The organism is Flavobacterium sp. GNP011, assembly GCF_056428925.1.
On record NZ_JBWJVJ010000004.1, the window covers coordinates 173,015 to 230,685 of the forward strand.

The 57,671-nt window shown below is 34.9% G+C and carries 66 protein-coding genes (2 of these 66 running past the window's edge); 7 read left to right on the forward strand and 59 right to left on the reverse strand.

The features are described from left to right. The 16 genes from pseB to AC061E_RS05775 all read right to left on the reverse strand — a co-directional run. Positions 1–888, reverse strand: partial view of a UDP-N-acetylglucosamine 4,6-dehydratase (inverting) gene (gene pseB / locus AC061E_RS05700; protein WP_478285406.1) — the 5' portion only. It extends 117 nt beyond the left edge of the window; 888 of the gene's 1,005 nt are visible here — the first part of the coding sequence; its start codon is at positions 886–888; its stop codon lies beyond the left edge, outside the window. Positions 889–1,090: 202 nt separating this feature from the next. Further along, positions 1,091–2,173, reverse strand: coding sequence for a GDP-mannose 4,6-dehydratase (gmd, locus tag AC061E_RS05705; protein ID WP_478285407.1), 1,083 nt, complete (start codon positions 2,171–2,173; stop codon positions 1,091–1,093). Positions 2,174–2,248: 75 nt separating this feature from the next. Continuing rightward, positions 2,249–3,199 (reverse strand): GDP-L-fucose synthase family protein, encoded by a 951-nt coding sequence (locus tag AC061E_RS05710; RefSeq protein WP_478285408.1) that lies wholly within the window; start codon positions 3,197–3,199, stop codon positions 2,249–2,251. Between the two features lie 32 nt (positions 3,200–3,231). Beyond that, entirely contained in the window at positions 3,232–4,119 is an 888-nt protein-coding gene (gene rfbA, locus AC061E_RS05715) for a glucose-1-phosphate thymidylyltransferase RfbA (protein ID WP_478285409.1), read from the reverse strand. 22 nt (positions 4,120–4,141) lie between these two features. Continuing rightward, a complete protein-coding gene (gene rfbD / locus AC061E_RS05720) occupies positions 4,142–4,999 on the reverse strand; it encodes a dTDP-4-dehydrorhamnose reductase (protein ID WP_478285410.1) in 858 nt (285 codons plus the stop codon). A 3-nt stretch (positions 5,000–5,002) separates the two neighbouring features. Further along, the gene (rfbC, locus tag AC061E_RS05725) at positions 5,003–5,542 is read right to left on the reverse strand and encodes a dTDP-4-dehydrorhamnose 3,5-epimerase (RefSeq protein ID WP_478285411.1); all 540 of its coding nucleotides are present in this window, start codon (positions 5,540–5,542) and stop codon (positions 5,003–5,005) included. 168 nt (positions 5,543–5,710) lie between these two features. Further along, entirely contained in the window at positions 5,711–6,757 is a 1,047-nt protein-coding gene (gene rfbB / locus AC061E_RS05730; protein ID WP_478285412.1) for a dTDP-glucose 4,6-dehydratase, read from the reverse strand. Between the two features lie 1,162 nt (positions 6,758–7,919). Continuing rightward, complete coding sequence (locus tag AC061E_RS05735) at positions 7,920–8,402, reverse strand: UpxY family transcription antiterminator (RefSeq protein ID WP_478285413.1); 483 nt, start codon at positions 8,400–8,402, stop codon at positions 7,920–7,922. Between the two features lie 664 nt (positions 8,403–9,066). Next, positions 9,067–10,074 (reverse strand): mannose-1-phosphate guanylyltransferase, encoded by a 1,008-nt coding sequence (locus AC061E_RS05740; protein WP_478285414.1) that lies wholly within the window; start codon positions 10,072–10,074, stop codon positions 9,067–9,069. Between the two features lie 108 nt (positions 10,075–10,182). Then, positions 10,183–11,466: a nucleotide sugar dehydrogenase gene (locus AC061E_RS05745; RefSeq protein WP_478285415.1), complete on the reverse strand. Its 1,284-nt coding sequence runs from the start codon at positions 11,464–11,466 to the stop codon at positions 10,183–10,185. Positions 11,467–11,745: 279 nt separating this feature from the next. Continuing rightward, positions 11,746–13,137 (reverse strand): UDP-glucose 6-dehydrogenase, encoded by a 1,392-nt coding sequence (locus tag AC061E_RS05750; RefSeq protein WP_478285416.1) that lies wholly within the window; start codon positions 13,135–13,137, stop codon positions 11,746–11,748. A gap of 84 nt (positions 13,138–13,221) precedes the next feature. Further along, the gene (locus AC061E_RS05755) at positions 13,222–14,205 is read right to left on the reverse strand and encodes an SDR family oxidoreductase (RefSeq protein ID WP_478285417.1); all 984 of its coding nucleotides are present in this window, start codon (positions 14,203–14,205) and stop codon (positions 13,222–13,224) included. Positions 14,206–14,227: 22 nt separating this feature from the next. Further along, on the reverse strand, positions 14,228–16,675 hold the full coding sequence (locus AC061E_RS05760; protein ID WP_478285418.1) for a polysaccharide biosynthesis tyrosine autokinase: 2,448 nt from the start codon (positions 16,673–16,675) through the stop codon (positions 14,228–14,230). Between the two features lie 15 nt (positions 16,676–16,690). Continuing rightward, positions 16,691–17,479 carry a polysaccharide biosynthesis/export family protein gene (locus AC061E_RS05765; RefSeq protein ID WP_478285419.1) on the reverse strand — a complete coding sequence of 263 codons (789 nt, stop codon included), beginning with the start codon at positions 17,477–17,479 and terminating at the stop codon, positions 16,691–16,693. Between the two features lie 73 nt (positions 17,480–17,552). Then, positions 17,553–18,173 carry a recombination mediator RecR gene (recR, locus tag AC061E_RS05770; protein ID WP_478285420.1) on the reverse strand — a complete coding sequence of 207 codons (621 nt, stop codon included), beginning with the start codon at positions 18,171–18,173 and terminating at the stop codon, positions 17,553–17,555. A gap of 413 nt (positions 18,174–18,586) precedes the next feature. Continuing rightward, a complete protein-coding gene (locus AC061E_RS05775) occupies positions 18,587–18,952 on the reverse strand; it encodes a CoA-binding protein (protein WP_478285421.1) in 366 nt (121 codons plus the stop codon). A gap of 147 nt (positions 18,953–19,099) precedes the next feature. On the opposite strand from AC061E_RS05775, the gene AC061E_RS05780 reads away from it, so the two are divergent. Beyond that, positions 19,100–19,729 (forward strand): MarC family NAAT transporter, encoded by a 630-nt coding sequence (locus AC061E_RS05780; protein ID WP_086452741.1) that lies wholly within the window; start codon positions 19,100–19,102, stop codon positions 19,727–19,729. 57 nt (positions 19,730–19,786) lie between these two features. Here AC061E_RS05780 and ctlX read toward each other — a convergent pair whose 3' ends face one another. From ctlX to rpsL, 37 genes are all read right to left on the reverse strand, one after another. Further along, on the reverse strand, positions 19,787–20,722 hold the full coding sequence (ctlX, locus tag AC061E_RS05785; RefSeq protein ID WP_478285422.1) for a citrulline utilization hydrolase CtlX: 936 nt from the start codon (positions 20,720–20,722) through the stop codon (positions 19,787–19,789). Between the two features lie 76 nt (positions 20,723–20,798). Further along, positions 20,799–21,713, reverse strand: a complete 915-nt coding sequence (locus tag AC061E_RS05790) for a dimethylarginine dimethylaminohydrolase family protein (protein WP_478285423.1) — start codon at positions 21,711–21,713, stop codon at positions 20,799–20,801. Positions 21,714–21,779: 66 nt separating this feature from the next. Next, a complete protein-coding gene (locus AC061E_RS05795; RefSeq protein ID WP_478285424.1) occupies positions 21,780–23,063 on the reverse strand; it encodes a citrate synthase in 1,284 nt (427 codons plus the stop codon). A gap of 156 nt (positions 23,064–23,219) precedes the next feature. After that, the gene (eno, locus tag AC061E_RS05800) at positions 23,220–24,512 is read right to left on the reverse strand and encodes a phosphopyruvate hydratase (RefSeq protein ID WP_478285425.1); all 1,293 of its coding nucleotides are present in this window, start codon (positions 24,510–24,512) and stop codon (positions 23,220–23,222) included. A gap of 242 nt (positions 24,513–24,754) precedes the next feature. Then, positions 24,755–25,855, reverse strand: a complete 1,101-nt coding sequence (gene carA / locus AC061E_RS05805; RefSeq protein ID WP_478285426.1) for a glutamine-hydrolyzing carbamoyl-phosphate synthase small subunit — start codon at positions 25,853–25,855, stop codon at positions 24,755–24,757. 183 nt (positions 25,856–26,038) lie between these two features. Next, positions 26,039–26,527, reverse strand: a complete 489-nt coding sequence (gene rplQ / locus AC061E_RS05810; protein ID WP_086452747.1) for a 50S ribosomal protein L17 — start codon at positions 26,525–26,527, stop codon at positions 26,039–26,041. Positions 26,528–26,591: 64 nt separating this feature from the next. Beyond that, positions 26,592–27,584 carry a DNA-directed RNA polymerase subunit alpha gene (locus AC061E_RS05815; RefSeq protein WP_086452748.1) on the reverse strand — a complete coding sequence of 331 codons (993 nt, stop codon included), beginning with the start codon at positions 27,582–27,584 and terminating at the stop codon, positions 26,592–26,594. A gap of 21 nt (positions 27,585–27,605) precedes the next feature. Further along, positions 27,606–28,211 (reverse strand): 30S ribosomal protein S4, encoded by a 606-nt coding sequence (gene rpsD, locus AC061E_RS05820; RefSeq protein ID WP_086452749.1) that lies wholly within the window; start codon positions 28,209–28,211, stop codon positions 27,606–27,608. Positions 28,212–28,305: 94 nt separating this feature from the next. Continuing rightward, complete coding sequence (gene rpsK / locus AC061E_RS05825) at positions 28,306–28,689, reverse strand: 30S ribosomal protein S11 (RefSeq protein ID WP_024981527.1); 384 nt, start codon at positions 28,687–28,689, stop codon at positions 28,306–28,308. Positions 28,690–28,697: 8 nt separating this feature from the next. Then, positions 28,698–29,072: a 30S ribosomal protein S13 gene (gene rpsM, locus AC061E_RS05830; RefSeq protein WP_144893894.1), complete on the reverse strand. Its 375-nt coding sequence runs from the start codon at positions 29,070–29,072 to the stop codon at positions 28,698–28,700. A gap of 2 nt (positions 29,073–29,074) precedes the next feature. Next, complete coding sequence (ykgO, locus tag AC061E_RS05835; protein ID WP_008992256.1) at positions 29,075–29,191, reverse strand: type B 50S ribosomal protein L36; 117 nt, start codon at positions 29,189–29,191, stop codon at positions 29,075–29,077. 13 nt (positions 29,192–29,204) lie between these two features. Further along, positions 29,205–29,420 (reverse strand): translation initiation factor IF-1, encoded by a 216-nt coding sequence (gene infA, locus AC061E_RS05840; RefSeq protein ID WP_007136545.1) that lies wholly within the window; start codon positions 29,418–29,420, stop codon positions 29,205–29,207. A 3-nt stretch (positions 29,421–29,423) separates the two neighbouring features. After that, positions 29,424–30,770: a preprotein translocase subunit SecY gene (gene secY / locus AC061E_RS05845; protein WP_144893896.1), complete on the reverse strand. Its 1,347-nt coding sequence runs from the start codon at positions 30,768–30,770 to the stop codon at positions 29,424–29,426. Positions 30,771–30,783: 13 nt separating this feature from the next. Then, a complete protein-coding gene (gene rplO, locus AC061E_RS05850; RefSeq protein ID WP_086452752.1) occupies positions 30,784–31,236 on the reverse strand; it encodes a 50S ribosomal protein L15 in 453 nt (150 codons plus the stop codon). 11 nt (positions 31,237–31,247) lie between these two features. After that, complete coding sequence (gene rpmD / locus AC061E_RS05855; protein WP_086452753.1) at positions 31,248–31,430, reverse strand: 50S ribosomal protein L30; 183 nt, start codon at positions 31,428–31,430, stop codon at positions 31,248–31,250. A 12-nt stretch (positions 31,431–31,442) separates the two neighbouring features. Continuing rightward, positions 31,443–31,970: a 30S ribosomal protein S5 gene (rpsE, locus tag AC061E_RS05860; RefSeq protein ID WP_035668102.1), complete on the reverse strand. Its 528-nt coding sequence runs from the start codon at positions 31,968–31,970 to the stop codon at positions 31,443–31,445. Between the two features lie 6 nt (positions 31,971–31,976). After that, positions 31,977–32,327: a 50S ribosomal protein L18 gene (rplR, locus tag AC061E_RS05865; protein ID WP_086452754.1), complete on the reverse strand. Its 351-nt coding sequence runs from the start codon at positions 32,325–32,327 to the stop codon at positions 31,977–31,979. Between the two features lie 11 nt (positions 32,328–32,338). After that, positions 32,339–32,881 carry a 50S ribosomal protein L6 gene (gene rplF / locus AC061E_RS05870; RefSeq protein WP_086452755.1) on the reverse strand — a complete coding sequence of 181 codons (543 nt, stop codon included), beginning with the start codon at positions 32,879–32,881 and terminating at the stop codon, positions 32,339–32,341. 18 nt (positions 32,882–32,899) lie between these two features. Further along, positions 32,900–33,298, reverse strand: coding sequence for a 30S ribosomal protein S8 (gene rpsH, locus AC061E_RS05875; protein WP_086452756.1), 399 nt, complete (start codon positions 33,296–33,298; stop codon positions 32,900–32,902). Between the two features lie 122 nt (positions 33,299–33,420). Beyond that, positions 33,421–33,690: a 30S ribosomal protein S14 gene (gene rpsN / locus AC061E_RS05880; protein ID WP_026707007.1), complete on the reverse strand. Its 270-nt coding sequence runs from the start codon at positions 33,688–33,690 to the stop codon at positions 33,421–33,423. A gap of 3 nt (positions 33,691–33,693) precedes the next feature. Continuing rightward, complete coding sequence (gene rplE / locus AC061E_RS05885) at positions 33,694–34,245, reverse strand: 50S ribosomal protein L5 (protein ID WP_086452757.1); 552 nt, start codon at positions 34,243–34,245, stop codon at positions 33,694–33,696. A 2-nt stretch (positions 34,246–34,247) separates the two neighbouring features. Continuing rightward, positions 34,248–34,562: a 50S ribosomal protein L24 gene (gene rplX / locus AC061E_RS05890; RefSeq protein ID WP_478285427.1), complete on the reverse strand. Its 315-nt coding sequence runs from the start codon at positions 34,560–34,562 to the stop codon at positions 34,248–34,250. 11 nt (positions 34,563–34,573) lie between these two features. Continuing rightward, complete coding sequence (gene rplN / locus AC061E_RS05895; protein ID WP_026717863.1) at positions 34,574–34,942, reverse strand: 50S ribosomal protein L14; 369 nt, start codon at positions 34,940–34,942, stop codon at positions 34,574–34,576. A gap of 2 nt (positions 34,943–34,944) precedes the next feature. Further along, positions 34,945–35,205, reverse strand: a complete 261-nt coding sequence (rpsQ, locus tag AC061E_RS05900; protein ID WP_086452759.1) for a 30S ribosomal protein S17 — start codon at positions 35,203–35,205, stop codon at positions 34,945–34,947. Positions 35,206–35,222: 17 nt separating this feature from the next. Next, positions 35,223–35,408, reverse strand: coding sequence for a 50S ribosomal protein L29 (rpmC, locus tag AC061E_RS05905; protein ID WP_086452760.1), 186 nt, complete (start codon positions 35,406–35,408; stop codon positions 35,223–35,225). Between the two features lie 13 nt (positions 35,409–35,421). Next, a complete protein-coding gene (gene rplP / locus AC061E_RS05910) occupies positions 35,422–35,847 on the reverse strand; it encodes a 50S ribosomal protein L16 (protein ID WP_007803637.1) in 426 nt (141 codons plus the stop codon). An 18-nt stretch (positions 35,848–35,865) separates the two neighbouring features. Then, entirely contained in the window at positions 35,866–36,624 is a 759-nt protein-coding gene (rpsC, locus tag AC061E_RS05915) for a 30S ribosomal protein S3 (protein WP_035668118.1), read from the reverse strand. Positions 36,625–36,629: 5 nt separating this feature from the next. Then, complete coding sequence (gene rplV / locus AC061E_RS05920) at positions 36,630–37,043, reverse strand: 50S ribosomal protein L22 (protein WP_035668120.1); 414 nt, start codon at positions 37,041–37,043, stop codon at positions 36,630–36,632. A gap of 6 nt (positions 37,044–37,049) precedes the next feature. Then, on the reverse strand, positions 37,050–37,328 hold the full coding sequence (gene rpsS / locus AC061E_RS05925) for a 30S ribosomal protein S19 (protein WP_007136562.1): 279 nt from the start codon (positions 37,326–37,328) through the stop codon (positions 37,050–37,052). A 6-nt stretch (positions 37,329–37,334) separates the two neighbouring features. Beyond that, entirely contained in the window at positions 37,335–38,159 is an 825-nt protein-coding gene (gene rplB / locus AC061E_RS05930) for a 50S ribosomal protein L2 (protein WP_144893902.1), read from the reverse strand. Positions 38,160–38,165: 6 nt separating this feature from the next. Then, the gene (gene rplW / locus AC061E_RS05935; protein WP_073370568.1) at positions 38,166–38,456 is read right to left on the reverse strand and encodes a 50S ribosomal protein L23; all 291 of its coding nucleotides are present in this window, start codon (positions 38,454–38,456) and stop codon (positions 38,166–38,168) included. 6 nt (positions 38,457–38,462) lie between these two features. After that, positions 38,463–39,092, reverse strand: a complete 630-nt coding sequence (rplD, locus tag AC061E_RS05940) for a 50S ribosomal protein L4 (RefSeq protein ID WP_144893904.1) — start codon at positions 39,090–39,092, stop codon at positions 38,463–38,465. After that, the gene (gene rplC, locus AC061E_RS05945; RefSeq protein WP_072945403.1) at positions 39,092–39,709 is read right to left on the reverse strand and encodes a 50S ribosomal protein L3; all 618 of its coding nucleotides are present in this window, start codon (positions 39,707–39,709) and stop codon (positions 39,092–39,094) included. The genes rplD and rplC overlap by 1 nt, the downstream gene beginning before the upstream one ends. A 336-nt stretch (positions 39,710–40,045) precedes the next feature. Continuing rightward, entirely contained in the window at positions 40,046–40,351 is a 306-nt protein-coding gene (rpsJ, locus tag AC061E_RS05950) for a 30S ribosomal protein S10 (RefSeq protein WP_007803605.1), read from the reverse strand. An 11-nt stretch (positions 40,352–40,362) separates the two neighbouring features. Further along, the gene (gene fusA, locus AC061E_RS05955) at positions 40,363–42,519 is read right to left on the reverse strand and encodes an elongation factor G (protein WP_158729273.1); all 2,157 of its coding nucleotides are present in this window, start codon (positions 42,517–42,519) and stop codon (positions 40,363–40,365) included. 10 nt (positions 42,520–42,529) lie between these two features. Next, the gene (rpsG, locus tag AC061E_RS05960; RefSeq protein ID WP_035668130.1) at positions 42,530–43,006 is read right to left on the reverse strand and encodes a 30S ribosomal protein S7; all 477 of its coding nucleotides are present in this window, start codon (positions 43,004–43,006) and stop codon (positions 42,530–42,532) included. Between the two features lie 98 nt (positions 43,007–43,104). Next, positions 43,105–43,488 carry a 30S ribosomal protein S12 gene (rpsL, locus tag AC061E_RS05965; RefSeq protein ID WP_007136570.1) on the reverse strand — a complete coding sequence of 128 codons (384 nt, stop codon included), beginning with the start codon at positions 43,486–43,488 and terminating at the stop codon, positions 43,105–43,107. A gap of 170 nt (positions 43,489–43,658) precedes the next feature. Between rpsL and AC061E_RS05970 the strand changes: the two genes are divergently transcribed. The 4 genes from AC061E_RS05970 (at position 43,659) to rlmB (ending at position 50,950) form a co-directional block, all read left to right on the forward strand. Beyond that, positions 43,659–45,344, forward strand: coding sequence for a BamA/TamA family outer membrane protein (locus tag AC061E_RS05970; protein WP_478285428.1), 1,686 nt, complete (start codon positions 43,659–43,661; stop codon positions 45,342–45,344). An 83-nt stretch (positions 45,345–45,427) separates the two neighbouring features. Beyond that, positions 45,428–48,523 (forward strand): SusC/RagA family TonB-linked outer membrane protein, encoded by a 3,096-nt coding sequence (locus AC061E_RS05975; protein WP_478285429.1) that lies wholly within the window; start codon positions 45,428–45,430, stop codon positions 48,521–48,523. A gap of 9 nt (positions 48,524–48,532) precedes the next feature. Then, positions 48,533–50,077: a SusD/RagB family nutrient-binding outer membrane lipoprotein gene (locus AC061E_RS05980; RefSeq protein WP_478285430.1), complete on the forward strand. Its 1,545-nt coding sequence runs from the start codon at positions 48,533–48,535 to the stop codon at positions 50,075–50,077. A 138-nt stretch (positions 50,078–50,215) separates the two neighbouring features. Then, a complete protein-coding gene (gene rlmB, locus AC061E_RS05985; protein WP_478285431.1) occupies positions 50,216–50,950 on the forward strand; it encodes a 23S rRNA (guanosine(2251)-2'-O)-methyltransferase RlmB in 735 nt (244 codons plus the stop codon). A 37-nt stretch (positions 50,951–50,987) separates the two neighbouring features. Here the strand turns inward: rlmB and AC061E_RS05990 are convergent, their stop codons facing one another. Next, on the reverse strand, positions 50,988–51,764 hold the full coding sequence (locus AC061E_RS05990; RefSeq protein WP_478285432.1) for a rhomboid family intramembrane serine protease: 777 nt from the start codon (positions 51,762–51,764) through the stop codon (positions 50,988–50,990). A gap of 273 nt (positions 51,765–52,037) precedes the next feature. Between AC061E_RS05990 and AC061E_RS05995 the strand changes: the two genes are divergently transcribed. After that, positions 52,038–53,315, forward strand: a complete 1,278-nt coding sequence (locus tag AC061E_RS05995) for a replication-associated recombination protein A (RefSeq protein ID WP_478285433.1) — start codon at positions 52,038–52,040, stop codon at positions 53,313–53,315. Positions 53,316–53,374: 59 nt separating this feature from the next. On the opposite strand, the gene AC061E_RS06000 is transcribed toward AC061E_RS05995, so the two are convergent. From AC061E_RS06000 to radC, 3 genes are read right to left on the reverse strand one after another with little or no spacing between them, the layout of a single operon-like run. Continuing rightward, positions 53,375–54,124, reverse strand: coding sequence for a hypothetical protein (locus AC061E_RS06000; RefSeq protein ID WP_478285434.1), 750 nt, complete (start codon positions 54,122–54,124; stop codon positions 53,375–53,377). 1 nt (position 54,125) lies between these two features. After that, on the reverse strand, positions 54,126–54,812 hold the full coding sequence (locus tag AC061E_RS06005; RefSeq protein WP_478285435.1) for a YjjG family noncanonical pyrimidine nucleotidase: 687 nt from the start codon (positions 54,810–54,812) through the stop codon (positions 54,126–54,128). 9 nt (positions 54,813–54,821) lie between these two features. Then, positions 54,822–55,514, reverse strand: coding sequence for a RadC family protein (gene radC, locus AC061E_RS06010; RefSeq protein WP_478285436.1), 693 nt, complete (start codon positions 55,512–55,514; stop codon positions 54,822–54,824). A 107-nt stretch (positions 55,515–55,621) separates the two neighbouring features. Here radC and AC061E_RS06015 point away from each other — a divergent pair, with 107 nt between their 5' ends. Next, positions 55,622–56,188 carry a DUF1287 domain-containing protein gene (locus AC061E_RS06015; protein WP_478285454.1) on the forward strand — a complete coding sequence of 189 codons (567 nt, stop codon included), beginning with the start codon at positions 55,622–55,624 and terminating at the stop codon, positions 56,186–56,188. A 137-nt stretch (positions 56,189–56,325) separates the two neighbouring features. On the opposite strand, the gene AC061E_RS06020 is transcribed toward AC061E_RS06015, so the two are convergent. Further along, a complete protein-coding gene (locus AC061E_RS06020) occupies positions 56,326–56,784 on the reverse strand; it encodes a GNAT family N-acetyltransferase (RefSeq protein ID WP_478285437.1) in 459 nt (152 codons plus the stop codon). 8 nt (positions 56,785–56,792) lie between these two features. Beyond that, positions 56,793–57,671 carry the 3' portion of a UDP-N-acetylmuramate--L-alanine ligase gene (locus tag AC061E_RS06025; protein WP_478285438.1) on the reverse strand. 531 nt of this gene lie beyond the right edge of the window, so the window shows 879 of its 1,410 coding nt (coding positions 532–1,410); its start codon lies beyond the right edge, outside the window; the stop codon is at positions 56,793–56,795.

Genomic DNA, 57,671 nt, shown 5'->3' on the forward strand with positions numbered 1-57,671 from the left:
TGAAGTAATAAAATCATTAAGATCAAAATGGGGTACTGAAGGCAATATAGTATAATATTTACCCAAATCATATGTATTATAGGAATCCGATGAAGTAATCATTTCTTCATGAATTTTTTCACCAGGTCTAATTCCTATAATATCTAAAGTACATTCAGGAGCGACTGCTTCTGCAACGTCAGTGATTTTGTAAGAAGGTATTTTTGGTATGAATATTTCCCCACCCCAAGCATGTTCCATTGCGTGCATAACCATATCAACACCACCTTGTAAAGAAATATTAAAACGAGTCATAGTCGCATCAGTTATAGGCAACTTTCCCTCTACTCTTTTTTTCATAAAAAATGGAATTACAGAACCATTCGACCCCATTACGTTACCGTATCGTACTACTGAAAATTTAATCGGATTAGTTCCTTTAATATTATTAGCAGCTACAAACAATTTATCCGAAGTTAATTTAGTCGCACCGTATAAATTTATTGGGGCACAAGCTTTATCCGTTGACAAAGCCACTACATTACTTACACTCGTTTGCAAAGCAGCATGAATCACATTTTGCGCTCCTCCAATGTTGGTTTTAATACATTCATCTGGATTGTACTCGGCTAAATGTACGTGCTTCATTGCCGCTGCATGTATAACAACATCTACGCCTTGAAAAGCTCGCACCAATCGTTGCTCATCTCTTACATCTCCTAATAAAAAACGAATTTGCGGATATTTATCTATAGGAAATTCCTGAGCCATTTGAAACTGTTTTTGTTCATCTCTTGAAAGTATGATCAGTTTTTTTATGTTAGAATACTTTTCTAAAATATGCACAGTTAGTGCTTTTCCCAAAGAACCTGTTCCTCCTGTTATTAAAATTGTTTTATTATTTAACATATTTTATTTTTTATTGAATTGACAATATTTTATTAAATTTTATAGTTTAATTATAAATTTTTTACTTTGCTACCCAAAAAAAAATTAACGTAGCACATCTCTCTTCTTTATTATATTTTTTAAAAATTAGTGTCTTGAGAATTATTAAATAATCAGGATAGGTCTTTGATTTAAACTATTCAACCCATATAACCCCAAGTTTTCATTTGCTCTTCAATATCTCTAAATCACTTGCAACCATCTCTTTTACCATAGAGGCTAAATCATAGTGTGGATGCCAACCCAACTTTGTCTTGGATTTTGTAGGATCTCCAATTAGCAAATCTACTTCAGTAGGACGATAGTATTCTGGATCTACTCTCACCACAACGGTGCCGCATTCTACTTGATAATTCGGATTATTGCAAGCTATTACCTTAGCAATTTCATTTTCATTTTTTCCCTCAAAAGCTAACGTAATACCCACCTCAGCAAACGCCATCGCAACGAAATCTCTAATGTAGGTAGTAACACCTGTTGCAATTATAAAATCTTCTGCTACATCTTGTTGCAGGATTCGCCACATCGCCTCCACATAATCTTTGGCATGTCCCCAGTCTCTCTGCGAGTTTAAGTTTCCTAAATACAAACAATCTTGTTTTCCTAATGCAATAGCAGCGGTTGCCATGGTAATTTTTCGGGTAACAAAGGTTTCTCCGCGACGCGGAGACTCATGATTAAAAAGAATACCGTTACAGGCAAACATATTATAGGCTTCTCGGTAGTTCTTTGTAATCCAAAAACCATATATTTTAGCAGCACCATACGGAGAACGGGGATAAAAAGGGGATTGTTCATCATAAAAGCCTTCTGCATTTTTATTTTCGGCTAAACCACCATATAATTCTGATGTTGAAGCTTGATACACTCTTGTTTTTTGGGTTAATCCTAAAATACGAACTGCCTCTAATATCCTCAAAGTCCCTATTCCATCCACATTAGCTACATATTCAGGAGAGTCAAAAGATACTTTTACGTGACTCATGGCCCCAAGATTATATATCTCGTCAGGCTGTACTTCCTGTATAATTCGGATAATATTTGTAGAATCGGTTAAGTCACCGTAATGCAATTTAAAATTAACATGAATTTCATGTTGATCTTGATAAATGTGATCAATTCTTTGTGTATTAAAAGAAGAAGCTCGGCGTTTTACACCATGAACCATATATCCTTTCTCTAATAATAATTCCGCTAAATAAGAACCATCTTGACCTGTAATTCCAGTAATTAAAGCTGTTTTCATCATCTAATTGTTTGCTATTTTGTTAACTACATCTAAGTTCATGCACCATCAAATCTTAGCGTATTTAATTTCATTTTATAATTTTACTTCTTTATAAGAATTCATATTCTTTAAAAACCAATTATAGGTTTTCTCGATTCCTTCTTCCAACTGAACTTGATGTTTCCATCCCAGTTCATGCATCCTAGAGACATCCATCAATTTTCTGGGAGTCCCATCTGGCTTAGTACTATCCCAAATGATATCTCCTTGATGTCCAATTATTTTTTGGATTACTTCAGCCAAATGTTTTATTGTCAAATCTTCTCCAGTTCCCACGTTATACAAATATTCAGGCAGTTTATTTTCTAATGCAAAAACAACTGCTGCTGCCATATCATCTACAAAAAGAAACTCTCTCATGGGTGTTCCACTTCCCCATAAGGTTACCGCAGCATTATCGTTATTTTTGGCCTCATGAAATTTTCTAATCATTGCGGGTAGAACATGAGAAGAGTTTAAATCAAAATTATCATGAGTTCCGTACAAATTAGTGGGCATTAAACTAACAAAATCTTTATTAAACTGGTTTCGTATTGCTTGACAAGCTTTTACCCCAGTAATTTTTGCAATGGCATACCACTCATTGGTAGGTTCCAAAGAACCTGTCAGTAAATAATCCTCCTTTAAAGGCTGAGAAGCCAGTTTAGGATAGATACAAGAACTTCCTAAAAATATAAACTTTTCAACACCAGATTGGTGGGCTGCATCTATTAAATTATTTTGAATTTGCATGTTCTCCATCAGAAATTGATACGGAAAATTATTGTTTGCTAATATACCTCCTACCTTTGCAGCTGCATCGATAATTACAGTAGGTTGTTCATTGTTGATATAATCTTGCACCGTCTTTTGATTCCTCAAATCCAATTCCTTACTAGATGATCCAATTAAATTAGTGTATCCATTAGCTACTAATTTTCGCCAAATAGCACTTCCTACCATGCCGTTATGACCTGCTATGTATATTTTTGTATTTTTATTCATTTTAAACGATACTAACTTTTTATCCTTAAATCTTATATTAAAATATTCTTATGCACCAATCGCAATAAATACTGACCGTACTCATTTTTACTTAAAGGTGTCGCTTGCTCTAGTAATTTTTCTTTCGAAATATAACCTTTTTCAAAAGCAATTTCTTCTAAACAAGCAACTTTAAGACCTTGTCTTTTTTCTATCGTTTGTATAAAATTACTTGCCTCTAGTAGAGATTCATGAGTACCGGTGTCTAACCAGGCATAACCGCGACCCATCAACTCAACCTTTAAGTCTTGTGACGCGAGATACTCTTGATTGACGGTAGTAATTTCCAGCTCCCCTCTTGCACTCGGTTTTATACTTTTGGCTATATCAACCACAGAATTAGGATAAAAATACAATCCGACTACAGCATAATTACTCTTAGGTTTTACTGGTTTTTCTTCTATACTAACTACGGTACTAGTGGAATCAAATTCTGCAACCCCATACCGCTCTGGATCTTGTACATAATATCCAAAAACAGTGGCTTTGTTATGAATGGTGACATTAGAAACAGCTGTTTGCAATAAAGTAGTTAACCCTTGACCATAAAAAATATTGTCCCCTAATATCAAACAAACCGGATCGGTACTGATAAAATCGGCTCCAATAATAAAAGCTTGTGCCAATCCGTCAGGACTAGGCTGTTCCGCATACTGAATGGAAATCCCAAAATCACTTCCATCTCCCAAGAGGTTTTGAAAATGAGGCAAATCATGAGGGGTGGAAATCAACAACACTTCAGTAATCCCCGCCAACATCAATACCGACAATGGATAATACACCATCGGTTTGTCGTAGATAGGCATTAATTGCTTGGATATTGACTTAGTAAGGGGATACAATCGGGTTCCGGACCCGCCTGCTAGTATAATTCCTTTCATGTTTTTTTGTTTTAAATAACTTTTACTTGATGTATCGCTCTAAACATTTTTCAAGACTATCTCTATAATAAGGTATAGTAATACCAAATGTACTCTTTATTTTTGAGTTATTTAGTAAAGAGTAAGCAGGTCTTTTTGTAGGTGTTGGGTATTCATGTGATAAAATTCCATAAAGTTCACAATTACTTCCTGCTATTTCTTTTATGGCTGTTGCAAACTCAAACCAACTGATTACTCCCTCGTTAGAATAATGATAGGTTCCCGGTTGCCATTGACACGAATCGATAATATACATTATCACTTCGGCAAGATCTTTGGCATATGTAGGACTCCCTATTTGGTCTTGAACCACATTCAAACGATTGTGCTCCTGCATCAAGCGTAACATGGTTTTAACAAAATTAGCTCCAAATTCAGAGTATACCCAAGAGGTTCTGATAATAATCGTCTCTGGATTGGCGTCTATTGCCGCTAGTTCCCCTTTCAACTTTGATTTACCATATTCGTTTTGCGGATTGGTTGCATCTTCTTCTTTCAAAGGAAATGATGCTGTACCCTCGAATACATAATCTGTGGAAACATGCAAAAATTGCGCCTTATGCTCAAAACTCCATTCTGCCAAAACACCAACAGCAAAGTAGTTGATTACATCGGCTTTTTTAGGCTCTTGTTCCGCTTGGTCAACTGCGGTATAGGCTGCGCAATTGATGATACAATCGGGTTTAATGTCCTGAAGAAATGCCACTATACTTTCTGGCTGCTCTAAGTTTAATTGCGAGCGGTCAGGGAATAAAAATTCATATTGGGGCAAATCCGTCGCCAAAACCTTCAGCTCACTACCCAGTTGCCCTGTACCTCCTGTGATGAGTATCTTTTTCATCTTTTATTCCACATCGTTAAAAGTCCCTAAAATGCGGTCTTTGTCAGACACTATCACATCTTCTGTTTCGACCTGCCAGTTGATGGCTAAAGAGGGATCATCATACTGGATTCCACTTTCACTTTCTTTATTGTAGATTTCATCTACTTTATAAGAGACTGTAGCATTCGCACTTAAGACCGAAAAGCCATGTGCAAATCCCTTAGGAACTAGGACTTGTTTTTTATTTTCAGCTGACAATTGGATGCTAAAATGCTGTCCGTAGGTTGTTGAATCCTTTCTAAGGTCTACAGCCACATCTAAAATCTCGCCTTGTAATACCCGAACCAACTTGGCTTGCGCGTAAGGTGCTTTTTGAAAGTGTAGTCCCCGGATTACACCTTTTTTGGAAAACGATTGATTATCTTGTATGAACGTATATGACAACTCATTCTTCGCAAATGAAGATTCACTGTACGATTCAAAAAAACAACCTCTTTCGTCCTCAAAAATAATGGGAGTCAATACTAGAAGGTCTTTAATGTATGTAGTTTCGACTTTCATTATTCAGTTCAAATACAATAATTGCCATTGATGCAATTAGTTTTCTTTTTATGTTTTTCTAAATCAGTTTAGTTTTGATAATAAAATACTCCACAATTACAAAAAGTGGAGTAAAGCGTTTATATTGTAATAAAAAGGCATCTAAGACTTACTTAAGCTTTCAAAAAACTATTGTTCGTATTGTTTTTGATAATAAGTAGCATAATTGCCCGAAGTCACATTTTTCAGCCATTCTTCATTGGACAGATACCAATCAATTGTACGCTCTAATCCTTGTTCAAAAGTTACAGAAGGTTTCCACCCAAGTTCCGCATTTATTTTAGAGGCATCTATAGCATAACGCAAATCATGACCGGGACGGTCTTTTACGAATGTAATCAGCTTTTCAGAAGTACCAGCTGGTCGATCTAATTTATGGTCCATTTGTTGACAGAGCAGTTTCACTAAATCGATGTTTTTCCATTCGTTAAAACCGCCTATGTTATAGGTTTCATGATTTTTACCTTCGTGAAAAACCAAATCGATTGCTACCGCATGATCTTCAACAAAAAGCCAATCACGGGTGTAATTACCATCTCCATATACGGGCAACGCTTTGTTGTTGATGATGTTGTTAATAAACAACGGAATCAATTTTTCAGGAAAATGGAACGAACCGTAGTTGTTCGAACAATTGGTTAAGACGTAGGGCAATCCGTAGGTTTCACCATACGCACGCACAAAATGATCGGAACTTGCTTTTGAGGCCGAGTAGGGTGAATTAGGATCATAGGCCGTATTCTCTGTGAACAAGCCCGTTGCCCCTAAGGAACCGTATACCTCATCGGTACTAATGTGGTAGAAACGCTTGCCTTCACTGTTGTTCTTCCACAATTCCTTACAAGCATTTAAGAGATTCATAGTTCCAATTACATTGGTTTTCACAAAGGCCAAAGGGTCTTTAATAGAACGGTCCACATGAGATTCAGCTGCCAAATGAACTACTGCATCAAATTGATACTGTCGAAACAAATTATCCACAAAAATAGCATCTACAATATCCCCTTTTATAAAGTTATAATTGGGATGGTTTTCAATATCTTTGATATTTTCAAGATTCCCAGCATACGTCAAAGCATCTAGATTTACGATGGTATATTTTGGATATTTAGTCACAAAACGGCGTACCACATGCGATCCTATAAATCCTGCTCCTCCTGTAATTAGTATTTTCATAACGCAATAAATATAATATTACTTTGTATCATACAATTTGATTGTATGAAGATTTGTTCATTCTTGTTTTAATTTATAAAAACTTAAGTTCGTTTTTAACACGCTGCTTACTTTCCAATAAAAAAACTAATAAATACTCCAAAACGCAACTAGTAAACATGGCTTCGCCATTGCAAGTCCCAATTGAGATTGCTTTTGCACTAGTTGCGGCAAATTTATAGTAAATTATCCAACAAAGTGACGATTAAAACGTAAAATTAAACTTAGCAACACAAATTTAACGCTACAAATTTCAATGTTTTTTCTTGTATATTTTAAATAAATTTTTATCAAAGGACGATTTTACTTCAAAATCACCTCTAAAAAAACAGCAGACCTCCTTAAAAAAAATCAAATAGCACCAAAGTTAAACGTAAGAGGTCAAAGGGACTAAGACACTAAGGTTCTGAGTTAAATTTCTAAATAGTTTGCCATTAGTAATTAGCTTACAGTTTTAAAAAACACTCCTCCAAAAACGAATTCGAAAAAACGCCCTTAAATTAAAAACGTCAAAAAAAAACGAAAAAACGCAGTGGCAGCAGTCCGCGAGATGAGGCTAAAAGCCGAACGGCTCGGGCTGCGGAGCGACGATTTGAGGTAGTTTTTGAGCTTTTAATTTTCAGGCTTGAAATCGAAGATTCATGAATACAAAAAAATCAATATTAACCCGTGAATAATTTTTGTTTCTTTTGAAATGTCAATTCACGAACACCAATAAATTAATAACTCGTGAGTAATCAAGACAAAATCGAAAAAAAAAAAAAAAATCGTCTACTAAAATGAAAAATATGTGGAGATGCTTCATACCTCAGCATGACAAAATAAAAGGTCGAGGGGACTAAAACACTAAGGTTCTAAGGCACTAAGGTTCTGTCAAAAACGAATTCGAAAAAACGCCCTTAAATTAAAAACGTAAAAAACAACGAAAAAACGCAGTGGCAGCAGTCCGCGAGATAAGGCTGAAAGCCGAACGGCTCGGGCTGCGGAACGAAGTTTTAAAGGTAGTTTTTTACGTTTTTAATTTTCAGGCTTGATCTTTTGTTTCTTTTGTATGAAGGCAAAAGAAAAGAACAAACTTAAAAATATAAATTTCCTAATTAAATCAAAGTACTTGAAAAAAACCTTATTTCTTCTCTACTTTAAGCACACAACCCAACGATTCCAACACCAGCAAATAATGGTTTTGTTTGACTTCTTGAACAATTGCCTCTTGATCTATAAATGGCCCTGACTCTAAAATAACTTTGTCCCCTTTTCTCCACGTATCAATGACAACATCAAATGTATCTGGGGCTGCAAGCCAGTTTTGAATCGTTTCAATCTCTTTGTCTCTAACAATTGCAGGTTTCCCTAACCAGAACAAGTAGCGCACTACACCTGGAACGTCAAAAACACTATTTCGTTCTTTGTCCGCTATTTGCACAAAAATATAGGAATTGAACAAAGGGAACTGTACCTTCTTTTTTCGATCAGACCATTGGGTAATTTTGGTAATTATTGGACAATAGGCATTGATTCCCATTTCCGTCAAACGTTCAGCTACTTTTTTTTCCGATTTTGGTTTGGTATACAGTACATACCAATTCATCATTGTGTTCATTTTCATTGTTCAATTCTATAATTGACAAATATAATACTCCAATAGCGATAATACATCAGTTGGAGTTGTTTTTTAAGATGAATATACTGAGAGTTTGAACACTTCTTTATACACCTGGGGTTTAAGTAAAAAGTTTTCAGTTTTCAGTATTTAGTTCTTAGTATATAGTTCTTAGTGCAGCGTATTCAGTTTAAAGTTTCAGTTCACAGATCACAGTTTGCAGTTTACAGTTTACAGTTTACCATTTATATATAGAACTACTACAAAAATAAATTCGAAAAACTGCCCTTAAATTAAAAGCGTAAAAAAACAACGATAAAGCTAAGTGGCAGCAGTCCGCGAGTTGAGGACGAAGGACGAACGGCTCGGGCTGCGGAGCGATGCTTTGAGGAAGTTTTTGCGCTTTTGATTTTCAGGCTTGATCTTTTGTTTCTTTTGTATCAATACAAAAGAAAAAAACAAACTTGAAAACGAAATCATCTGCTAAAATGAAGGATATGTGGAGATGCTTCTTTCCTCAGCATGACAAAAGCTCTCCATAACAAAACAACCCGACAATTAAAACAAAAAATTTAATTACTTGATTATTCCATGAAATACATAAAAAAAATGTACCGAAAACAACTTCTTAAAAAAGTCGTTTCGGTACATTCTGATAAAGAGAAAAAAATTACTCTAATAAATCAGAATTGCTTTTTTCTAATTCCGTATAAATATTTTTTACTTCTTGTGAGCTTTCTTTTTGCAAAATCAAATTGGCATTCTCCGTATGTACAAAAATAGCATTCTTCAACCCTACAAATGCAGTGTACACATCCGTCCCAATAACCATATTCCCATTACTATCAACCGCCTGTCCTTTTGAAACCAAATAATCATAAACGGATTCAAAAGACCCTAAATCAGACCATTTGAACTCAGACGAAACCACTTTAATTTTTTTACTGCGTTCCATCACCGCATAATCCACACTAATAGAAGGAATAGCCATTGACAATTCTAAATCCAATTGCCCTTCTTTGTTGGCTTCCCAAACCTGCTTGGATTTATAATATACTTCTGCATTATACAATTTCAACTCTTCTAAAAACACAGCAGCTTTAAAACAAAACATACCACTGTTCCATAAAAAGTTCCCATTCTTGATAAAATCTTTAGCCGACACTTTATTGGGTTTTTCTCTAAACGAAATTACATCGTCACCAGCACGTTCTATATAACCGTATCCGGTTTCAGGTTTAGTAGGAACAATTCCAAATGTAACAATATACCCTTGCGATGCCTTTTCTATGGCTTCATTGATCGATTTTTCATAAGCAGCAGTTCCATCAATAATATGATCTGATGGGGTGACGATTAAAATAGTATCTTGTTCTGAAGCAAATGCGGCAAAAGCAATTGCGGCAGCTGTATTTCTTGGGGTTGCTTCAATAATATCAATATATGAAGTATCTGATTTGTCTAAAACTTTCTTACTTAAATGACAATTATCTGTGTTTCCAACGACCATCACGGTATCTGCCAAAGATCGATTGCGATCTACGGTCATTTCAAACAAAGACTTGCCATCAAACAAATCTAAATATTGTTTGGGTTGGCTTTTTCGTGATAAAGGCCATAGCCTGCTTCCCACTCCTCCCGTAAGAATTACGTGTGTAATTGAACATCCTTTTTTCATAATTACGCTATATTTAATGTGTATTCTTTATTTATTTTTAAAAATCAAACAAAAGGATTTTAAAATCTTTACTAACATCACTACAATAGATTTTTAAATTATCAGCTGTCATAGACGTCCATCCGCTCGCTCTCCTAAAATGCCTTTCACATCATAAAGCAAACTTTTTTCACATTGTAAAGAAGAAAAATCCAGATCTACAAAAACAGTATGTGCCACCCCCAATACCACAGCATCAAAACGTTCTGCTGGCACTGTAGTTGTAGTAGTTAAATTGTATTCTCTTGCTACCTCAACTGGGTTTGCCCATGGATCATAAATTGTGATTTGAATGCCATAATCGGCTAAAGCCTTTATAACATCCACAATCTTAGTATTGCGTACATCAGGACAATTCTCTTTGAAAGTAATGCCCAACATCAATAATCTAGCGCCATTGACAATAACTCCTTTTTTAATCATTAACTTCACCACTTGCGAGGCCACATAATCTCCCATACTGTCATTCAAGCGGCGTCCTGCCAAAATAATTTCAGGATGGTAGCCAAACTCTTGTGCGCGTTGTGCCAAATAATACGGATCAACACCAATGCAATGCCCGCCTACCAATCCGGGTTTAAAAGGTAAGAAATTCCATTTGGTTCCCGCTGCTTCTAGTACTGCTTGGGTATCTATTTGCATCAAGTTGAAAATTTTGGCCAACTCATTTACAAATGCAATGTTGATGTCCCGCTGGGAATTCTCTATCACTTTTGCCGCCTCGGCCACTTTAATGGATGGTGCCAAGTGTGTGCCTGCAGTTATCACCGATTGATACAATTCATTTACTTTCTTACCAATGACAGGAGTCGAACCTGATGTCACTTTCAGAATTTTTTCAACCGTATGCTCTTTGTCGCCTGGATTAATTCGTTCTGGAGAATACCCCGCAAAAAAGTCCACATTGAATTTCAACCCAGACTTTTTTTCCAATACAGGAACACATTCCTCCTCGGTCACACCAGGATATACCGTTGATTCATAAATGACAATATCTCCTTTTTTTAAAACCGAACCTACCGTTTCGCTGGACTTAAACAAAGGCGTTAAATCAGGTCGGTTGTTTTTATCAACTGGAGTCGGCACGGTAATGATAAAATAATTACAATCGGCTATAGCTGCTATATCCGCTGTGCAATACAGTCCGTTTTCATCACTTGGTGCGGTTCGCAAAACCTGTTGCAATGTAGTATCATCTATTTCTAAAGTACTATCAGTGCCCGCAGACAGACTTGCTATACGTGACTGATTGATATCAAAACCTACAACAGAGTACTGGGTAGCAAACAATCTTGCCAAAGGAAGACCGACATACCCCAAACCAATAACCGCTATTTTTATATGTTCGCTCAACTTATTCTTAACTATTTATTATTTAAAAGTACGCTTTTTAGCGTTGCCATACTCGGCTTTATGTTTTTTTAGGGTTGCGCTTTCGCATCATTCATTGCTTTTCCTTTAAGAAAAAACTCAAAAGGCAGTTCCCTTTTATTATTACTTTCGAAAAAAAAGCCTTAAAAAGTATTTCAATTTAGTTTCTTGTACACAAATGTAGCTAAAATAAGGTCTATTTCTGATACCGTTCAACGATGCTTTATGCTGCTTGGTGTCTACAAAAGAACAAACAACCGTTTAGGAGCCGATTCCTTGGTACACAAATCCAATGGCACAAAGTTGTGCTGCATCCAGCACATTGCGTCCATCAAAAATAAATGCTGGTTTTTGCATCCCGTCAAATATTTTTTGCCAATCATAATTCGCAAATTCATCCCACTCAGTGAGAATGGCTATCGCATGGGCATTTGCACAAGCCTCATAAGGATTTGAAAAAGTAGTCACACACTCGGTATTTTGCTCAGGACTGCGTGTTTCTAAATAATTAAGATCATCTAGTATCTTTTTAGAAGATACTTTTGGATCGTATACTGCTATTTTTGCATGTTCATTGATCAAATCATCGGCTACAAATATCGCTGCCGATTCTCTAGTATCATTGGTATCTTTCTTGAAAGCCCAACCCAAAAAAGAAATTTTTTTATCCGAAACCGTATTGTACAGTGTTTGTACAATACCATTAGAGAAACGTCTTTTTTGATGATCGTTCATGATGATTACTTGTTCCCAATAATCAGCAACCTCATGTAATCCGTATGATTTTGCAATGTACACTAAATTCAAAATGTCTTTTTGAAAGCAAGAACCTCCAAAACCAACTGAAGCTTTCAAAAATTTAGGCCCAATTCTACTATCCATTCCTATTGCTTTGGCCACTTCATTAATATCAGCGCCTGTTTTCTCACAGAGCTCAGACATGGCATTAACAGATGATATTCGCTGTGCCAAAAATGCATTGGCAGTAAGCTTAGATAACTCAGAAGACCAAACATTTGTAGTTAATATTTTTTCAGTAGGCACCCAATTAGAGTAAACTTGAACCAGTGCCTCCTTTGCCTTTTTCCCTTCGGGAGTAGCATCACCACCAATTAAGATACGATCTGGCTGCAATAAATCAGTCACGGCCGTACCTTCCGCTAAAAACTCAGGGTTGGAAAGAATTTGAAACTGAACCCCGTTTCCGGTATGATCTAAAATACTTTTGATAGCCTCTGCCGTTCGAACCGGAAGTGTTGATTTTTCGACAACAATTTTATTATCTTTAGCTACGCGTGCAATTTGGCGTGCACACAATTCTATGTATTTCAAATCAGCAGCCATTCCCTTGCCTTTTCCATAGGTTTTCGTAGGCGTATTTACTGAGATGAATATAATTTGTGCTTCATCAATAGCTTGATCCACAGCTGTAGAAAAAAACAAATTTCTACCTCGAGCGGTAGCAACTATTTCGCTCAAACCAGGTTCGTAAATAGGTATATTATCCGTATTTGGGTCGTTCCAAGCGGCAATTCGCTCTTCATTCAAATCCACAACGGTTACTTTTATATGGGGACATTTTTGTGCAATTACAGCCATGGTAGGACCACCTACATACCCTGCTCCAATGCAACAAATTTTTGTAATTTCCATTCTTTATCTATTAAGCGCTTATTTTAATTTTCTTTTTTATTTTTTTTTTGAAGTTTGAGAAGATTCTATTTTCTCTACTCCATCTTATTTTAGATGCTCCCAATACCAGCCCACAGCCTCTTGCAAGCCTTTTTGCAATGAAAATTGCGGATTGTAGTGCAATAATCGTTGTGCTTTTTCAATGCTTGCCAAAGAGTGCGGAATATCTCCTGCGCGGTTAGGACCATATTCCACTGCTATATTCTCGATTTCAGGATCATACATCGATAAATACTGTTTTAAATAAGTGACCAAATTATTCAACGTATTCCTATCCCCGAAAGCAGTATTGTATACCGTATTAACGGCTTCTGGATTTTGCGTAAGCATGGCCAATTCATTCATTTGAATCACATTATCAATATAGGTGAAATCTCTCGAATAGTTACCGTCTCCATTTATTTTAGGGCTTTCGTGTTTCATCAACTGCATGACAAACTTAGGAATCACAGCAGCGTAAGCACCATTAGGATCTTGTTTCCTGCCAAAAACATTGAAATATCGCAAGCCTATGGTTTCTAAACCGTATGATTTGCTAAATATTTCGGCATACAGTTCGTTCACATATTTAGTAATAGCATATGGTGAAAGTGGTTTACCAATAGTTTCCTCTACTTTTGGGAGGCCTTCTGAGTCTCCATAGGTAGACGAGCTGGCTGCATACACAAAACGTTTTACCTTATGATCTCGGGCAGCGACTAACATATTCAAAAAACCCGAAACATTCACTTCATTACTGGTAACGGGATCGTTTAAAGAACGTGGTACCGAGCCCAAAGCAGCTTGGTGTAACACATAGTCAACTCCGTTTACGGCTTCCGTACAAGTGGCTGCATTGCGAATATCACCTTCTATCAATTGAAAATCAGGATGATTCAAACAGCTTTTTAAATTATGCAGGTGTCCCGTAGCAAAATTGTCCAAACATACTACTTGGTACTTTTTATCTAAAAAATACTCGCATAAGTTAGATCCAATAAAACCGGCTCCACCGGTAACTAATATCTTTTTTTGCACTTCGTTTGCCATGCTATATTTTATTTCACTACGGTTATATATTTCTCTTTTTGGTAATGGCTTTTATTTTTTGGAACCAACTTTTTGGCTTTTCCTCTTCATAATAAGATTTATCATAAGAGCCATAACCGTAGCCATAGCCTGTTCCGTATTTAGCTTTGTTTTCTTGACCGTTTAAGATGATACTTGTATTGTTCAATTCCCCGCGCTTAATGCGGTTATTCAATAAAGCAATCATGTCTTTTTTAGTGTAATTTTGACGTACGATATATAAAGTTACATCACAATATTGTGCTAATTCAAGCGCGTCCGAAACCAATCCTACTGGTGGCGTATCCAATATTATATAATCGTATTCTTGCTTTAAAGCGTTAATCAAGTCCTCCATTCCCTGACTTATGATCATTTCTGAAGGGTTAGGTGGTATTGGTCCTGATAATATTACGTCAAGATATGGTATGTGTGTTTTATTGACAATATCTCGAATTGATTTTTGCTTGATAATGTAATTCACTACCCCTACTTCATTTGACAAATTAAACTCTACTGCGAGTCTAGGTTTACGTAAATCTAACCCAATTATAACCGTCTTTTTTTCGCTCAAGGCAAAAACCGTGGCGATGTTTATAGAACAAAACGTTTTTCCTTCACCACTTATTGAAGAGGTAATCATCAACGTTTTAGCACCATCGACATTTTGTTGTTTGTACAAAAACTGCAAGGAAGATCTAATGGCCCTAAAGGATTCTGACAATGCTGATTTTGGTTTGTCAAAAACTGCCAAATTAGATTTCTCTTTATTTACCCCAACCACTCCTATCAATGGAATCTTGGTCATCTTATTAACATCATCGCTATTTTGAATAGCGTCATTAATAAAGAAAATAAAAAAAACGGCTATTAACGGAATCAAGATTCCAAGGAAAAGTGCCAAAATATAATTCACTGATGTTTTAGGCCCAATTAAACCACCACCTACATCTTTAGCAGGATCTATAAAATGAATGTCTGGCAAATTGGCTGCTTTTACAATATCAGCCTCAGAGCGTTTTTGTAAAAAAGTATTGTATATGTTGTCACTCAAGTTATACTTCCTTTTTATTTTTATAAGCTCTTGTTGGTCATCCGGTAGTTTTTTAATAGTACCTTCTGTAACATTGATCTTACTGCTCACCAAGGCCAAGTCATATTGTAAGGACCCTTTTGCTGTTGAAATATTTTCGAGTAACACCCTTTTTATAGCTTCCATTTGGCTATCAAACTCTTGAAAAATCTTCTCGCTTTTTACCGCATAGGACATCTCAGACCTTTGCGTAGACAAGGCAATTAATTTAGAAACATTTACTACTATGTTAGGATCATCAATACCTGCCACAGAGGGCGCTGGTAGTTTTGCGTAATTCACACTGTTATTTAAATACGATTTAAGAGAATTGTAATAAACAATTTTACGATTGATTTCGTCTTTCTTAACATCGTATCCCACGATTTGTTCCGAGAATTTAGTACCCCCATCCTCAACATCGTAAATATTTTTTCCTTTTCGAAACGATTTTAGTTCATTACCCGTTTCTTTCAATTGGGACTCCATGGCTATCAAGGTACTGTCTATAAAAGCAATTGTATTGGTTGCAAATTTATTTTTGCTATCCAACTGTCTTTTAATTAACATCCTGACTGTAGCATTCAAATATTCTACTAAGCGTGCTTTATTAGTTCCTTGCATGCTCAAAGTAATAATAGAACCTGCTTTTTCATTGGTTTGAACGTTAATCCCTTTGTATGCAGAAACTATTCCGTCAAAATCATTAAATTGAACAAAGTACTCATTTCCTATGTACATTCCCGTATTTTCATTTAGTTCCAATTGCCAGTTGAGGAAAGGCAAAACTACTTTTTGTCCTACTCTGTATCGCTTTACAAACTCACCTGTAACTACATTGGTATTCCCATACGTGCGGGTATCGTATCGAATAACCCCTACGCTTGGGTTTTCAAAAGGAATTTTGATCTCATATTCATTCTCAGTCAAAAATTTAATACAGATCCGTTGACCTGCCAGTTGTCCTTTGGTTTTGTCAATACGTACAAAAAAAGGAACCGCTCCGTAGGCATCTGTAAAATTATATTCCCCTTGAACTAAATAACTTATGTAGTACTGCAATTGATCCACAACGAGTTCATTGTGAGATCTGGATTGTAGTGTAGTGGCAATGGTTTGAACTTGGTCTGAATTACCTCCCCAATTGAATGTTAAACTGGTATTCGAGGTAAATAGCGGGTTGTTTTCCTCCTTTATGGAAATCATGGTTTCCATACCATAAATTTTCTCTTTTCGAATGTTTACTTGATAGGCAATAGTCAATGTAATGGCCAGACTAAATAAAAACCAACGCCAATAGCTACCAATTTTAATCAGAAAGCCTTTAAAATCAAAACTAACTTGGTTTTCGAAAATTGAAAAATCTTTGATATCTAACATGTGTTCCGTGCCGTGTTAATTTTTTAACAATAAAAAAGTGGTTGTTGCTAATGACAACAAAGTAATAATAGTCCCTAAAGATTCTATACCCGTTTTTCCGGTACCCCACGTTTTCTGCTTGAGCGGTTTAACGTAAATATAGTCATTGGGTTGCAAATAAAAATAAGGTGATTGCATGACGTTTATATTTGTAAGATCAATATCAGCCATTTGTACACCGGTGGGCGTTTTTCGGATTACTGTAACGGCCTTCCTATCTCCTGTTATGTTGATATCCCCTGCATTAGCAATCGCTTCCATGATAGTAACTTGCTCTTGATACAAAGTTTTAGTTCCCGGAGCACCTATTTCTCCATTCATAGTAAAACGCAAACCTGCTAATTTTACGGTTACAAAAACATTGGCTTCTTTAGTGAAATAGTCCGATAAAAGCTGTTTTTCTATGCGAAGTCGAATGTCATCCAAAGTGTAACCAATCACATTTTGCTCTCCCAAAACAGGAATGCGAATGTTTCCATGATCATCTACCCTGAATCCTTCAAAATACAATGACACATCAGACTGGCTTTGTTTTCCGCCATCATTTGAAATAGAAAAAATGGATGCTAACTTAGGATCAATGGTTTTAATAGAAATGCTTAGCACATCATTGACTTGTAACCTATACGGCTTTGATGCCACCATCGAAATGGGAACCTCTGTCATGCCATCCTTTTTTTGCAAATAAATTAAATCTTGTGTTGCGATACATGATGTCATCAAAACACTGATTACTAGCATCAAACCACCTACAAATTTGTTCATTTTTCACTATTTTAATCCACAAATATAGCTTTTCATTTACGATATAAAAAGCCTCCTTATGGGATTGCGTTTATTAATTATTTTTTAATGATTTCTCAAAAGGTACTCGATGTAAAATACTGCGTCCCAATGTCACTTCATCAGCATATTCTAACTCATCTCCCACAGCTATCCCTCTAGCAATGGTTGAAACTATGATGTTGCTCGATGCAATTTGCTTGAAAATATAAAAATTAGTTGTATCCCCTTCCATAGTAGAGCTCAAGGCAAATATAATTTCCTGCACGGCGCCCGATTTGACCTTTTCAACCAATGCTGTAATATGCAACTGGCTGGGACCAACACCATCAATAGGAGAGATTTTCCCACCCAAAACATGATAAATACCTCTAAACTGATTGGTGTTTTCAATAGCCATCACATCTCTAATATCCTCAACTACACAAATCACGTGGTGGTTTCTACTACTATTAGAGCAAATCTCACACACATCACTATCTGAAATATTGTTACAACTCACACAGTATTTGATATCTTGCCTCATTGAAAGTAGGGCTTGAGCCAAAAATCCAGTTTGCTCCTTAGGCTGTTTTAACAAATGCAATACCAATCGCAAAGCCGTTCGCTTCCCAATTCCTGGAAGTTGCGACATTTCGTTGACTGCCTTTTCTAAAAGTTTTGATGAAAATTCCATACCTGCAAATGTAGCAATTTGTTTATTTGTTCTGCGCCATTATTCCCAATTCCTAAACATTGATTAAGCTATACTGATGGTTTTATTTTTTCATCACTACACAACAAAAAACTATACAAAAAAAAACTTAAAACCTTCCTATAAACTCCATTTCCCAATACCCAACTGTTTACAGTTTAATAACAGTATCTCATTGGCATAAAGCCAAAAAAAGGAAATCCATTACAAGTGATTATTTATAATTCCCTTGGAAATAGTCTTGTTTTAACAACCTTAATTGCGTTTGGTATTGATAGACTAATCTTTAAAATACAATCTTGAAGCTATGAAATGCATATTAAAAACATATCTTTTTGATCAAGAGCGGTTTAATAACTAATTAAGAAAATCAAAATCAATAAAACTTACGAATATTAATACTGATTAGTAGCCAATAAAACTAGAGTACAAGACACCTCTACCTTAATATTGTTCAATTGTAACAACTGGTAAAACTCGGGATTCTCTGTTCCTGGATTAAAAATGACACGTTTGGGTTGTGCCTCAACTATATAATTGTAATAATCGCGTTGACGTGTTGGGTTAAGATATAACGTAACAGTGTCTATGTTTTTAAGTGGAATTGCTTTCGTTTGGATTTTGATTCCAGCTACTTCTCCTGCATTTTGTCCTACTGCTAGTACTGAATGTCCTTTTTCAACTAACTGCTGTACTGCTTTGAACGCGTAACGATCCGTTTTGGTCGTGGCTCCCAGTACCAATGTTTTTTTATTCTTCATCCTTATCATCCTTTTATGAGTGACAAAAGTAAGCAAAAAGGTTCACCTTATGTAGTGATTATGGTAATTGTTACGGTGCAATAAAAAAACATTGCGCTAACAGTCCCAAACAAAAAATGAGTATTTTTGTGGTATTAAACAACAATTATGGATCTCTTTATTTATCTTTTTGTCGCGCTTTTCTCTGTATTGAATCCTATAGGTACGGTCCCTATATTTGTAGGTCTGACTCAAAATGACCCCAAAAAAGAACGGTCGCGCATTTCTTTATGGACAGCCATAAACGTTTTCATTATCTTGATAGTTTCCTTTTTTATAGGACAATATGTTTTGTTGTTTTTTGGAATTAGCATTGATGCACTCCGAATTGCAGGAGGGCTTATCATTGTAAGTTCTGGATTTTCATTGCTCTCTGGTAAGTTTACCAAAAAAAGAGGAATCAACAAAAAAGCCGAAACGGAAGCGCAACAGCGAAATGATATTGCCTTAACCCCACTTGCCATCCCTATGCTGGCAGGCCCAGGATCCATATCGCTCCTGATTGCTTTTTATCAAGAACACAACAGCACCACAGAAATCATTATTTCTACGCTAGCTATTTTAGCCATTGCAGTAACTATTTTTATCATTTTACGCAGCGCCCATTACCTTGCCAAAATATTAGGTGCTTCTGGGATTATTGCTATTTCCAGAATTGTAGGCTTTATTGTAATCGCCATTGGAATACAATACATTGTAAGCGCCATCATTAACATCATCAAAGTAAATCTTTCATAAAAAAAAGAAGCGGATCATTCAGTGAATAATCCGCTTCTTTTTTAAAGTATTTTTTTTTTAGCTTCTTGGCAAGAAAATCTCAGCCATCATACATCGGGCGCTTCCGCCACCACAAGCCTCAATGGTATCTAGACTTGAACTCAGTATTGTAGCATGCTTTTCTAATTGCGCCACTTGCTTTTCTGTAAGCGCTTGATGAGCAGCAGCACTCATAATCAAGAATCTTTTACCAGCAGCTCCTTGAACTTCAAGCATGTTTCCTGCAAAACTATTCATTTGATCTTCGGTTATTAGGACAACCTCTTTATTATTTTCTTTTAAATTATCCAGAACCATTTTGCGTTCTTTTTTGTCGTCTATGCAATCCGCACAAATCAGTGCGAAGGTTTCGCCCAAACACATCATGACATTGGTATGGTAAATCAATTTTCGTTCGCCATCAACAGTCTGAAACGCTTCAAAAAGAACTGGAGCATAATCAAAATCTTCACAGAACTCAATAAACAGCTCCTCATCTGCACGAGGTGACAAAGCACAATACGCTTTAGAATTGGTTCTATCCAAAAGAATACTACCCGTACCTTCTAAGAAAAAACCATCCTCTTCTGCTGATGTGTAATCTACTATATTGTGTATAACAAAACCTTTATCTTCTAACAGGTCTAATAGATCCTCACGGCGTTCTTGACGTCTGTTCTCAGCAAACATTGGATATAATGCTACATCCCCATTTTCATGAAAAGATATCCAGTTGTTTGGAAAAATACTATCTGGCGTATCTGGATCTAGAGTATCGTTAACTACGGTAACATCTATACCTGCGGCAACCAATTTGGCTACAAAATCATCAAATTCTTGCTGTGCTTTCGCATTTACAGTTGCCGGTAATAAGCCATCTAGCACTTTTTGATAGTAATTATTCACAGCCGTTTGCTCATTCATTCTAAAAGCTACGGGCCTAATCATCAAGATGGAATTGGTAGTTTGTTTCATGTATTTTTAGTTTAAAGTTGAGTTGTTTAAAGTTGAATATTACATTCTGTTACACTTTAAACTTCAAAACAAATATTTATTCTCTAATTAAAGGTAAGGTAGAACATCGCAACAAGCCTTCTTGTTTTGCAATCTCGGCATAGGGAATCTCTTCTACTGTAAAACCGTTTTCTCGAAGCCAATTGTTGAGTCTCGTAAAATTTCGTTCCGAAACTACAATATGAGTATCAATTGAAAAAACATTAGAATTCATGTGATACATTTCTTCTCGGTTTAAATGAAAAAGATTTTCTTTACCAAAAAGATCTACAAGAAACATATAATCGGATTCTTCTCTAAACCCGTTTTTATAGATAATTCCTTTATTATTTCCCAAAGGTTGAAAACAACAATCCAAATGTAATGCATTGTCTCGAGCTTCAATTTTTGATTTTACCAAATCAAAAGCTTTCACTTTTTTATGTGGAAATAGCTCTGTGATGTATTGTACACCTAACAAATTGGTACGCGCCGTAATATAATCTTTATAATCACTACCCTTGTATGTCCCAATGAAAATATAGTCATCCCATAACATCACGTCTCCGCCTTCTATATGCACTTCTTCTGGTGGTCGTACTACGTTTTCTGGTTTTATTTGATCAATAATATATTGAATTGCATCTAGTTCACGCTCTCTGTCTGGCAAAATATTAGATTTGATAAAGGTGTTTTCAATTACAAAACCAATATCTCTAGTAAAAATTTGGTTGTAATTCTCAATCATTTCAGGTCGATATACCTGCACGTCATACTTTTCCAACACCTGCTTGAAAGCATCCATTTCCTGTACCATATCCTGCTCTAGTGGATAGGTACCAGCTAGAATATGCTCAAGTGATTTTGGATCATAAGCCTCGTCTGCTGTTGGCGTTGGTCCATTGTGAAGTGCTGATCCCAGTACTACAGCACGGAGTCTTGCTGTTTCATTTGTAACATTAATTGGTAACATGTGTGTTTTCCCTTTTTAGCAAATATAAAAAAAGCTTCACTAAATAGTGAAGCTTTTAAAGTGTTTTTATCTTTTATCTGCGGTAACAAAATCGCGTAATGGATGACCTGTGTATACTTGTCTTGGCCTACCAATAGGTTCTTTATTTTCACGCATTTCTTTCCATTGTGCAATCCATCCTGGTAAACGCCCTATGGCAAACATTACCGTGAACATATCTGTAGGAATACCTAAAGCTCTGTAAATAATTCCAGAATAAAAATCTACGTTAGGGTATAAATTTCTAGATTTGAAATACTCGTCTTCTAGCGCTGACTCTTCCAGTTTTTTAGCAATAGCAAGAATTGGATCTTCAACTCCTAAAGTTGCTAAAACTTCATTGGCTGCTTTTTTGATAATTTTAGCTCTTGGATCAAAGTTTTTGTATACTCTGTGACCAAATCCCATCAAACGGAATGGATCATTTTTATCTTTGGCTTTAGCCATATACTTATCTGCATCACCACCTGTTGCATGAATTTCTTCTAGCATTTCAAGTACTGCTTGGTTAGCACCACCATGCAACGGACCCCATAATGCTGATACTCCAGCTGAGATAGAAGCAAACAATCCTGCATGAGAAGAACCTACCATTCTTACCGTAGAAGTTGAACAATTTTGTTCGTGATCTCCGTGAAGGATAAATAATTTGTCTAATGCATCAATAACAATTGGATTTGCTTTGTAAGGCTCTGTTGGTAATTCAAACATCAAACGCATGAAATTCTCAACATATCCTTTAGTATTATCATAATAATTCAAAGGATAGCCCATGCTTTTTCTGTATGTCCAAGTTGCAATCACAAGGAATTTACCCATGGTTTTACAAACCGCTTCATACATTTCTTTTTCATTATCAACATTTACCGATTTAGGATTAAATGCTGTCAAAGCACTAGTTAAAGCAGATAAAACGCCCATTGGGTGAGCTGTTTTTGGAAAACCGTCGATGATGTTTTTCATCTCTTCGTTTACCAAGGTATATTTTCTAATATCCGTTTCAAACTGAGCCAACTGTTCTTTACTTGGTAATTCTCCAAAAATTAAAAGATATGATACCTCAAGAAAATCAGCTTTATCTGCAAGATCTTCAATGGCATATCCTCTATAACGAAGAATTCCTAATTCTCCATCTAAAAAAGTAATATCACTTTTACAAGATCCTGAATTCTTGTATCCTGGATCAATAGTAATGATACCAGATAAATCACGTAATTTGTTAATATCAATGGCAACTTCATTCTCACTACCTACTACAACAGGAAGTTCAAACTTTTTTCCATCAATCTCTAATGTGGCTATTTTTGACATAATATAATTGGAAATAAACTTTTAAAATAATAATTTCCCAAATCTATGAAAATTAACACTAATTAAAAAGAGAATGCCGGAATGAAATTGTTAAATATTATACAAAAAGCCACTCACAAAAAGTGAATGGCTTTCTATCATTTAGCAAAAAAGCTATTATTTTATTTTAAAAGCATTCTTTCCAGGAAAATAGGCCGATGTACCCAATTCTTCTTCAATACGCAATAATTGGTTGTATTTTGCCATACGATCAGACCTAGAAGCTGATCCTGTTTTAATTTGACCACAGTTTAACGCTACAGCTAAGTCAGCAATAGTATTATCTTCTGTCTCTCCAGAACGGTGTGACATTACCGAAGTATATCCTGCATTCTTGGCCATATTTACGGCAGCAATCGTTTCTGTTAAAGTTCCAATTTGGTTTACTTTAATCAATATCGAATTTGCAATTCCTTTTTCAATACCTGTTGACAAACGCTCTACATTGGTTACAAACAAATCGTCACCTACAAGTTGCACTTTGTCCCCTATTTTTTCGGTAAGTAATTTCCAACCGTCCCAGTCATTTTCATCCATTCCGTCTTCAATAGATATGATTGGATATTTAGCAACCAATTCGGCTAAATATTCAACTTGCTCAGCAGATGTTCTTACATTACCAGTCTCTCCTTCAAACTTTGAATAATCGTATTTTCCGTTTACATAAAATTCGGCAGCAGCACAATCTAAAGCGATCATGATTTCATTGCCAAAAGAATAACCCGCAGCTTCAACAGCTTTTTTTATGGTATCCAAAGCATCCTCTGTTCCGCCAGCAAGATTAGGTGCAAAACCACCTTCATCTCCTACAGCTGTAGAAAGACCTCTATCGTGCAATACTTTTTTCAAACTATGAAAAATCTCCGTTCCCATTTGCATGGCTTGTGAGAAAGTAGTTGCTTTTACCGGGAAAATCATAAACTCTTGAAATGCAATAGGTGCATCAGAGTGCGATCCACCGTTTATAATGTTCATCATTGGTACCGGCAAAGTATTCGCAGAAACACCACCCACGTAACGATATAATGGCAATCCAAGTTCATTAGCCGCTGCTTTGGCAACAGCCAAAGAAACACCAAGAATAGCATTGGCACCCAAACTAGATTTATTAGGAGTTCCATCTAATTCAATCATCATTTGATCAATCTGATTTTGTTCAAATACAGATACACCAACAAGTTCTTCAGCAATTACAGTATTTACATTGTTCACTGCATTCATAACTCCTTTTCCAAGATACGCTTTACCACCGTCTCGTAACTCAACAGCTTCATGCTCTCCGGTTGAAGCTCCTGATGGAACTGCAGCTCTACCCAATACACCATTATCTGTAATTACATCTACCTCAATAGTAGGGTTACCTCTTGAATCAAAAATTTGTCTCGCGTGAATTTTTATAATAATACTCATAAACTGAATTTTTTAAATTTTACATTACAAATATATTCTAAGTTTTGGAATGATTTTATGAAAATAATGAATGTTATTAACGAAAACGATATAATTTGATTTCCAAAGAACCAATTTAACAACTTAAATAGTATGTCAAGACAATTGCTTGTATTTTAAGCCTCTTTCTGAAAGTACGAAACAAGAAACGGGTTTGACTTTTAAATGTCAAACCCGTTTCTTAATTCTCAATAAAAATAAATTTATCCTTTTAAGTTATCGATAAATTGATCAAATAGATAAGAAGAATCATGTGGTCCAGGACTAGCCTCAGGATGGTATTGAACTGAGAAACAATTTTTGTTTTTCATACGCATTCCTGCAACCGTTCCGTCGTTAAGGTGTACATGTGTAATTTCAAGAGCATCGTTTGAATCAAGATCTTCTTTACTTACAGCAAAACCGTGATTTTGAGAAGTAATTTCACCTTTTCCAGTAACTAAATTTTTAACAGGATGATTGATCCCTCTATGCCCATTAAACATTTTATAAGTCGAAATCCCATTGGCTAAACCAATAATTTGATGTCCCAAACATATCCCGAATAAAGGAGCGTCAGCGCCTAAAATATCTTTCGCAACTTTAATAGCACTTGCTAGTGGTTCAGGATCACCAGGGCCATTTGATAAAAAATAACCGTCAGGGTTGAAAGACTTCAATTCATTAAAAGACGAATTGTAAGGAAATACTTTGATATAGCAATCTCTTTTAGCAAAATTCCGTAATATATTTTTTTTAATCCCAAGATCTAAAGCAGCAATTTTATATTTTGAATTTTCGTCTCCATAATAATAAGGGACAGTCGTAGAAACTTTAGAAGCCAATTCTAATCCTTTCATATCAGGAACATTAGCCAAAGCTACTTTTAAATCTTCAACCGCTGTTCCATCAGTACAAATGACAGCATTCATGGCACCATTATCTCTGATATAGTTAACTAAAGCCCTTGTATCCACATCCGAAATACAAATCAGGTTTTGCTTCTTGAAATAATCTTCCAAACTTTCTGAAGCATCTGATCGAGAATAATTAAAGCTGAAATTCTTGCAAATCAAACCAGATATCTTAATAGATTCTGATTCTACTTCATTAATATTAACACCATAATTACCAATGTGAGCATTGGTAGTAACCATTAACTGTCCAAAATAAGATGGATCAGTAAAAATCTCTTGATATCCAGTCATGCCCGTATTAAAGCAAACTTCTCCAAAAGTAGTTCCGCTAATCCCGATTGATTTCCCATGAAAAATAGTTCCATCACTTAGTAAAAGGGTTGCAGATTGTCGTGTTGTGTATTTCATTAGTATAGTGTTTGTGTAATATACCAACCTAAGTTAGCATGTATTGATAATAAATACTTCATGAAGAAGTACAACTATTCCCCCCCCTTTATAACATCAATTATAAAATTATAAAAAGGATAAAAAAAAAGGATAAACTATAAATAGCTTATCCTTGATTTTATTGAATCATTATTTTCATAATTACTCAGCAGTCTCAGTAGTAGAATCCGTTTCAGCAACAGGAGCTTCAGTAGCCTCATCTGCTTTTTTAGCTTTTCCACCACGACGGCTTTTAGCTTTTTTCACTTCTTTTTTACCACCATTGTAAAGTTCATTAAAATCAACAAGTTCGATCATTGCCATATCAGCATTATCTCCCAAACGATTTCCAACTTTAATGATACGTGTGTATCCACCTGGACGGTCTCCTACCTTAGCAGCTACATCTCTGAATAAATCAGTTACAGCATATTTACTACGTAAGTAAGCAAAAACAATACGACGATTGTGAGTCGTATCTGCTTTAGATTTTGTTATTAATGGCTCAACAAATTGTTTAAGCGCTTTTGCTTTAGCAACAGTAGTATTAATACGTTTGTGCTCAATAAGAGAACAAGCCATATTAGCTAACATAGATTTTCTATGAGCTGTCTGTCTGCTTAAGTGATTGAATTTTTTTCCGTGTCTCATGACGTGTTTTTTTTAAACCTTCATCTTGCTACAATCCTCTTTGGAGAGCAAAATACGAAGTGGTTTATTCTTTATCTAATTTGTATTTTGCTAAATCCATACCGAAGTTTAAATTTTTAACTGCAACAAGTTCATCAAGCTCAGTTAAAGATTTTTTACCAAAATTTCGGAATTTCATTAAATCATTTTTATTGAAAGATACTAAATCACCAAGTGTATCAACTTCAGCCGCTTTCAAGCAATTTAATGCTCTAACAGAAAGATCCATATCAACAAGCTTAGTTTTAAGCAACTGTCTCATGTGTAATGATTCTTCATCATAAGATTCTGTTTGTGCAATTTCGTCAGCCTCGAGTGTAATTCTTTCATCAGAAAACAACATAAAGTGATGAATCAAAACTTTAGCTGCTTCAGTAAGCGCATCTTTAGGATTTATAGAACCATCAGTTTTAATTTCAAAAACTAATTTTTCATAATCTGTTTTTTGCTCTACACGGAAGTTTTCGATAGCATACTTTACATTTTTAACAGGCGTAAAAATAGAGTCTGTAAAAATAGTTCCTATCGCAGCATTCTGCTTCTTGTTTTCTTCAGCTGGTACATAGCCTCTACCTTTTTCGATAGTTAAATCGAAATTAAGTTTGATTTTGCTATCTAAATTACAAATTACAAGATCTGGATTTAGAACTTGAAAACCTGAAATAAATTTTTGAAAATCACCAGCAGTTAACTGATCTTTACCTGAAACAGAAATAGTAACTGATTCATTATCTATATCTTCTATTTGACGTTTGAAACGTACTTGCTTAAGATTAAGTATAATTTCGGTAACGTCTTCAACAACTCCTGAAATAGTAGAAAACTCATGATCTACACCTTCAATGCGAACAGATGTAATTGCATAACCTTCTAATGCAGAAAGCAAAACTCTTCTAAGTGCATTACCAACGGTCAATCCGTATCCTGGTTCTAAAGGTCTAAACTCAAATTTACCTTCAAAATCGGTTGAATCGATCATGATAACTTTATCGGGCTTCTGAAAATTAAATATTGCCATAAATTTCGACTAAGTCAATTATTATTTGTTGTACAACTCTACGATTAATTGTTCTTTAATGTTTTCTGGAATTTGCAGTCTTGCAGGAACAGATACAAAAGTACCTTCTTTAAGATCGCTATTCCATGTAATCCATTCATAAACATGACTTGAATTAGATAAAGAACGTTCGATAGCCTCTAATGATTTAGATTTTTCACGAACAGCAACTTTATCACCAGGCTTAAGGTGGTAAGAAGGAATATTTACAACTTCACCATTTACAGTAACGTGTCTGTGAGAAACAATTTGACGAGCACCTCTTCTAGAAGGAGCAATACCCATTCTAAAAACAACGTTATCTAATCTTGCTTCACATAATTGTAATAAAACTTCACCAGTAACTCCTTTAGTAGCTGATGCTTTTTCGAATAAGTTTCTGAATTGTTTTTCTAAAATTCCATAAGAATATTTAGCTTTTTGCTTTTCCATTAACTGAACAGCATACTCAGACTTTTTTCCTCTTTTTTTTGCCATCCCGTGTTGTCCAGGAGGGTAATTTCTTTTTTCGAATGCTTTATCATCACCGAAAATTGCTTCGCCAAATTTACGAGCTATTCTTGTACTAGGACCAGTATATCTTGCCATTTTATATTATTTAAGATTGAGATTATGAATTCAGGTCAAATCCTTCGATAATCGAAATTCAATCTAGGTTATACTATAATTAATATTTTGAGTATTATACTCTACGTCTTTTAGGAGGACGACATCCGTTGTGAGGCATTGGAGTAACATCAATAATTTCAGTAACTTCAATACCACCATTGTGTAAAGAACGAATAGCAGACTCACGTCCGTTTCCTGGTCCTTTTACATAAACTTTAACTTTTTTAAGTCCAGCTTCAAGAGCTACTTTACTACAATCTTCTGCTGCCATTTGAGCTGCGTACGGAGTGTTCTTTTTAGAACCTCTGAAACCCATTTTACCAGCTGAAGACCATGAAATAACTTCACCTTTTTTATTAGTCAAAGAAATGATAATGTTATTGAAGGTAGCAGAAATATGAGCTTCACCCGTTGATTCAACGATAACTTTACGTTTTTTTGCTGTTGCTTTAGCCATATTACTTATTATTTAGTTGCTTTTTTCTTGTTAGCAACAGTTTTTCTTTTACCTTTTCTTGTTCTAGAGTTGTTCTTAGTTCTTTGTCCTCTTAAAGGAAGACCAGTTCTATGACGAATACCTCTATAACATCCAATATCCATTAAACGTTTGATGTTTAAAGAAACTTCTGAACGCAATTCACCCTCAATTTTGAAAGAAGATACAGCATCACGAATTGCTCCGATCTCGTCATCATTCCAATCTTGAACTTTTTTGTCTTGGCTAACTTGAGCTTTTTCTAAAATCTCAACAGCTCTACTTCTACCTAATCCAAAGATATAGGTTAGTGCAATAACACCTCTCTTATTTTTTGGGATATCTACCCCTGCTATTCTTGCCATAATTATCCTTGTCTTTGTTTAAATCTAGGATTCTTTTTGTTTATTACGTACAATCTCCCTTTTCTTCGTACAATTTTGCACTCGGGACTTCTCTTTTTTACTGAAGCTCTAACTTTCATTTTTGAATATCCTTTAATATCTATAAGTAATTCTCGCTTTTGACAAATCGTAAGGGCTCATTTCTAGTTTAACCTTATCACCAGGTAATAATTTAATGTAATGCATACGCATTTTACCAGAAATATGTGCAATTACAATATGTCCATTCTCTAACTCTACACGGAACATTGCATTTGATAATGCTTCAATGATTGAACCGTCTTGTTCTATTGCTGATTGTTTTGCCATAAATTAAGCTACTGCTTTTCTATTTTTACCACTTTTCATTAATCCATCATAATGCTTATTCAACAGGTATGAATTGATTTGTTGAACAGTGTCAATGGCAACACCAACCATAATAATTAATGAAGTACCTCCAAAAAACATTGCCCATGATTGTTGAACATCCATCAAGCTTACAACTATCGCAGGGAACACAGCGATCAAAGCAAGAAATATTGATCCAGGGAATGTAATTAAAGACATCACTTTATCAAGGTAGTCAGAAGTTTCAACACCAGGCTTAACACCAGGAATAAAACCACCACTTCTCTTTAAATCATCAGACATTTTATTTGTTGGAACTGTAATAGCCGTGTAAAAGAATGTAAATACAATGATTAACGTTGCAAATACAAAATTATACCAAAAACCAAACATATTACTGAATGCTCCAACTATTGACTGTGAAGTATCTGAATCTGATAAACCAGCTAGTGCTGCAGGAATAAACATAATTGCTTGCGCAAAAATAATTGGCATAACCCCAGAAGCATTAAGCTTTAAAGGAATCCACTGTCTATTACCATTCATCATATCTTGTTCAAAATCTCCAGACGTTGTACGTCTAGCATATTGAACAGGAATTCTTCTTACTGCCATCACTAAAAGCACACAGCTAATAATTACCAACAACCAAAGAATAATTTCAATAACCAATAACATTGGTCCTCCATTGTTATTTGAAACTCTTGATGTGAATTCTTGCATAAAAGCTTGAGGCAATCTAGCAAGTATTCCTACCATAATCAATAATGAAATACCATTTCCAATTCCTTTGTCAGTAATTTTTTCACCAAGCCACATTGCAAAAATGGTACCGGTAACAAGAATTACAACAGAAGAGAATAAAAACTCAAAAGAATTAAAACCTAATAAAAAAGCATTACCAGGAAGAGTTCTGTATAAGTTATAGATGTAGGTAGGTCCTTGAACTAAAGTAATTCCAATTGTCAACCAACGTGTGATTTGATTTATTTTTTTTCTACCACTCTCTCCATCACTTTGAAGCTTTTGCAAATAAGGAATAGCAATTCCCATAAGCTGCACTACAATAGATGCAGAAATGTATGGCATAATCCCAAGTGCAAAAACAGAAGCTTGAGAAAATGCACCACCAGTAAACATGTCAAGAATTGAACCAATTCCTTCTTTGGTCTGTCCGGCTAAATTAGCCAATTGAGTTGCATCAATACCTGGTAAGGTCACTTGAGCACCAAAACGATAAACTAAAAGAAGACCGAAAGTAATTAGAATTCTATTTTTTAGTTCTTCAATTTTCCAAACATTACCTATTGATTCAATAAATTTCTTCATATTATACAGAAAATTACATTACTATAGCTTCTCCACCAGCAGCTTCGATAGCAGCTTTTGCAGTAGCAGTAAATTTGTGAGCGGTTACTTTTAATTTTGCTTTCAATTCACCTCTACCTAAAATCTTAACGATTTCATTTTTGGTAGCCAAACGGTTAGCAACATAAACTGACATATCAACAGTATCTTGAACAATACCATTTTCAACTAAAAGTTGAAGAGTATCAAGATTGACACCTTCGTAATCTTTACGATTGATGTTTGTAAAACCAAACTTAGGTACACGTCTTTGAAGTGGCATTTGCCCTCCTTCAAAACCAATCTTTTTAGAATAACCAGAACGAGATTTTGCTCCTTTATGTCCTCTTGCAGAGGTACCACCTTTTCCAGAACCTTCTCCTCTACCTAATCTTTTATTTTGATTGTGCGTAGAACCTTCAGCAGGTTGTAAGTTACTTAAATTCATAACAGTATTTGTTATTTAGCTTCTTCAACAGAAACTAAGTGTTTAACTTTATTTATCATACCAAGGATTGTAGGATTTGAATCATGCGCTACAACTTGTCCCATTTTACGTAGACCTAAAGCTTCTAATCCTCTTTTTTGAGAAAGTGGACAGTTGATTTTGCTTCTAACTTGTTTTACTAATAATTTAGCCATAATTTCCTTGTATTAACCTTTAAAAACTTTCTCTAAAGAAACACCTCTTTGTTTTGCAACAGTGTAAGCACTTCTCATTTGTAATAAAGCATCAAAAGTTGCTTTTACCACGTTGTGTGGATTTGAAGATCCTTGTGATTTTGAAAGCACATCATGTATACCAACTGATTCTAAAACTGAACGAACAGCTCCACCAGCAATAACTCCAGTACCATGAGATGCAGGAATTAAAAATACGCGTGCACCACCAAATTTACCTTTTTGTTCGTGAGGCACAGATTGACCATTTAAAGGAATCTTTACTAGATTTTTCTTAGCATCTTCTACTGCTTTTGCAATAGCCTCAGAAACATCTTTAGATTTACCTAAACCGTGACCAACAACACCGTTTTCATCACCTACAACAACAATAGCAGAAAAACCAAAAGCTCTACCACCCTTTGTAACTTTAGTAACACGATTTACACTAACCAAACGATCTTTTAATTCAAGACCACTAGGTTTTACCAACTCTACATTTTTGTATTTACTATTAGACATACTATATTAGAATTTAAGTCCAGCCGCTCTCGCGCCTTCTGCTAATGATTTAATACGCCCGTGATATAAGTAACCTCCTCTATCAAAAGTTACAACTTCTATCCCAGCTTTTAAAGCTTTTTCAGCAACTAATTTCCCAACTGCTGTAGCAACTTCAATATTCGTACCCTTACCTATTTCTTTTTCTCTTGAAGAAGCTGCTAGCAAAGTAACTCCGTTTACGTCATCAATTAATTGAGCGTAAATTTCTTTATTACTTCTAAAAACAGATAGTCTTGGATTAGTAGCAGTACCACTAATTGTCTTTCTAATTCTGAATCTAATTCTTTGTCTTCTTTCAGGTTTTGTTAATGACATAATCTTATTTTTTAAGCTGATTTACCTGCTTTTCTTCTTAATACTTCACCCACGAATTTAACTCCTTTTCCTTTGTATGGCTCTGGCTTACGGAAACCTCTAATTTTCGCAGCTACTTGACCTAAAAGTTGTTTATCAAATGATGTTAACTTTACAATTGGGTTTTTACCTTTCTCAGATATAGTTTCTAAAGTAACTTCAGGAGCAATCTCTAAAATAATATTGTGTGAAAAACCAAGAGCTAAATCTAATTTTTGACCTTGATTTGAAGCTCTATAACCAACTCCAACAAGTTCTAACGATTTAGTAAAACCATCTGTAACACCAACTATCATGTTGTTGATAAGTGAACGATACAAACCATGTTTTGCTCTTTGATCTTTATGATCAGATGACCTGTCAACTTGAACTTGACCATCTTCAACTGTTACAGTAACGTCCGAAAACTCCTGAGTTAGTTGACCGTTTTTTCCCTTAACTGTAATAATTCCGTTTGCTACTTCAACAGTAACACCTGCAGGAACTATTATAGGATTTTTACCTATTCTTGACATCTTATTATAGTCTTTAAATTAGTATACGTAACAAATTACTTCACCACCTACATTCAATTGCTTTGCTTGTTTACCAGTCATCAAACCTTTTGAAGTAGAAACAATAGCAATACCTAAACCATTTAAGATTCTTGGTATATTAGCAGAACTTGAATATTTACGTAAACCTGGTTTACTAATTCTCTGAATATCTTTGATTACAGACTCTTTAGTATCTTTATCATACTTCAAAGCGATTTTGATAGACCCCTGAACAGCGTTGTCTTCAAATTTGTAACTCAAAATATAACCTTGATCAAATAAGATCTTAGTTATTTCTTTTTTTAGATTAGATGCAGGAATTTCAACAACTTTGTGGTTTGCGGCCACAGCGTTACGAACTCTTGTCAAATAATCAGCAATAGGATCTGTATACATGTGTATTAATTTGCGGTCTTGGTTTTCAACAAACGATTTGTTGAACCTTAAACCAATTTATAAATATTAAAGATACAGACTAAACATATGTTAAGTCTGTATCTGAAAGCAAAACTATGCTATTACCAAGATGCTTTTTTCACACCAGGAATTAATCCATTATTTGCCATTTCACGAAATGTAACACGTGAAATACCAAATTGACGCATATAACCTCTTGGTCTTCCAGTTAATTTACAACGATTGTGTAAACGAACAGGTGAAGCATTTTTTGGTAACTTTTGCAAACCTACGAAATCTCCAGCTTCTAACAAAGCTTTTCTTTTCTCTGCATACTTTGCAACCGTTTTTTCTCTCTTAACCTCACGGGCTTTCATTGATTCTTTAGCCATGTCTTAGTTCTTTTTAAAAGGTAAACCTAATTCTGTTAATAACGACTTAGCTTCTTTGTCAGTCTTTGCGGTAGTTACGAAGGTAATATCCATACCAGAGATTTTATTAACTTTGTCAATATCAATTTCTGGAAAAATAATTTGTTCTAAAACACCAAGGTTATAATTTCCTCTACCATCAAAACCTGTAGCCTTAATTCCGCTGAAATCTCTTACACGAGGTAATGCAGAAGTAATAAGTCTATCAAGAAACTCATACATTCTTTCTCCACGTAAAGTAACTTTAGCACCAATTGGCATTCCCTTTCTCAATTTAAAAGACGCAACGTCTTTTTTAGAGATAGTTGAAACTGCTTTCTGTCCAGTGATCTTAGTTAACTCATCAACTGCATAGTCAATAAGTTTTTTATCAGATACAGCTGCACCAACTCCTTTACTTAAAACGATTTTGTCCAATTTAGGAACTTGCATTACGTTTACGTATCCGAATTCCTCTTTAAGAGCAGCAATTACTCTGCTCTTATATTCTTCTTTTAGTCTAGGTATATACGCCATTACTATAGTACTTGATTAGATTTTTTTGAAAATCTTACTTTCTTATCTCCTTCTACTCTAATACCTACTCTTGTTGCTTCCTTAGTTTTAGGATCAATTAAAGAGATGTTAGATATTTGTATTGGAGCTTCTTTCTTTACAATACCACCTTGAGGGCTTTTTGCACTTGGTTTCGTATGCTTAGAAACCATATTAACACCTTCAACAATTGCTTTGTTCTTTTCACGATCAACGCTTAATACTTTACCTTCAGCACCTTTATGGTCTCCAGCAATTACTCTAACGATGTCACCTGATTTTATTTTTAGCTTTATCATCTTAAAACGAATTAAAGCACTTCTGGTGCTAATGATACAATTTTCATGAATTGTTTTTCACGAAGTTCTCTTGCTACCGGACCAAAAACACGAGTTCCTCTCATTTCACCAGCAGCATTCAATAATACGCAAGCGTTATCATCAAATCTAATGTATGAACCATCGGCTCTTCTTACTTCTTTTTTGGTACGTACAACAACTGCAGTTGAAACAGCTCCTTTTTTAACGCTTCCGTTTGGAGCAGTATCTTTGATAGAAACTACAATCTTGTCACCAACAGAGGCATACCTTCTTTTGGTACCTCCTAAAACACGGATAGTTAAAACTTCCTTTGCTCCAGTGTTATCTGCTACTTTTAGTCTTGATTCTTGTTGTACCATAATTATTTAGCTCTTTCTAAGATTTCAACTAACCTCCAACATTTTGTTTTACTTAAAGGACGAGTCTCACTTATCCTTACAGTATCTCCAACGTTACAGTCGTTCATTTCGTCGTGTGCGTGATACTTTTTAGTTTTCAACACGAACTTACCGTATAATGGGTGTTTTACTTTACGAACTTCAGCAACAACAATAGATTTATCCATTTTGTCTGAAGTTACAACACCAATTCTCTCTTTTCTTAAATTTCTTTTTTCTTCCATCTTTCAGCAGACTACAGTTATTGTCTTTTAGTAAGTTCAGTAGCTAATCTTGCAACAGTTCTTCTCACACCTCTAATTTGAAGTGGATTCTCAATTGGTGAAATAGCGTGAGCCATTTTAAGATCAGCATATGTTTTCTTAGTCTGGCTAAGTTTCTCTTGCAACTCTGCTGCAGAAAGATTTTTTATTTCTGATTGTTTCATAATATAGTATAAATTATGCTTCGAAATCTCTTGCAACAACAAATTTAGTTTTTACTGGAAGCTTTTGTGCTGCTAGACGTAACGCCTCTTTAGCAACTGACAAAGGTACTCCTCCAACTTCAAACATAATTCTTCCGGGTTTAACAACGGCTGCCCAGTATTCAACTGCACCTTTACCTTTACCCATACGTACCTCAAGAGGCTTCTTTGTGATTGGTTTGTCTGGAAATATTTTGATCCATAATTGTCCCTCTCTTTTCATGAAACGAGTGGCAGCAATACGAGCTGCCTCTATTTGACGAGAAGTTAAAAACATTCCATCTTCATGTACAGATTTAATACCAAACATTCCATTAGAAAGTTCATGCCCTCTTTGAGAGTTCCCTTTCATTTTACCTTTCTGTACCTTACGGTATTTTGTTCTTTTAGGCTGTAACATTTTTCTTTAATTTAAAAATTACTTTCGTTTACGAGCGTCTGGTTTTCCACCTTTGTTAAAAGGTTTTCTGTCTCCTCTTGGAGAATCACCACCTTTACCTCCAGCACCAGATTGTTTTTTGTCCATTCCGGCTAGTGGAGAAAGATCTCTCTTTCCATAAACTTCACCTTTCATGATCCATACTTTGATACCCATTCTACCATAAGTAGTATGAGCTTCAGCCAAAGCATAATCAATATCAGCTCTGAAAGTTGATAGAGGAATTCTACCTTCTTTGAAACCCTCTGAACGAGCCATCTCAGCACCATTCAAACGACCAGAAATCAAAACTTTGATACCTTCTGCGTTCATACGCATAGAAGCAGCAATAGCCATTTTGATTGCACGTCTGTAAGAAATTCTGCTTTCAATTTGACGACAGATGCTTGTAGCAACTAGATACGCGTCAAGTTCAGGTCTTTTAATTTCAAAGATGTTAATTTGAACCTCTTTGTCAGTAATTTTCTTAAGTTCTTCTTTCAACTTGTCTACCTCTTGTCCACCTTTACCGATAATAATACCAGGTCTAGCAGTAGTGATAGTAACGGTTACAAGTTTTAAAGTTCTCTCGATTATTACTTTAGATACACTAGCTTTTGATAAACGAGCATGGATATACTTTCTGATTTTGTGATCTTCGGCAAGTTTATCACCGTAATCATTTCCACCATACCAGTTTGAGTCCCATCCTCTGATGATACCAAGTCTGTTTCCAATTGGATTTGTCTTTTGTCCCATGCTGCTTAAGAATTGCTTTGTGTGTTATTGATAGCCCCTAACACGATTGTAACGTGATTAGAACGTTTTCTTATTCTATGTGCTCTTCCTTGCGGAGCTGGACGAAGTCTTTTCAACATCATTCCACCATCTACACGGATTTCCTTAACAAATAAACCAGCTTCTTCCATATTAGCTTCAGGGTTTTTTGCTTGCCAGTTAGCAATTACAGATAAAACCAATTTTTCTAATTTTCTTGAAGCTTCTTTAGAACTAAATCTTAGTATGTTAAGTGCTCTTTCTACCTTCTGACCTCTTACTAGATCTGCTACTAAGCGCATTTTTCTAGGTGAAGTAGGGCAGTTATTTAACTTTGCGAAGGCCAAAGACTTATTTGCCTCTTTTCTTGCATCTGCTGTTTCTCTTTTACGAACTCCCATTGCTTCTTATTTTTTACCTTTATTTTTTGCTCCAGCATGACCTCTAAAAGATCTCGTTGGTGAAAATTCTCCTAATTTGTGACCTACCATGTTTTCAGTTACATAAACCGGTACAAATTGACGACCGTTGTGAACTGCGATAGTTTGTCCAACAAAATCTGGAGTAATCATAGAAGCTCTAGACCAAGTCTTAACCACTCCTTTATTTCCACCTGCAATATTTTCTTGAACTTTCTTGTCTAATTTATAATGAACAAAAGGTCCTTTTTTTAATGAACGTGCCATATCTTATTATTTCTTTCTACGTTCTACGATATACTTGTTACTCGGGTTTTTCTTAGAACGTGTTCTATAACCTTTTGCTGGTATTCCATTTCTTGAACGTGGATGTCCACCAGAAGAACGTCCTTCACCACCTCCCATTGGGTGATCTACAGGGTTCATTGCTACAGGTCTTGTTCTAGGTCTTCTACCTAACCATCTAGTTCTACCAGCTTTACCAGAAACAACTAATTGATGATCAGAGTTAGATACAGCTCCAATTGTTGCAGAACAAGTTAACAAGATCAATCTTGTTTCACCTGAAGGCATTTTGATTGTAGCGTATTTACCATCTCTTGCCATTAATTGAGCAAAAGTTCCAGCAGAACGTGCAATAACTGCACCTTGACCTGGTCTCAATTCAATACAAGAAATTACAGTTCCTAGTGGAACTCTACTTAAAGGTAAAGTATTACCAATCTCAGGTTGAGATTCTGGACCAGAAACAAGTTTCTGACCAACTTTCAAACCGTTTTGAGCGATAATATAAGTTTTCTCTCCATCAGCATAAGCTAATAAAGCGATAAATGCAGTTCTGTTTGGATCATATTCGATTGATTTAACCGTAGCAGGAATTCCTTCTTTAGTACGTTTAAAATCAATAATACGATATCTCTGCTTGTGACCACCACCCGTATAACGCATGGTCATCTTTCCTTGACTATTTCTACCACCAGAGTTTTTTATCGGCGCTATCAAAGAGCGTTCCGGCTTATCAGTTGTAATGGCGTCATAACCATTCACAACTCTAAATCGCTGACCTGGGGTAATAGGTTTTAATTTTCTTACTGACATTTTATCTTAGATATTGTTGTAAAAATCAATTGTTTCTCCTTCTTGTACTTGAACAATCGCTTTTTTAATTGCATTTGTCTTTCCACTGATCAAACCACTTTTAGTGTATTTAGTAGTTCTATCTGGTCTCACATTCATTGTGTTAACACTAACAATAGTTACACCATAAGCAGCCTCAACAGCTTTCTTAATTTGAACTTTGTTTGCTTTTCTGTCAACAACGAATCCGAAGCGGTTTAAAACTTCACTTTCTTTGGTTACTTTTTCCGTTACTATAGGCTTAATAATGATGCTCATATCCTATTATTTACTTAAATTTTCTTCAATTATCTCCAAAGAACTCTCTAAAAGCACTAAATTATTAGCGTTTAATATAGCGTAAGTACTTAATTCTAAGCTACTTACAACGCTAGAGCTTTTTAAATTACGTGACGACAAATATACATTTTTATTTGAATCACCCAATACAAAAAGGGATTTTTTATTCTCTAACTCTAAAGCTTTCAAAACGTTGATGAAATTTTTAGTGTTTGGAGTTTCAAAATTAAAGTCTTCAAGAACAATAATGTTTGACTCTTTAGCTTTGATAGAAAATGCAGATTTTCTAGCTAAACGCTTTAAGTTTTTATTCAATTTGAAAGAATAACTTCTTGGTCTTGGACCAAATACAGTTCCTCCACCTTTGAATAAAGGGTTTTTAGCACTACCAGCACGGGCAGTACCTGTACCTTTTTGCTTTTTTATCTTACGAGTACTTCCCGCTACTTCAGCTCTTTCTTTAGCTTTGTGCGTTCCTTGTCTTTGATTAGCAAGATATTGCTTTACATCAAGATATACTGCGTGATTGTTTGGCTCTATACCAAATACTGAATCAGAAAGTTGCACTTTTCTTCCAGTATCTTTTCCGTTGAAATCTAATACTTTTGCTTCCATTACTTCTGAATGATTACATAAGAGTTGTTATGACCAGGAACACATCCTTTAATAACAAGTAGGTTCTTTTCAGCCACTACTTTTAAAACTCTAAGGTTTTGAACTTTTACATTGTCTCCTCCCATACGTCCAGCCATACGCATTCCTTTGAATACTCTAGATGGATAAGAAGAAGCTCCCACAGAACCTGGCGCTCTTAAACGGTTGTGCTGACCGTGAGTTGCTTGACCAACACCACCAAAACCGTGACGTTTTACAACCCCTTGGAAACCTTTACCTTTAGATACACCTTGTACATCTACAAATTCACCTTCAGCAAAAATAGAAACATCAATAAGATCTCCTAATTTTTGTTCAGTTGCAAAATCTTGGAATTCAACGACTTTTTTCTTAGCTACAGTTCCAGCTTTTTTAAAGTGACCTAAAGCCGCTTTTGTGGAATGTTTCTCGTTTTTGTCATCGAAACCTAGTTGCAACGCTTCGTACCCGTCAACACCTTTGGTTCTGACTTGGGTAACAACACATGGACCTGCTTCGATTACCGTACAAGGAATATTCTTCCCGTTTTCGTCGAAAATACTAGTCATGCCGATTTTTCTACCAATTAACCCAGACATAAATATTAATTATTAATTACTAAAACTCCCTTCAATTTAAAAACAACAGCTGTTCTCAAACAGGGAGTGCAAAAGTATACATTAAAATCGAATATACCAAACAGTTACAAAAATTAAATAACTCATTATCAAAAAACAAACTTTTAAAAATTAGATAATCAAACATTCATTCATACAACATATACTTAAATCAATACTATTTGAAGAATTAAATAATAAAAAAACATCCTAGAAAAACATTCAAAATAATCCGTTCACACCCTATAAATCAAAACATTTCATTTTATTCCAAAAAAAAAGCGGAACAAAATGTTCCGCTTTATAATAAAAATATACTTATACTTTAATTTCAACTTCTACTCCACTAGGCAATTCTAATTTCATCAAAGCATCAATAGTTTTTGAAGAAGAAGAGTAAATATCAATCAATCTCTTGTAAGACATTACTTCAAACTGCTCTCTAGCTTTCTTGTTTACGTGCGGTGAACGCAATACTGTAAACAATTTTTTGTGAGTTGGCAACGGAATAGGACCAGTTACAACAGCACCAGTAGTTTTTACTGTTTTTACAATCTTCTCAGCAGACTTGTCTACTAACATGTGATCGTAAGATTTTAATTTTATTCTGATTTTTTGACTCATTTTCTTAAAGATTAAGCGTTTCCTTTTGCTTTTTTAATTACTGCTTCTGAAATATTAGAAGGTGTCTCTGAATAGTGAGAGAATTCCATTGTAGAAGTTGCTCTACCAGAAGATAATGTTCTTAATGTTGTAACATATCCAAACATCTCTGATAAAGGCACATCAGCCTTAATAGTTTTAGCACCATTTCTATCTCCCATGTCACTCACCTGACCTCTACGACGGTTGATATCACCAACGATATCCCCCATGTTTTCTTCTGGTGTAATAACCTCCATTTTCATGATTGGCTCTAAAATTACAGCACCAGCAGCTTTCGCTACCTCTCTATAACCCATTCTTGCTGCTAACTCAAAAGAAAGCGCATCAGAATCCACAGGGTGGAAAGATCCGTCTAATAAAGTAACCTTTAAACTATCAACTTGATATCCCGCTAAAGGACCAGTTTTCATTGCTTCACGGAAACCTTTTTCAACTGAAGGTATATACTCTTTTGGAACGTTACCACCTTTCACAGCATTAACAAACTGTAATCCAACTGGAGCTTTACCATCAACTTCATCAGCAGGCTCAAGAATAAATACGATATCACCGAATTTACCACGACCTCCAGATTGTTTTTTATAAGTCTCTCTGTGTTGTGCTTTTTTAGTAAACGCTTCTTTATATTCAACTTGAGGCTCACCTTGGTTTACTTCAACTTTAAATTCACGTTTCATACGATCTACCAAGATATCTAAGTGAAGCTCACCCATACCAGAAATAATCGTTTGCCCAGAAGCTTCATCAGTTCTAACAGTAAACGTTGGATCCTCTTCAGCTAATTTAGCCAAAGCCATACCCATTTTATCTACATCAGCCTTAGTTTTAGGCTCAATAGCAATACCAATTACTGGCGCAGGGAATTTCATTGACTCCAAAATAATTGGGTGTTTTTCATCACACAATGTATCTCCAGTTTTGATATCTTTAAATCCAACCGCCGCTCCAATATCTCCTGCCTCGATATACTCGATTGGGTTTTGTTTGTTTGCGTGCATTTGGTAGATACGAGAAATTCTTTCCTTGTTACCTGAACGCGTATTCAAAACATAAGAACCTGCATCTAAACGACCTGAATAAGCACGGAAGAAAGCTAAACGCCCTACGAATGGGTCAGTAGCAATTTTAAATGCTAAAGCAGCGAAAGGCTCTTTAACATCTGGCTTACGCAAGATTTTAGTTTGATCTTCTTCTAAAAGTTCAGCATCATCAGGGTGAATACCTTCAATACCTTCTTTATCCATTGGAGATGGCAAGTACTTACATACTGCATCTAGCATGAATTGAACTCCTTTGTTTTTGAAAGATGAACCAGCAATCATAGGAATAATTGCCATATCCATTACAGCTGCTCTTAAAGCGATGTTAATTTCTTCTTCCGTGATAGAATCTGGATCTTCCATATACTTATCAAGTAAGTTTTCATCATAATCAGCAACTGCCTCAATAAGAATGTCTCTGTACTCTTTTACTTCGTCTACCATATCAGCAGGAATATCAACAACTTCATAAGTCGCTCCCATTCCAGCATCATCCCAAACAATAGCTTGGTTTCTTACTAAATCTACAACACCTTTGAAATCATTTTCCTCACCAATTGGCAAAGTAATCGCAACAGCGTTAGATTTTAGCATATCTCTTACTTGTTGACATACCATCAAAAAGTTAGATCCTTGTCTATCCATTTTATTAACAAAACCAATACGAGGAACTCTATATTGATCTGCTAACCTCCAGTTTGTTTCTGATTGAGGCTCAACACCATCAACAGCACTAAACAAGAATACTAAACCATCAAGTACACGCAAAGAACGGTTTACTTCAACTGTAAAGTCAACGTGTCCTGGGGTATCAATGATATTAAAGTGATAAGGCAAGGTCTCAGGTAAAATTTTACCTTGAGTAGTTGGAAAATTCCATTCACAAGTTGTAGCTGCAGAAGTAATAGTAATACCTCTTTCTTGCTCTTGTGCCATCCAGTCCATTGTTGCAGCACCATCGTGCACTTCACCAATTTTGTGTGATTTTCCTGTATAGAATAATATACGCTCCGTTGTTGTTGTTTTACCAGCATCAATGTGAGCAGCAATACCTATGTTTCTTGTATATTTAAGTTCTCTAGCCATTTCTTACGGATTAAAATCTAAAGTGAGAGAAAGCTTTGTTAGCTTCAGCCATTTTGTGAGTATCCATTCTTTTCTTAACAGCAGCTCCTTCTTCTTTAGCAGCAGCTAAACACTCTGATGCTAATCTTTGAGCCATTGACTTCTCGTTTCTTCTTCTTGAATAAAGAATTAACCATTTCATCGCCATAGAAATTTTTCTATCTGGACGAATTTGCATTGGAATTTGAAATGTAGCTCCACCTACTCTACGACTACGTACTTCTACGTGAGGCATAACATTAGTTAACGCATCTTTCCAGATTTCTAATGATGGTTTTTCAGCATCTTGTTTTTTAGATTCAATAATATCAATTGCATCATAAAATACCTTAAACGCTGTAGATTTTTTTCCATCCCACATTAAGTTGTTCACAAAACGTGTTACCAGTTGGTCATTAAACCTTGGATCTGGTAAAAGTGGTCTTTTCTTTGCCGCTCTTTTTCTCATGTCTTTTGTTGTTAAAAGTCTTAACGTCTTCTGTCCAAATGTCTTAAAATAGCAAAAGCTGCCTTAAACTTTTGACTTTTGACTTTCGACTAATTAAATTACTTTTTTGCTTCTTTTGGGCGTTTAGCTCCGTACTTAGATCTTCTTTGCGTTCTTCCTGCTACTCCTGACGTATCAAGTGCACCACGAACGATGTGATATCTAACTCCTGGTAAATCTTTTACCCTTCCACCCCTAACTAATACTATCGAGTGCTCTTGTAAATTGTGTCCTTCACCAGGGATGTAAGCATTCACTTCGTTACCATTTGTCAAACGTACACGCGCTACTTTACGCATTGCAGAGTTTGGTTTTTTTGGTGTTGTAGTGTAAACACGCGTACAAACCCCTCTTCTTTGAGGACAAGAATCTAAAGCAACCGATTTACTCTTCTTAGTTATCTGAGTTCTTCCTGTTCTTACTAATTGTTGAATTGTTGGCATAATTAATACTAAAAATTTCTTATTATATTAAATTCCCGCTTTTTACGGGGTTGCAAATGTAGAAAATATTTTTTACTCTACAAACGTTAAACTATTAATTTTCAATTAGATTATTTAGAACTTTGAAAATCATTACAAAGATCTCATATTTGTATCACTAAATTTGCACAATGAGCAATAAAAAAAAAACACTTCTTTTATTTTTATTTCTAATAATAGAAAGTACTTGTTACGCTCAAGAGTTTCGATTACAAATCATTGGAAATTCAAAAGAAGAAACCAAAATTATAGACTCCTTAAATTACCAAACCAAACATAAAAATGTTAGTTCTATAAATATTGAAGTAGAAGGTTTTCTAAAAAAAGCATCCAATACAGGTTATATTGAAGTAAGAACATTGCAACTAAATAAAATTAACGACTCTACTTTTCAAAATAAAATTGATTTAGGACAACAAATAAAAAAAATTATCGTGACCATTCCGGATCTGGAAACAGTGGCACTATTAAAACTACAAAAAAACACAATTGAAATACCTTATCCAGAAATCGAGACGTTTCTAGATCATACGCTACACCTTCTAGAAGATACCGGATATGCGTTTGCAAAAGTGAAACTCATCAGTATAAAAAAAAAGCAATCTCTTTTACTTGCAGAATTAGACATTCAAAAAAACTCCACCCGAAACATCAATACTATAGTCATAAAACAGGAAGGAAAAAATAAATTCCCAAAAGGTCATCTCAATCAAATAAACCGAAAATTTAAAAACAAACTAATTAATTTAAAAATCCTTGAGCAAATCAATTCTGATTTTAATAAACTCAACTTTGTCAATCAAATAAAATACCCTGAATTTTTAATAACCAAAGACACGACCAAAGTATATGTATATCTAGAAAAGAAAAACTCAAACACCTTTGATGGTTTTATTGGCTTTAGCAATAATGAAGATCGTTTTACTTTAAATGGTTACTTAGACATTCAACTTGAAAATATTTTAAGTAAAGGAGAACAAATACATTTTTTTTGGAAAAGCGACAGCAATGATCAAAAAACTTTCAAAGCAAGTTTAGCTTTACCCTATCTTTTTAATTCTCCGTTAGGAATCCAAACAGATTTACAAATCTTTAGACAGGACTCTACTTTCCAGAATACAAAAACAACTTTATGCTTAAATTATAGATTAAAAAACAATTCTGAAATAAAGTTAGGTTACCATGCCACACAATCCAGCGTAATCCAAGACAACAACTCCAACATAGCAGGATTTAATAACAATTTCGTCACAATAGGATATGAAAATAAAGATCTCTTTTTAAGAAAAAACAGATTCACACCTCGATATAGTTTTAATGCTTTACTTGGAGCCGGAGAGAGACTTATAAATACGGAAAACGATCTAAAACCTTCCAAACAGCTTCAAATAGAAATAAAAAATATCCTACTATTTGAAATTAACACTAAAAACTCCATTTATTTTAACAACCAAAACTATTATTTAGCCAGTTCCATATATTTTGAGAATGAATTGCATCGTTTTGGAGGTATTCATAGCATTAGAGGTTTTCGAGAAAATAGTCTTGCAGCTTTTTGGATATCTGCATTTTTAACAGAATATCGTTATGCATTAAATAGCAAGTTTTATATTCACACCATAGCAGATTTAGCTTTTTTCAAAACCAATATACTCAACGCTTCAAAAAACAACAAACTGATAGGTCTTGGCTTAGGTTTTGGCGCGAAAACAAAAAACGGATTACTACGTATTGCACTTGCAAGTGGTGCTTTAAATTCACAGAGAATTAAAACTGAAAACGGAATCTTACATTTAAGTTACAACATCAATTTCTAACTTTAACATTTTTAAACCATTTTTGATTAGGAATGTTAAGAAAATATTAAGATGTTTGTTGAACTAATTCAAAATATTAAAAAATGAAACTAAAGTTTAATGGATTACTAGTACTACTTGTAGTATTAGTGGCGCAAATTACGTTTGCCCAAGAAAGATCTGTTTCGGGAACTGTTTCTGATAATGCAGGAATGCCTTTACCAGGTGTAAGTGTATTAGTGAAAGGAACAAAAACTGGAACGCAGAGTAATTTTGATGGAAGTTATACAATCAAAGTTAGTCCAACACAAATACTAGTGTTTAGCTACATCGGTATGAAAACACAAGAACTAACAGCCAGTTCAACTACTGTTAATGTAAGATTACTAGATGATTCAATACAACTTGAAGGTGTAGTTGTAGGAGCACTAGGTTTAAAGCGTAATAAAAACTCTTTGACATCATCAACACAAGTTGTAGCATCGAAAGAGTTAACACAAGCTGCTAACCCTAACGTAGTACAATCTTTAGTAGGTAAGGTATCAGGTCTTCAAATAAACAAAAGTAGTAATGGAGTTAATGGCACCAATAGGATAGTATTAAGAGGATCAAGATCTATAACAGGTAACAATGAAGCCTTAGTTATAATAGACAACTCTATATCAACATCGGCTGCATTACAGCAATTACCACCGGAATTAATTGAAAATGTGAACGTAATCAAAGGTATGCAAGGAGCAGCACTTTACGGAGAGCAAGGGGTTAATGGTGTAATTATTGTAACTACAGTAAAAGGAAAACAAAAAGGAAAAATTACAGTAAACGTAAATTCAGCAATTGATTACGAAAGCATTTCATTCATGCCAAAGACACAAAATAAATATGGCCAAGGATGGGATGGAGTTCATTTTCCAGAAGAGAACGGTTCTTGGGGTCTTCCATTTGATGGTGTTGTAAGACCTACAGGTTTACCTCAGGCAGATGGACTTGAATTTGAAGCGCCATATTCTTTTATTAAGGACAATGTAAAAGCATTTTACCAAACGGGAACTACTTTGCAGAATGGCTTTTCTATAAATGCAGGAAGTGAAGATTCATACGCTTTACTATCTGCTAATAAAGTTAATACTGAATTTGTTGTAAATGGCGACAAACTAGAAAGAAATAGTTTCTTATTCAAAGCTGGTAAAAAAATTGGTAAATTTAGCATTGATGGTAACGTAAACTATACTTATCAAAAATCATCAGAGACATCTCCAGATCTTTTAGACGACTTAATTCAAACTCCAGGGAATATTGATTTAAGAAAGTTTAAAAATTCTGGTAACGAAGGAAGTAATAATATTTATTTTAAAAATCCTTACTGGACCATTGACAACAATCGTAACGATGCAAGAAGAACATTTATTAATACTATTGCTGCCTTAAAATACGAAATCAACAAGAACATCAATATTAGCTACACAGGTAATTTACAATTCACTAATAGAGATGCACAATCTCACATAAATGAATATAGAGAAACTCCTGCATTGGCTGGAGCTGGAGCTAATAGAAATCAAACATCAGAATTTTTTGCAAGCCAATCTACTTTAAGGACATACTACGGAGACTTATTAGTAAATTTTGATTATGAATTAAATGATGACTTCACATTAAAAGCACTTGTAGGAAGTAATATGCAAGATCGTAATTTTAGAATAACATCTCAAGGTGGTCAAAATCTTGACATTCCGGGTTGGTATCATATCAATAACGTTTTAAGTCCTGCAAATCCATCAACCCTTGACAATAGATCTCAAAAATCAAATCGTGCTTCTGTACTAGCAAACATTGATTTAGGTTATAAAGATTATTTGTTTCTTAACTTAACTGGAAGAAATGATTGGACATCGGTATTATCAAGAGAAAATAATAACTTCTTTTATCCAAGTGCTGGAGTTTCTTTTATTCCTACATTAGCATTTGAAGGTTTAAAGAGTGAAACTTTAAATTATTTAAAACTTTCTGCTAACATAGTTCAAGTAGGTAACTCATCATCTATTCAACCATATGCAACAACAGAAATTGGAGTATTCCCAACTGGTTTCCCTTATGGTCAATTAGGATCTTATATCATTAATCAAAGACCTACTGATAAAAATATCCGACCTGAATTTGTAACTACTAAAGAAGCTTTAGTTAGTGTTGGACTTTTCAATAACAGAATTACAATTGACGGATCTGCTTATATCTCTGACACAAAAGATTTGATTACTGCAGCAACAGCTTCGTCTGCATCTGGTTTAGCAACTTCACAATCAAATATTGGTGACATGACCACTAAAGGTTTTGAAATCGATTTAGGTTTAGTGCCATTTAAAACAGAAAAATTTTCATGGAACTTAAGAGCTAGTTACGCTACTAATAAATCTGTAATTAACTCACTTGCAGCTGGAGCAAATGAAATCAACCTTTTTTCTGATGCAACTACCGGAACAGGAATTTTTGCACAAGTTGGTCAGGAGTTCCCTTTAATTAAAGGAACTACATTTTTAAGAGACGACAATGGAAGTATTATCGTTAATCAATTTGGTTTACCAACTAGATCTTCATCTAACTCCATCTTAGGAAAAGCAACTCCAGATTATATTTTAGGATTATCAAACTCTTTAACATATAAAGGATTCACATTAACTGCAGTTATGGATTATAGAACAGGTCATCAAATTGTGTCTGGAACTAAATATGACTTAACTTGGCCAGGACGTTTAGAAGAATCTGCAAGTTTCGACAGAGAAGTTGGATTCATTTTACCAAATTCTGTAATTGAAACAGCACCTGGATCAGGAATTTATACTCCTAACACATCTGTGTTTTCTGCTAAAGGACATGAAGCAAATGGAGTTATTGATTACTATGGTACATTAAGTAGAGCTGGAGAACACAATGTTATAGATGCTACAGCATTCAAAGTGAGAGAACTTTCTTTGAGCTATTCAGTTCCTACATCTATTGTAGGGAAAATTGGATTGACATCCCTTAGATTCGGTATAAATGCAAGAAATCCTTTTACTGTTTTAGCAAAAAGCAACAAAGGTTATACTGATCCTGAGGCTTCAGACAGTACAGCTAACAATGGTAATGGACAAGGATATTCCGGTACAGGACAGTATCCAAACACTAGAACTTTTGGTGGAAGCATGAATTTAACTTTTTAATTAAAAGAAATGAAAAAAATAATTTTAATACTAGCAGTAGCAGCTGTAACACTTACATCTTGTAGTGACTACTTAGCTGACAACACTAACGTAAATAGTCCGCTGGAATCATCACTTCCGCCAAGACTTATCTTACCTGGTGCTCAAGCACAAGCATTCAGAACCCAGGCAATAAATATGAACCGATTGGGTAGCGTTATGACAAACGCTTGGGGTGGCAATATTTACCAATTTACTAACCCATTACAAGTAGAGTATTCGTACAACTTTGACAACAATACATATGCTGCAGTTTGGGATGGTTTATACAGAAGCGTAGGTAATTTTCAAAAAATAATAGATACTGATTTACCTAATCAAGGGAATTTCATAGCTATTTCTAAAATTATGAAGGCACACTACATGCAATATATTGTAGATTTATATGGTGATTCTCCATATTTCGAAGCCTTTAAAGGTCAACAAAATTTGACACCAGCATATACAGATGATGCTGTAATATACAAAGAGTTGATCAAAGAATTAGAAGAAGCTCGTGCCTTAATCCAAAATCCATCAGCTACAGCAGAAGGAGTTGCAACGGATGTTGTATTCAGCGGAAACATGAGCAAGTGGTTACAATTAGCAAACACAATTGAATTAAGAATTTTACTAAGACAAAGCAAACTTACAGATGCTGCTACAGTAACTTATTTAAATTCAAAATATGCTACATTGCAAACTCTAAACAATTTTGTATCTAGCGATGTTTTAATCAATCCAGGATATTCATCTGCAAACAATGACAAACAAAGTCCATTCTTTGGTTCCTTTGTAAGAGATGCAGCAGGTTCTACCACTAATACAACTAACACTTTATTCACCTCTTCAAAACATTTTGCTGACGTATTAAATGGAGAAGTAGGCGGACCAACTGCTGGAGTTATTGATCCAAGAAGATCAAGACTATGGACTCTTGTAGGTGGTAAAGTAGTAGGGACTGATCAAGGACAAAAACCAGTACCTGGACAAAACAACACAACAAACCCTACATCAAGGTTTGGATTAGGTTTGACCAACTATGTTGGAGCAAACACAGCTGAAAGAACAGCTGCAGGATCTTCAAAAGCAGGTGCGATCATGCTACTTTCAGAAAGTAAATTTCTTCAAGCAGAGGCTGTAGAAAGAGGTTTCTTAACAGGTTCAGCACAAACTTTATTCAATGAAGGCGTTCAAGCTTCCTTTACATATTTAGGGGCTACAATAGGAACTTATTTGACCGATATTGATACTAAAACTAATTTTGGTTGGACTGCAAGTACTAATAAAATTCAAGCCATTTTAACTCAAAAATGGATTGCTTTAAGTGGAATACACGGTGTTGAAAATTACATCAACTATACACGTACAGGTTTTCCTGTGATTCCAGGTTCTATTAATGGTTTCAATTTACAACCTACTAGACCAAAGAGACTAATCTATCCTTTATCAGAGTACAATGCAAACTCTAGTAATGTGCCTATTTTAACATCGGCTCAAATTACTACTCAAGGTCCATTCTGGTATGTACCGTAATTAGATCTTTTGATTATAGAAAAGGCTGTCTGAAAAGATAGCCTTTTTTATTTACGATACAATATCATTACTATCACATTTTAACAGATTGAAAACCATCCCATTTTTTGGGGTGGTTTTTTTTTATATATTTGCACCATGGAAAAAGAACATCAAATATTTGGAATAAGAGCGATTATAGAAGCTATACAATCTGGCGCAACAGTAGACAAAGTATATATTCAAAAGGAAGCAAGTAGCGAACTGATGAAAGACTTGATGAAAGTGATGAAACGTGGAAATATCAATTTCTCATACGTACCCGTTGAAAAGCTGAATAGATTAACTCCAAATAACCACCAAGGAGCCGTGGCTACTATCTCTCCTATTTCATTTTTTGATTTGGAAAGTTTAATAGATACAGTACTTGAAAACGGTAAAAAACCATTGTTTTTAATCCTAGATCAAATATCAGATGCCAGAAATTTTGGTGCCATCATCAGAACTGCTGAATGTACAGGAGTAAATGGAATCATTGTTCAAAAGGCTGGATCGGCACCTGTGAATGGAGATACTGTAAAAACATCTGCGGGAGCGGTTTTTAATATTCCAATCTGTAAAGTGGAACACATCAAGGATGCTATATTTTTATTGCAAGCCAATGGAATTAAAACAGTTGCTGCCACTGAAAAGACGGAGCACAACATATATGACATCTCTTTGAATGAACCTGTTGCAATAATTATGGGATCAGAGGACAGAGGTGTAAATCCATCTGTATTGAAAATTGTAGATGAAAAAGCAAAGCTACCTATGTTTGGAACCATAGGCTCCTTAAATGTTTCTGTAGCGTGTGGCGCCTTTTTATATGAAGCAGTTAGACAACGATCGTAACGAAATATATGCTTTTAAAACTTTAAGTGAGTTGAAACTATGGTTTTAACTCATTTTTTTTTGGAATCAACTCATATTGCACGGGGACACTAGAGGTATAATACTCATAGATTGGAGATTCCTCAATGGGATTTACAACGGGTAAATTGACAAAATTTCCATTTTCGTCAAATCGTTGCATGAATTTATCTTGAGACGGATCATAATCCGGGTGTTCCCAATCGTATTTAATGGTCTTCTTTAACTGAGGTGTATCATAAAGCATAGACAATACAATTCCTGAAATAAGACCACCCAAATGACCTTCCCATGAAATTGACTTTTCGGTTATTATCTCCGGACTTGGAAAAACATACCATACTAATCCACCATAAATAATAATAACAGTAAGTGACAGGGCGACAAGTCTTTGGTTTCTAGTTTGGATTCCTTTAAAAAAAATAAAACTAAACAACACATAAATTAATCCGCTCGCACCTATATGATAACTTTCTCTACCGATGCACCATGTTATCATTCCTGATAGAAGAATCCCAAATACAACAACAGGAACAGACTCTTTTGCATAAAAAAATTGCAAAGCTGCTAGTAAAATAAGTAACGGTATACTATTATTATACAAATGCTCCACATCACCATGAATGAATGGACTCAAAAAAACACCTTGAAGTCCTGAAAAAGTTCGGGGATAGATACCGTTTTGATAAAAATCAAAGTCAAATTTTATTTGCAGCCAATAAACAAACCACAATACAACCACACTAAAAAATGGAAATAATAGAACTGCGTTTGTAAACTTGAAATGTTTATCCATAGGTGTTCAATCGATTGATCTAAAAAGCTAATTCACATTAATTAATACAATCAAAGTACAAAAATGCAACCAAAAAAATTAAGATGTAATTTTGTCATGATAAAATCGATATTTCATAAAGCAATACGCCCTAGCCCAGATGGAAATGGCATCCTTTTAGATCTTGTTTTTTCACAAGATCTAAAAGATAGAATGTACAGCTGGAAAAAGCTCCAAATAAAGCTGTAATTTTACATCGATAAAAAGCTAGTTACAGCCAACCGAATTAAGAAAATGGAAGCACCACTTGCAGAACGAATACGCCCCCAAAAACTGGATGATTATGTGAGTCAGTCTCATCTTGTAGGGCCAAATGGATCATTGACGCAACAAATTACCAAAGGAATAATCCCATCATTAATTTTTTGGGGGCCACCAGGTACTGGAAAAACAACCTTAGCACAAATTATCGCTCAGGAATCTAAACGTCCGTTTTATATATTAAGTGCTATTAATTCTGGGGTTAAGGACATACGGGAAGTTATTGAAAAGGCAAAACAGAGTGGCGGATTGTTTACAGCCAAAAATCCCATTTTATTTATTGACGAAATTCACCGCTTTAGCAAATCGCAGCAGGATTCCTTACTTGCTGCTGTAGAGAAAGGCTGGGTAACCCTGATAGGCGCTACAACTGAAAACCCCAGTTTTGAGGTAATTCCCGCGTTACTGTCAAGATGTCAAGTCTATGTATTAAATCCGTTTACAAAAATCGATTTGGAGACCTTGCTGGAACGTGCCATGAAAAAAGATATATTGATGTCTCAAAAAAATATTGAGCTCAAAGAAACCGAAGCTTTACTACGGTTATCAGGCGGGGATGGCAGAAAATTATTGAATGTTTTTGAACTCGTTGTAAATGCATCTCTTGATGAAAAAATAGTGATCACAAACGAGCGTGTATTTGAAGTTGTACAACAAAACACCGTGTTGTATGACAAAACTGGTGAACAACATTATGATATTGTATCGGCATTTATCAAATCGATTCGTGGAAGTGATCCTAATGGAGCTGTGTATTGGTTAGCCAGAATGATTGAAGGTGGTGAAGATGTAAAATTCATAGCCCGAAGAATGCTCATATTAAGCAGCGAGGATATTGGCAACGCAAACCCGACTGCTTTTATCATGGCCAACAACACTTTTCAAGCTGTGGCTACGATAGGTTATCCGGAAAGCCGCATCATTTTGAGTCAATGTGCAGTGTACCTTGCCACATCACCAAAGAGCAATGCATCCTACTTGGCTATAGGTACTGCACAACAACTAGTGAAACAAACAGGAGATTTACCAGTACCTATTCATTTACGCAATGCGCCAACCAAATTGATGAAAGAACTAGGATATGGTGAAGAATACAAATATGCACATGATTATTCTAACAATTTTGCCGAACAAGAATTCCTTCCAGATGCTATTATAAAAACACCTATTTATGTACCAGGGAATAATTCAAGAGAAAATACCATTAGGGAATTTTTAAAAAACCGCTGGAAAGATAAATATGGATATTAAATTTCACAGAAAAGCCTTGACTAATCAAGGCTTTCTATGAAAAAGAAGTACTTTATTTTCTAGAATTTTACATTTATTTTTTCTGAAACCAATACATCATTTTTATAAAATTCAAAAAACCATTGATTCTCTTTTAAAATTAAAGAACCTTGAATATCACCCTTAATGGCTATAAATGAGTTCTGCTGAGAAGTTTTAAGCAATTTCATTACTACTTTTGGACTGTTGTCAATTAACTGATAACCCGTTGCAGTAGCTTGAGCATATAGCATAGTGGAATCAAAATCTGGTATATCGAAAGTAGAATTAGGAACAGGCATATTTTGAGTAACTTCAAGCGAAATTGGGACTGTTTTTACAACTGTATTCTGTGTTTTAGATTCACTACCATTATACTTATATGACAAACTATAAATTGATTTAAAGGCATCATTTAAAGCTTCGGCAAATGCAACTTTAAAATCTTTCTCTCTACTTTTGCCAATTTCAGATTTAAAAATGAGCTTATCATCACAATCTTTCAGGGTTATAAAAAGTTTGGTAATTAAAAATCCATTTTCCTTTTCAACATCAATAAAAAGTAAATCACATCTATTATTATAAGGTGTAGGTATTGATTCTATATTGTAAAAAGCAACAAATCCAGCTTTTTCTAAGTTAAATTTAGTTAATGTGTTCAATCTATATTGATTTTCAATCTTTAACCAATCATATTTTACGGGAACAATTACCGCTTTGTAATTGTTTACCGATTGGCCAAAAGAAATACTTACGAATAAAAGTAAAATGCTTACTGCTAATTTTTTCATCTTATAAAAATTTTTTAAGTTCTAATAAATGGTTAATTTGTTTGATATCGCTCTCAACTTCGATACTACTTTCATTAAAATAAATTGCGTCTAATCCAGCATTGAGCGCTCCTAAAACATCGGCATCATAGCTATCTCCTATCATGATACTTGATGCAACAGCAGCATTAGCTTGCGTTAGCGCATAATTAAAAATACCTGGATTAGGTTTTTTCACACCAGCCATTTCAGAGTTTGTTACTGTTTGAAAATAACTTTCAATTTTTGCATTATACATTTTTCTGGATTGCACGTCGGCAAAGCCATTTGTAATAATATGCAAATTGTATTTTGGCTTTAAATACTCTAATATTTCAAATGTTCCGTCAAATAAATGATTACTATCTGGTAAAAGTTTGATGTATTCATCAGAGATTTTATTGATTTGAGCATCCGAAATTGAGTAATCAATAGCATCAAAAGAATGTTTCAATCTGTTATAACGCAATTCCTCATGCGTAATTTTGTCAAACTGATATAATTTCCAACATTCTTGATTTATAGGTACATATTTATCAATGAATAGCTTAGGATCAACATCAGGGTGCATGTTTTTAAAAATAGTATTGAAAGTAAGTTCTGAATTTTTATCAAAATCCCACAATGTATGGTCTAGATCAAAAAAAACATCCGTTAATTTTGTTTTCATATTTTGTGATTAAATTATGCCTTCATCGGCAAAGCTAAAATAACTGTTTTCAGTCACTATAAGATGATCTAGAACTTTAATTTCTAAACTTTCTCCTGCTTGTTTTAATTTTTTGGTGATGTGTTTATCTGCATCACTGGGCACAAGTGTTCCTGAAGGATGGTTATGGCATAAAATTAAGGCTGTTGCACCATTTTCAAGAGCTGTTTTAAAAACAATTCTTACATCAACAAGTGTTCCAGTAATACCTCCTTTACTCAGTTGAGATTTCGCAATAATTTTATTAGAGTTATTCAAAAAAATAATCCAAAATTCTTCGTGTGGCAACTCTCCTATTACAGGTTGCATGATCTCAAAAATAACTTTACTTGAGGTTACTTTTTTTAATTCGACTGTCTCTTCGGATCTACGACGCCTACCCAACTCAAGAGCTGCAATAATTGCAATAGCCTTTGCCTCTCCAATCCCCTTAAAAGTGGTTAATTGTGCTAAGGATAATTTCCCTAATGCATTTAAATTATTGTCAACACTGGATAAAATTCGTTTGCTTAAATCAACAGCGGACTCATTCCGACTGCCTGACCCAATCAAGATGGCTATTAGTTCTGCATCGCTCAAAGCATTTTTACCTTTGAGCATCAACTTTTCGCGCGGCCTATCATCTTCGGACCAATTTGTGATGGGAAAATTAGTTTGTTCCAAGTCGTAACTTTTTAAAATTAAGCATAATACAATAGTAAAAATAGCGTTATTTTTATTAAAGATAAAAAATGAAGACAATTTATTTCTTACTAATTATTAGCATTTTAATGCCTTATGAATCAAAGGCGCAGCAAGGCAGACCAAATATTTCGTTTGAAACACGACTTTCAAAAGCGGCTTTATCCATTATAAACCCCAATGTAATTTATGATCCAACGTATAAATCCATACCCTATCCTAAAGGAGATGTATCTAAAAACAAAGGAGTTTGTACGGATGTAGTCATTAGAGCTTACCGAAAGTTGAATATTGATTTACAAAAAGAAGTACATGAGGATATGAAAAATCATTTTTCGAAATATCCCAACTTAAAAAAATGGGGCATGAAAAGGACTGATACAAATATAGATCACAGAAGAGTTCCAAACTTAGAGGTTTTCTTTGAAAGAAAAGGCAAAAAGCTATTGGTGTCAGATAAAGCTCAAGATTACAAAACAGGTGATATTGTTACGTGGATGATTAATGATAAACTTCCTCACATAGGCATTGTAACATATAAAAAAACGAGTGACGGCATGCGCCCATTACTAGTTCATAATGTAGGAGCTGGACAAGTACTGGAAGACTGTTTATTTAAATATAAAATAGTGGGGCATTATCAATATGAAAAATAGGCTAAATATCTAAATCTTTCATTTAGATTACAGATTTTCGCATAACTTCTTTTTTAAAATATAGTGCTCACTATTTTAAAAATTTAAAAGAAAATATAATTCACATTATCAAAAAACTAATTTTGAAACGCTAGCCTTTAAATTTCTTTTCGCATGCAAATGCTGTTTTGCAGTCCTTCATACGGAGGATAATTGGGAACAATCTTGTAGCCTACCTTTTGATACATCTGTATTGCAGCAGTTTGCTTGTACAACGTTTCTAGTACCGAAAGAGAAAATCCTAATTCTTTGGCCCACGATTCGAGTTCTTGCAACATTTGTTGTGCTATACCTTTACCGCGCATTAGGTCCGCAACAAACATTCGTTTTATTTCAATGGTATTTTGATCGTATTTTTTAAAACAAGAGCAAGCCACGGCCACTTCATTATGGTATACCAAAGCCACATTGGGATTAAATTCAATAGTGTTATTTCCCCAATAATCTGATTTTAACTCGGGATAAGTTTCCCAGAGACTTTTATCTAAAGCTTGTATCAGTTTTATGAAATCGGGATTTTCACTTGTTGTTTTTATGATCTTAACTTGCTCTTTCATATTAAAAACTACTGGATTAAATTTTTTACTTCGTCAAAATTTAATCCTCCATAATTACCGGAACTCATCAACAACAACGCCGAATTTTCTAAATCAAGGTTAAACAAATAGTCTTTAAAATCTTGTGGATTGGTATAAATAATCAAATCTTCTCTGTTAAAAGCTTTGGCTATTTGATCATAAGTTACTTCTTCAAGTTGTTTGATTTTTACAGCATCTGGCGAGTAAAACACAACTGCTACATCTGCATATTCTAGCGCTCCTTCATATTCTTTTAAGAACTCAGCATTCAAACTACTGTAGGTGTGCAATTCTAAACAAGCTACTAATGTGCGATTTGGGTATTGTTCTTTTACGGCTTTGGTTGTGGCTGCTACTTTACTTGGGGAGTGTGCAAAATCTTTGTAAGCCACTTTCCCTTTTCCTTGGGCTATTTTCTCTAGACGCTTACTTGCACCTTTAAAGCTAGCAATTGCTTCGTAAAAATCAGCTTCATCAACGCCCATGTTTTGGCAAATCCATTTGGCACCAGCCAAATTATTTAAATTGTGCGCACCAAAAACTTCAATTGGCATGTCCCCTTCTGGAGTTTCTAAAAGTGTTATTCCATCACTCACTGTATATTGTGGTGTAGCATAGGCTAATTTACGGATCGGATTTGTGGCAGCCTCAGCAACGCGTTTCACTTCGGCATCGTCTTCGTTGTAAACTAATATTCCACCGTTAGTAATTTTATCAATAAAAATTTCAAACTGCTCTACGTAATTTTCGTAAGTCGGAAAAACATTTATGTGATCCCAAGCAATACCTGAAATTAGGGCAATATTAGGTTGATACAAATGAAATTTAGGACGCCTATCTATAGGAGATGATAAATACTCATCCCC

Excerpts from the sequence above, each read along its gene's own strand:
- gmd (WP_478285407.1), bottom strand. The coding sequence starts at position 2,173 with ATGAAAACAGCTTTAATTACTGGAATTACAGGTCAAGATGGTTCTTAT.
- AC061E_RS05710 (WP_478285408.1), bottom strand. The coding sequence starts at position 3,199 with ATGAATAAAAATACAAAAATATACATAGCAGGTCATAACGGCATGGTA.
- rfbA (WP_478285409.1), bottom strand. The coding sequence starts at position 4,119 with ATGAAAGGAATTATACTAGCAGGCGGGTCCGGAACCCGATTGTATCCC.
- rfbD (WP_478285410.1), bottom strand. The coding sequence starts at position 4,999 with ATGAAAAAGATACTCATCACAGGAGGTACAGGGCAACTGGGTAGTGAG.
- rfbC (WP_478285411.1), bottom strand. The coding sequence starts at position 5,542 with ATGAAAGTCGAAACTACATACATTAAAGACCTTCTAGTATTGACTCCC.
- rfbB (WP_478285412.1), bottom strand. The coding sequence starts at position 6,757 with ATGAAAATACTAATTACAGGAGGAGCAGGATTTATAGGATCGCATGTG.
- AC061E_RS05735 (WP_478285413.1), bottom strand. The coding sequence starts at position 8,402 with ATGAAAATGAACACAATGATGAATTGGTATGTACTGTATACCAAACCA.
- AC061E_RS05740 (WP_478285414.1), bottom strand. The coding sequence starts at position 10,074 with ATGAAAAAAGGATGTTCAATTACACACGTAATTCTTACGGGAGGAGTG.
- AC061E_RS05750 (WP_478285416.1), bottom strand. The coding sequence starts at position 13,137 with ATGGAAATTACAAAAATTTGTTGCATTGGAGCAGGGTATGTAGGTGGT.
- AC061E_RS05755 (WP_478285417.1), bottom strand. The coding sequence starts at position 14,205 with ATGGCAAACGAAGTGCAAAAAAAGATATTAGTTACCGGTGGAGCCGGT.
- AC061E_RS05760 (WP_478285418.1), bottom strand. The coding sequence starts at position 16,675 with ATGTTAGATATCAAAGATTTTTCAATTTTCGAAAACCAAGTTAGTTTT.
- AC061E_RS05765 (WP_478285419.1), bottom strand. The coding sequence starts at position 17,479 with ATGAACAAATTTGTAGGTGGTTTGATGCTAGTAATCAGTGTTTTGATG.
- recR (WP_478285420.1), bottom strand. The coding sequence starts at position 18,173 with ATGGAATTTTCATCAAAACTTTTAGAAAAGGCAGTCAACGAAATGTCG.
- AC061E_RS05775 (WP_478285421.1), bottom strand. The coding sequence starts at position 18,952 with ATGAAGAATAAAAAAACATTGGTACTGGGAGCCACGACCAAAACGGAT.
- AC061E_RS05780 (WP_086452741.1), top strand. The coding sequence starts at position 19,100 with ATGGATCTCTTTATTTATCTTTTTGTCGCGCTTTTCTCTGTATTGAAT.
- ctlX (WP_478285422.1), bottom strand. The coding sequence starts at position 20,722 with ATGAAACAAACTACCAATTCCATCTTGATGATTAGGCCCGTAGCTTTT.
- AC061E_RS05790 (WP_478285423.1), bottom strand. The coding sequence starts at position 21,713 with ATGTTACCAATTAATGTTACAAATGAAACAGCAAGACTCCGTGCTGTA.
- AC061E_RS05795 (WP_478285424.1), bottom strand. The coding sequence starts at position 23,063 with ATGTCAAAAATAGCCACATTAGAGATTGATGGAAAAAAGTTTGAACTT.
- eno (WP_478285425.1), bottom strand. The coding sequence starts at position 24,512 with ATGAGTATTATTATAAAAATTCACGCGAGACAAATTTTTGATTCAAGA.
- carA (WP_478285426.1), bottom strand. The coding sequence starts at position 25,855 with ATGAAATACACAACACGACAATCTGCAACCCTTTTACTAAGTGATGGA.
- rplQ (WP_086452747.1), bottom strand. The coding sequence starts at position 26,527 with ATGAGACACGGAAAAAAATTCAATCACTTAAGCAGACAGACAGCTCAT.
- AC061E_RS05815 (WP_086452748.1), bottom strand. The coding sequence starts at position 27,584 with ATGGCAATATTTAATTTTCAGAAGCCCGATAAAGTTATCATGATCGAT.
- rpsD (WP_086452749.1), bottom strand. The coding sequence starts at position 28,211 with ATGGCAAGATATACTGGTCCTAGTACAAGAATAGCTCGTAAATTTGGC.
- rpsK (WP_024981527.1), bottom strand. The coding sequence starts at position 28,689 with ATGGCTAAAGCAACAGCAAAAAAACGTAAAGTTATCGTTGAATCAACG.
- rpsM (WP_144893894.1), bottom strand. The coding sequence starts at position 29,072 with ATGGCAAGAATAGCAGGGGTAGATATCCCAAAAAATAAGAGAGGTGTT.
- ykgO (WP_008992256.1), bottom strand. The coding sequence starts at position 29,191 with ATGAAAGTTAGAGCTTCAGTAAAAAAGAGAAGTCCCGAGTGCAAAATT.
- infA (WP_007136545.1), bottom strand. The coding sequence starts at position 29,420 with ATGGCAAAACAATCAGCAATAGAACAAGACGGTTCAATCATTGAAGCA.
- secY (WP_144893896.1), bottom strand. The coding sequence starts at position 30,770 with ATGAAGAAATTTATTGAATCAATAGGTAATGTTTGGAAAATTGAAGAA.
- rplO (WP_086452752.1), bottom strand. The coding sequence starts at position 31,236 with ATGAATTTAAGTAACTTACAACCTGCTGAAGGTTCTACGCACAATCAA.
- rpmD (WP_086452753.1), bottom strand. The coding sequence starts at position 31,430 with ATGGCTAAATTATTAGTAAAACAAGTTAGAAGCAAAATCAACTGTCCA.
- rpsE (WP_035668102.1), bottom strand. The coding sequence starts at position 31,970 with ATGTCTAATAGTAAATACAAAAATGTAGAGTTGGTAAAACCTAGTGGT.
- rplR (WP_086452754.1), bottom strand. The coding sequence starts at position 32,327 with ATGTCATTAACAAAACCTGAAAGAAGACAAAGAATTAGATTCAGAATT.
- rplF (WP_086452755.1), bottom strand. The coding sequence starts at position 32,881 with ATGTCAAGAATAGGTAAAAATCCTATAATAGTTCCTGCAGGTGTTACT.
- rpsH (WP_086452756.1), bottom strand. The coding sequence starts at position 33,298 with ATGTATACAGATCCTATTGCTGATTATTTGACAAGAGTTCGTAACGCT.
- rpsN (WP_026707007.1), bottom strand. The coding sequence starts at position 33,690 with ATGGCTAAAGAATCAATGAAAGCCCGTGAGGTTAAGAGAGAAAAAACG.
- rplE (WP_086452757.1), bottom strand. The coding sequence starts at position 34,245 with ATGGCGTATATACCTAGACTAAAAGAAGAATATAAGAGCAGAGTAATT.
- rplX (WP_478285427.1), bottom strand. The coding sequence starts at position 34,562 with ATGATAAAGCTAAAAATAAAATCAGGTGACATCGTTAGAGTAATTGCT.
- rplN (WP_026717863.1), bottom strand. The coding sequence starts at position 34,942 with ATGGTACAACAAGAATCAAGACTAAAAGTAGCAGATAACACTGGAGCA.
- rpsQ (WP_086452759.1), bottom strand. The coding sequence starts at position 35,205 with ATGGAAGAAAAAAGAAATTTAAGAAAAGAGAGAATTGGTGTTGTAACT.
- rpmC (WP_086452760.1), bottom strand. The coding sequence starts at position 35,408 with ATGAAACAATCAGAAATAAAAAATCTTTCTGCAGCAGAGTTGCAAGAG.
- rplP (WP_007803637.1), bottom strand. The coding sequence starts at position 35,847 with ATGTTACAGCCTAAAAGAACAAAATACCGTAAGGTACAGAAAGGTAAA.
- rpsC (WP_035668118.1), bottom strand. The coding sequence starts at position 36,624 with ATGGGACAAAAGACAAATCCAATTGGAAACAGACTTGGTATCATCAGA.
- rplV (WP_035668120.1), bottom strand. The coding sequence starts at position 37,043 with ATGGGAGTTCGTAAAAGAGAAACAGCAGATGCAAGAAAAGAGGCAAAT.
- rpsS (WP_007136562.1), bottom strand. The coding sequence starts at position 37,328 with ATGGCACGTTCATTAAAAAAAGGACCTTTTGTTCATTATAAATTAGAC.
- rplB (WP_144893902.1), bottom strand. The coding sequence starts at position 38,159 with ATGTCAGTAAGAAAATTAAAACCTATTACCCCAGGTCAGCGATTTAGA.
- rplW (WP_073370568.1), bottom strand. The coding sequence starts at position 38,456 with ATGAGCATCATTATTAAGCCTATAGTAACGGAAAAAGTAACCAAAGAA.
- rplD (WP_144893904.1), bottom strand. The coding sequence starts at position 39,092 with ATGGAAGCAAAAGTATTAGATTTCAACGGAAAAGATACTGGAAGAAAA.
- rplC (WP_072945403.1), bottom strand. The coding sequence starts at position 39,709 with ATGTCTGGGTTAATTGGTAGAAAAATCGGCATGACTAGTATTTTCGAC.
- rpsJ (WP_007803605.1), bottom strand. The coding sequence starts at position 40,351 with ATGAGTCAAAAAATCAGAATAAAATTAAAATCTTACGATCACATGTTA.
- fusA (WP_158729273.1), bottom strand. The coding sequence starts at position 42,519 with ATGGCTAGAGAACTTAAATATACAAGAAACATAGGTATTGCTGCTCAC.
- rpsG (WP_035668130.1), bottom strand. The coding sequence starts at position 43,006 with ATGAGAAAAAGAGCGGCAAAGAAAAGACCACTTTTACCAGATCCAAGG.
- rpsL (WP_007136570.1), bottom strand. The coding sequence starts at position 43,488 with ATGCCAACAATTCAACAATTAGTAAGAACAGGAAGAACTCAGATAACT.
- AC061E_RS05970 (WP_478285428.1), top strand. The coding sequence starts at position 43,659 with ATGAGCAATAAAAAAAAAACACTTCTTTTATTTTTATTTCTAATAATA.
- AC061E_RS05975 (WP_478285429.1), top strand. The coding sequence starts at position 45,428 with ATGAAACTAAAGTTTAATGGATTACTAGTACTACTTGTAGTATTAGTG.
- AC061E_RS05980 (WP_478285430.1), top strand. The coding sequence starts at position 48,533 with ATGAAAAAAATAATTTTAATACTAGCAGTAGCAGCTGTAACACTTACA.
- rlmB (WP_478285431.1), top strand. The coding sequence starts at position 50,216 with ATGGAAAAAGAACATCAAATATTTGGAATAAGAGCGATTATAGAAGCT.
- AC061E_RS05990 (WP_478285432.1), bottom strand. The coding sequence starts at position 51,764 with ATGGATAAACATTTCAAGTTTACAAACGCAGTTCTATTATTTCCATTT.
- AC061E_RS05995 (WP_478285433.1), top strand. The coding sequence starts at position 52,038 with ATGGAAGCACCACTTGCAGAACGAATACGCCCCCAAAAACTGGATGAT.
- AC061E_RS06000 (WP_478285434.1), bottom strand. The coding sequence starts at position 54,124 with ATGAAAAAATTAGCAGTAAGCATTTTACTTTTATTCGTAAGTATTTCT.
- AC061E_RS06005 (WP_478285435.1), bottom strand. The coding sequence starts at position 54,812 with ATGAAAACAAAATTAACGGATGTTTTTTTTGATCTAGACCATACATTG.
- AC061E_RS06015 (WP_478285454.1), top strand. The coding sequence starts at position 55,622 with ATGCCTTATGAATCAAAGGCGCAGCAAGGCAGACCAAATATTTCGTTT.
- AC061E_RS06020 (WP_478285437.1), bottom strand. The coding sequence starts at position 56,784 with ATGAAAGAGCAAGTTAAGATCATAAAAACAACAAGTGAAAATCCCGAT.